Origin of the sequence: Yinghuangia sp. YIM S10712 (assembly GCF_051388935.1) — a bacterium.
In the GTDB taxonomy this organism is placed as follows: domain Bacteria; phylum Actinomycetota; class Actinomycetes; order Streptomycetales; family Streptomycetaceae; genus Yinghuangia.
This window is the reverse complement of record NZ_JBPKBI010000001.1, coordinates 859936-917606: the sequence shown is the minus strand read 5'-3', so window position 1 is coordinate 917606 and position 57671 is coordinate 859936. Positions and strand designations below refer to the sequence as shown.

Annotated in this window: 51 protein-coding genes, 1 tRNA gene and 1 pseudogene (1 of these 53 running past the window's edge); 22 read left to right on the top strand and 31 right to left on the bottom strand. The window is 70.3% G+C overall.

Features of this window, described 5'->3' with window-relative positions; translation table 11 throughout:
- Together ACRX5W_RS04300 and ACRX5W_RS04295 are read left to right on the top strand one after the other, a co-directional pair.
- Positions 1-2080: the 3' portion of a hypothetical protein gene (locus tag ACRX5W_RS04300; protein ID WP_436786523.1), read on the top strand. 710 nt of this gene lie to the left of the window's left edge; only the last 2080 of its 2790 coding nucleotides appear in the window; the start codon falls outside the window, past its left edge; its stop codon occupies positions 2078-2080.
- 12 nt (positions 2081-2092) lie between these two features.
- Positions 2093-2956, top strand: a complete 864-nt coding sequence (locus ACRX5W_RS04295; RefSeq protein ID WP_436786522.1) for an immunity 49 family protein — start codon at positions 2093-2095, stop codon at positions 2954-2956.
- Positions 2957-2968: 12 nt separating this feature from the next.
- On the opposite strand, the gene ACRX5W_RS04290 is transcribed toward ACRX5W_RS04295, so the two are convergent.
- The 6 genes and pseudogenes from ACRX5W_RS04290 to mfd all read right to left on the bottom strand — a co-directional run bounded on the left by ACRX5W_RS04290 (position 2969) and on the right by mfd (position 11378).
- Positions 2969-4012: a MazG family protein gene (locus tag ACRX5W_RS04290; protein ID WP_436786521.1), complete on the bottom strand. Its 1044-nt coding sequence runs from the start codon at positions 4010-4012 to the stop codon at positions 2969-2971.
- A gap of 118 nt (positions 4013-4130) precedes the next feature.
- Positions 4131-4739 (bottom strand): SurA N-terminal domain-containing protein, encoded by a 609-nt coding sequence (locus tag ACRX5W_RS04285; protein WP_436786520.1) that lies wholly within the window; start codon positions 4737-4739, stop codon positions 4131-4133.
- A 239-nt stretch (positions 4740-4978) separates the two neighbouring features.
- Positions 4979-5629 carry a GOLPH3/VPS74 family protein gene (locus tag ACRX5W_RS04280; RefSeq protein ID WP_436786519.1) on the bottom strand — a complete coding sequence of 217 codons (651 nt, stop codon included), beginning with the start codon at positions 5627-5629 and terminating at the stop codon, positions 4979-4981.
- A 456-nt stretch (positions 5630-6085) separates the two neighbouring features.
- Positions 6086-6298 (bottom strand): annotated as a pseudogene (locus ACRX5W_RS04275) (hypothetical protein); the annotation flags it as partial.
- Between the two features lie 10 nt (positions 6299-6308).
- Positions 6309-7241 (bottom strand): SPFH domain-containing protein, encoded by a 933-nt coding sequence (locus tag ACRX5W_RS04270; protein WP_436786518.1) that lies wholly within the window; start codon positions 7239-7241, stop codon positions 6309-6311.
- Between the two features lie 588 nt (positions 7242-7829).
- Positions 7830-11378: a transcription-repair coupling factor gene (mfd, locus tag ACRX5W_RS04265; protein ID WP_436786517.1), complete on the bottom strand. Its 3549-nt coding sequence runs from the start codon at positions 11376-11378 to the stop codon at positions 7830-7832.
- Positions 11379-11588: 210 nt separating this feature from the next.
- On the opposite strand from mfd, the gene ACRX5W_RS04260 reads away from it, so the two are divergent.
- The 8 genes from ACRX5W_RS04260 to ACRX5W_RS04225 all read left to right on the top strand — a co-directional run bounded on the left by ACRX5W_RS04260 (position 11589) and on the right by ACRX5W_RS04225 (position 20336).
- Positions 11589-12551: a hypothetical protein gene (locus ACRX5W_RS04260; protein ID WP_436786516.1), complete on the top strand. Its 963-nt coding sequence runs from the start codon at positions 11589-11591 to the stop codon at positions 12549-12551.
- Positions 12544-12912 (top strand): hypothetical protein, encoded by a 369-nt coding sequence (locus ACRX5W_RS04255; RefSeq protein ID WP_436786515.1) that lies wholly within the window; start codon positions 12544-12546, stop codon positions 12910-12912. The genes ACRX5W_RS04260 and ACRX5W_RS04255 overlap by 8 nt, the downstream gene beginning before the upstream one ends.
- Before the next feature lie 198 nt (positions 12913-13110).
- Entirely contained in the window at positions 13111-14568 is a 1458-nt protein-coding gene (locus ACRX5W_RS04250; RefSeq protein WP_436786514.1) for an aldehyde dehydrogenase family protein, read from the top strand.
- Between the two features lie 164 nt (positions 14569-14732).
- Complete coding sequence (locus tag ACRX5W_RS04245; RefSeq protein WP_436786513.1) at positions 14733-15188, top strand: hypothetical protein; 456 nt, start codon at positions 14733-14735, stop codon at positions 15186-15188.
- Between the two features lie 45 nt (positions 15189-15233).
- The gene (locus tag ACRX5W_RS04240) at positions 15234-16493 is read left to right on the top strand and encodes a nucleotide sugar dehydrogenase (protein ID WP_436786512.1); all 1260 of its coding nucleotides are present in this window, start codon (positions 15234-15236) and stop codon (positions 16491-16493) included.
- Entirely contained in the window at positions 16490-17554 is a 1065-nt protein-coding gene (locus ACRX5W_RS04235) for a hypothetical protein (RefSeq protein WP_436786511.1), read from the top strand. The genes ACRX5W_RS04240 and ACRX5W_RS04235 overlap by 4 nt, the downstream gene beginning before the upstream one ends.
- On the top strand, positions 17544-18509 hold the full coding sequence (locus ACRX5W_RS04230; RefSeq protein ID WP_436786510.1) for a methionyl-tRNA formyltransferase: 966 nt from the start codon (positions 17544-17546) through the stop codon (positions 18507-18509). Before ACRX5W_RS04235 ends, ACRX5W_RS04230 begins: the two co-directional genes overlap by 11 nt.
- A gap of 528 nt (positions 18510-19037) precedes the next feature.
- Positions 19038-20336 (top strand): chloride channel protein, encoded by a 1299-nt coding sequence (locus ACRX5W_RS04225; RefSeq protein ID WP_436786509.1) that lies wholly within the window; start codon positions 19038-19040, stop codon positions 20334-20336.
- Positions 20337-20402: 66 nt separating this feature from the next.
- On the opposite strand, the gene ACRX5W_RS04220 is transcribed toward ACRX5W_RS04225, so the two are convergent.
- The 5 genes from ACRX5W_RS04220 to ACRX5W_RS04200 are packed head-to-tail and all read right to left on the bottom strand — an operon-like array spanning position 20403 to position 26466.
- Entirely contained in the window at positions 20403-21935 is a 1533-nt protein-coding gene (locus ACRX5W_RS04220) for a Rieske 2Fe-2S domain-containing protein (RefSeq protein ID WP_436786508.1), read from the bottom strand.
- A complete protein-coding gene (locus ACRX5W_RS04215) occupies positions 21932-23107 on the bottom strand; it encodes a DegT/DnrJ/EryC1/StrS family aminotransferase (RefSeq protein ID WP_436786507.1) in 1176 nt (391 codons plus the stop codon). Before ACRX5W_RS04215 ends, ACRX5W_RS04220 begins: the two co-directional genes overlap by 4 nt.
- On the bottom strand, positions 23104-24303 hold the full coding sequence (locus ACRX5W_RS04210) for a DegT/DnrJ/EryC1/StrS family aminotransferase (protein WP_436786506.1): 1200 nt from the start codon (positions 24301-24303) through the stop codon (positions 23104-23106). Before ACRX5W_RS04210 ends, ACRX5W_RS04215 begins: the two co-directional genes overlap by 4 nt.
- A 38-nt stretch (positions 24304-24341) precedes the next feature.
- Entirely contained in the window at positions 24342-25346 is a 1005-nt protein-coding gene (locus ACRX5W_RS04205) for an NAD-dependent epimerase/dehydratase family protein (RefSeq protein WP_436786505.1), read from the bottom strand.
- 7 nt (positions 25347-25353) lie between these two features.
- Positions 25354-26466 carry a Gfo/Idh/MocA family protein gene (locus tag ACRX5W_RS04200; protein ID WP_436786504.1) on the bottom strand — a complete coding sequence of 371 codons (1113 nt, stop codon included), beginning with the start codon at positions 26464-26466 and terminating at the stop codon, positions 25354-25356.
- A gap of 489 nt (positions 26467-26955) precedes the next feature.
- On the opposite strand from ACRX5W_RS04200, the gene ACRX5W_RS04195 reads away from it, so the two are divergent.
- Positions 26956-27438, top strand: coding sequence for a YwqJ-related putative deaminase (locus ACRX5W_RS04195; protein WP_436786503.1), 483 nt, complete (start codon positions 26956-26958; stop codon positions 27436-27438).
- A gap of 2 nt (positions 27439-27440) precedes the next feature.
- Entirely contained in the window at positions 27441-27935 is a 495-nt protein-coding gene (locus ACRX5W_RS04190) for an SUKH-3 domain-containing protein (protein ID WP_436786502.1), read from the top strand.
- A 27-nt stretch (positions 27936-27962) separates the two neighbouring features.
- On the opposite strand, the gene pth is transcribed toward ACRX5W_RS04190, so the two are convergent.
- From pth to ACRX5W_RS04160, 6 genes are all read right to left on the bottom strand, one after another.
- Positions 27963-28559: an aminoacyl-tRNA hydrolase gene (gene pth / locus ACRX5W_RS04185; protein WP_436786501.1), complete on the bottom strand. Its 597-nt coding sequence runs from the start codon at positions 28557-28559 to the stop codon at positions 27963-27965.
- A gap of 59 nt (positions 28560-28618) precedes the next feature.
- Complete coding sequence (locus ACRX5W_RS04180) at positions 28619-29215, bottom strand: 50S ribosomal protein L25/general stress protein Ctc (RefSeq protein ID WP_436786500.1); 597 nt, start codon at positions 29213-29215, stop codon at positions 28619-28621.
- 325 nt (positions 29216-29540) lie between these two features.
- Positions 29541-30518: a ribose-phosphate diphosphokinase gene (locus ACRX5W_RS04175; RefSeq protein ID WP_436786499.1), complete on the bottom strand. Its 978-nt coding sequence runs from the start codon at positions 30516-30518 to the stop codon at positions 29541-29543.
- The gene (gene glmU, locus ACRX5W_RS04170; RefSeq protein WP_436786498.1) at positions 30515-32071 is read right to left on the bottom strand and encodes a bifunctional UDP-N-acetylglucosamine diphosphorylase/glucosamine-1-phosphate N-acetyltransferase GlmU; all 1557 of its coding nucleotides are present in this window, start codon (positions 32069-32071) and stop codon (positions 30515-30517) included. Before glmU ends, ACRX5W_RS04175 begins: the two co-directional genes overlap by 4 nt.
- A gap of 209 nt (positions 32072-32280) precedes the next feature.
- Positions 32281-32352, bottom strand: a tRNA-Gln gene (locus ACRX5W_RS04165).
- Positions 32353-32379: 27 nt separating this feature from the next.
- A complete protein-coding gene (locus ACRX5W_RS04160; RefSeq protein ID WP_436786497.1) occupies positions 32380-33063 on the bottom strand; it encodes a hypothetical protein in 684 nt (227 codons plus the stop codon).
- 251 nt (positions 33064-33314) lie between these two features.
- Here ACRX5W_RS04160 and ACRX5W_RS04155 point away from each other — a divergent pair, with 251 nt between their 5' ends.
- From ACRX5W_RS04155 to ACRX5W_RS04145, 3 genes are all read left to right on the top strand, one after another.
- On the top strand, positions 33315-34277 hold the full coding sequence (locus ACRX5W_RS04155) for an acyl-CoA desaturase (RefSeq protein WP_436786496.1): 963 nt from the start codon (positions 33315-33317) through the stop codon (positions 34275-34277).
- Positions 34278-34284: 7 nt separating this feature from the next.
- On the top strand, positions 34285-34947 hold the full coding sequence (locus ACRX5W_RS04150; RefSeq protein ID WP_436786495.1) for a TetR family transcriptional regulator: 663 nt from the start codon (positions 34285-34287) through the stop codon (positions 34945-34947).
- A gap of 222 nt (positions 34948-35169) precedes the next feature.
- Complete coding sequence (locus tag ACRX5W_RS04145; protein WP_436786494.1) at positions 35170-36354, top strand: RNA-guided endonuclease InsQ/TnpB family protein; 1185 nt, start codon at positions 35170-35172, stop codon at positions 36352-36354.
- A gap of 138 nt (positions 36355-36492) precedes the next feature.
- Here the strand turns inward: ACRX5W_RS04145 and ACRX5W_RS04140 are convergent, their stop codons facing one another.
- A complete protein-coding gene (locus tag ACRX5W_RS04140; protein ID WP_436786493.1) occupies positions 36493-37269 on the bottom strand; it encodes a methyltransferase domain-containing protein in 777 nt (258 codons plus the stop codon).
- 187 nt (positions 37270-37456) lie between these two features.
- Between ACRX5W_RS04140 and ACRX5W_RS04135 the strand changes: the two genes are divergently transcribed.
- Positions 37457-37960: a MarR family winged helix-turn-helix transcriptional regulator gene (locus tag ACRX5W_RS04135; protein ID WP_436786492.1), complete on the top strand. Its 504-nt coding sequence runs from the start codon at positions 37457-37459 to the stop codon at positions 37958-37960.
- 40 nt (positions 37961-38000) lie between these two features.
- Here the strand turns inward: ACRX5W_RS04135 and ACRX5W_RS04130 are convergent, their stop codons facing one another.
- The 5 genes from ACRX5W_RS04130 to ACRX5W_RS04110 form a co-directional block, all read right to left on the bottom strand.
- Positions 38001-38897, bottom strand: a complete 897-nt coding sequence (locus tag ACRX5W_RS04130) for an RNA polymerase sigma-70 factor (protein ID WP_436786491.1) — start codon at positions 38895-38897, stop codon at positions 38001-38003.
- 50 nt (positions 38898-38947) lie between these two features.
- Positions 38948-40153 carry an NAD(P)/FAD-dependent oxidoreductase gene (locus ACRX5W_RS04125; RefSeq protein WP_436786490.1) on the bottom strand — a complete coding sequence of 402 codons (1206 nt, stop codon included), beginning with the start codon at positions 40151-40153 and terminating at the stop codon, positions 38948-38950.
- A 362-nt stretch (positions 40154-40515) separates the two neighbouring features.
- Positions 40516-41892 (bottom strand): NADP-specific glutamate dehydrogenase, encoded by a 1377-nt coding sequence (gene gdhA / locus ACRX5W_RS04120; RefSeq protein ID WP_436786489.1) that lies wholly within the window; start codon positions 41890-41892, stop codon positions 40516-40518.
- A gap of 170 nt (positions 41893-42062) precedes the next feature.
- The gene (locus tag ACRX5W_RS04115) at positions 42063-43379 is read right to left on the bottom strand and encodes a cytochrome P450 family protein (protein ID WP_436786488.1); all 1317 of its coding nucleotides are present in this window, start codon (positions 43377-43379) and stop codon (positions 42063-42065) included.
- A gap of 70 nt (positions 43380-43449) precedes the next feature.
- A complete protein-coding gene (locus ACRX5W_RS04110) occupies positions 43450-43725 on the bottom strand; it encodes an SCO4848 family membrane protein (RefSeq protein WP_436786487.1) in 276 nt (91 codons plus the stop codon).
- 181 nt (positions 43726-43906) lie between these two features.
- Between ACRX5W_RS04110 and ACRX5W_RS04105 the strand changes: the two genes are divergently transcribed.
- The gene (locus ACRX5W_RS04105) at positions 43907-45163 is read left to right on the top strand and encodes a D-alanyl-D-alanine carboxypeptidase family protein (protein WP_436786486.1); all 1257 of its coding nucleotides are present in this window, start codon (positions 43907-43909) and stop codon (positions 45161-45163) included.
- Between the two features lie 67 nt (positions 45164-45230).
- On the opposite strand, the gene ACRX5W_RS04100 is transcribed toward ACRX5W_RS04105, so the two are convergent.
- The 3 genes from ACRX5W_RS04100 to trpS are packed head-to-tail and all read right to left on the bottom strand — an operon-like array spanning position 45231 to position 48009.
- Positions 45231-46376, bottom strand: coding sequence for a YihY/virulence factor BrkB family protein (locus ACRX5W_RS04100; RefSeq protein WP_436786485.1), 1146 nt, complete (start codon positions 46374-46376; stop codon positions 45231-45233).
- Positions 46377-46429: 53 nt separating this feature from the next.
- Entirely contained in the window at positions 46430-46951 is a 522-nt protein-coding gene (locus ACRX5W_RS04095; RefSeq protein WP_436786484.1) for a 2'-5' RNA ligase family protein, read from the bottom strand.
- Between the two features lie 20 nt (positions 46952-46971).
- A complete protein-coding gene (gene trpS / locus ACRX5W_RS04090; protein ID WP_436786483.1) occupies positions 46972-48009 on the bottom strand; it encodes a tryptophan--tRNA ligase in 1038 nt (345 codons plus the stop codon).
- A gap of 508 nt (positions 48010-48517) precedes the next feature.
- Here trpS and ACRX5W_RS04085 point away from each other — a divergent pair.
- Positions 48518-49558, top strand: coding sequence for a dimethylarginine dimethylaminohydrolase family protein (locus ACRX5W_RS04085; RefSeq protein WP_436786482.1), 1041 nt, complete (start codon positions 48518-48520; stop codon positions 49556-49558).
- A gap of 58 nt (positions 49559-49616) precedes the next feature.
- Positions 49617-50831 carry an ornithine--oxo-acid transaminase gene (gene rocD, locus ACRX5W_RS04080; protein ID WP_436786481.1) on the top strand — a complete coding sequence of 405 codons (1215 nt, stop codon included), beginning with the start codon at positions 49617-49619 and terminating at the stop codon, positions 50829-50831.
- Positions 50832-50867: 36 nt separating this feature from the next.
- On the opposite strand, the gene ACRX5W_RS04075 is transcribed toward rocD, so the two are convergent.
- Positions 50868-51209, bottom strand: coding sequence for a hypothetical protein (locus tag ACRX5W_RS04075; protein ID WP_436786480.1), 342 nt, complete (start codon positions 51207-51209; stop codon positions 50868-50870).
- Positions 51210-51446: 237 nt separating this feature from the next.
- On the opposite strand from ACRX5W_RS04075, the gene ACRX5W_RS04070 reads away from it, so the two are divergent.
- A complete protein-coding gene (locus tag ACRX5W_RS04070) occupies positions 51447-51893 on the top strand; it encodes an Lrp/AsnC family transcriptional regulator (protein WP_436786479.1) in 447 nt (148 codons plus the stop codon).
- An 86-nt stretch (positions 51894-51979) separates the two neighbouring features.
- Here the strand turns inward: ACRX5W_RS04070 and ACRX5W_RS04065 are convergent, their stop codons facing one another.
- Together ACRX5W_RS04065 and ACRX5W_RS04060 are read right to left on the bottom strand one after the other, a co-directional pair.
- The gene (locus ACRX5W_RS04065; protein ID WP_436786478.1) at positions 51980-52969 is read right to left on the bottom strand and encodes a malate dehydrogenase; all 990 of its coding nucleotides are present in this window, start codon (positions 52967-52969) and stop codon (positions 51980-51982) included.
- Between the two features lie 200 nt (positions 52970-53169).
- Complete coding sequence (locus tag ACRX5W_RS04060; RefSeq protein ID WP_436786477.1) at positions 53170-53565, bottom strand: TetR-like C-terminal domain-containing protein; 396 nt, start codon at positions 53563-53565, stop codon at positions 53170-53172.
- Here ACRX5W_RS04060 and ACRX5W_RS04055 point away from each other — a divergent pair.
- Positions 53551-53799, top strand: coding sequence for an alpha/beta hydrolase (locus ACRX5W_RS04055; protein ID WP_436786476.1), 249 nt, complete (start codon positions 53551-53553; stop codon positions 53797-53799). The genes ACRX5W_RS04060 and ACRX5W_RS04055 overlap by 15 nt on opposite strands.
- 36 nt (positions 53800-53835) lie before the next feature.
- Here the strand turns inward: ACRX5W_RS04055 and ACRX5W_RS04050 are convergent, their stop codons facing one another.
- Both ACRX5W_RS04050 and ACRX5W_RS04045 read right to left on the bottom strand, forming a co-directional pair.
- On the bottom strand, positions 53836-54555 hold the full coding sequence (locus ACRX5W_RS04050; protein ID WP_436786475.1) for a DUF3017 domain-containing protein: 720 nt from the start codon (positions 54553-54555) through the stop codon (positions 53836-53838).
- A gap of 396 nt (positions 54556-54951) precedes the next feature.
- The gene (locus tag ACRX5W_RS04045) at positions 54952-55800 is read right to left on the bottom strand and encodes a bifunctional methylenetetrahydrofolate dehydrogenase/methenyltetrahydrofolate cyclohydrolase (protein WP_436786474.1); all 849 of its coding nucleotides are present in this window, start codon (positions 55798-55800) and stop codon (positions 54952-54954) included.
- A gap of 436 nt (positions 55801-56236) precedes the next feature.
- Here ACRX5W_RS04045 and ACRX5W_RS04040 point away from each other — a divergent pair.
- Positions 56237-57671: thioester domain-containing protein (locus tag ACRX5W_RS04040; protein ID WP_436786473.1), on the top strand; the 1435-nt coding region annotated here is incomplete at its 3' end.

Genomic DNA, 57671 nt, shown 5'->3' with positions numbered 1-57671 from the left:
GAGCGACAACTTCGGCGCCGCCTGGAAGGGCCTGGGCCAACTCGCCACCGGTCTGGCGCTGTTGGCGGTCCCGCTGGCCTTCCCGCTCGTCATGGCGACCAAGGACCACCTGCCCGGGCCGATCAAGAACTGGGTCAACGACAGCCTCGACACCACCCTCGCGGTCGGCAAGTCCCTGATCGCGTGGGACGAATGGAGCAAGAACCCCGCCCGCGCCGCCGGGCTGGTCACGTTCAACGTCGTCACCACCGTCGCCACGCTCGGCACCGGAACCGCCGTCAAGGGCACCGCGTCGGGGGCGAGCGCCGCCACCCGCGCGGTCAGTGTCGCGGCGAAGGTCGGCACCGTCATCGACCCGATGACCTACATCGCCAAGGGCCTGGGCGCCGGCATGAACGGGCTGACGAAGATCAGCACGGTCACCGGCAAACTCGTCGACCTCAGCGCCCTCAAGGCCATCGAACTGCCCGACGGCTCCTTCCGGTTGCCCGACAACATCGAACTGCCGCCGGCAGGCAGGCCGTTGCCGGAGCTGCCGCCAGGCACGAACGCCGTCGAACTGCCCGACCGGTCCGTGCGGCTGCCCGACGGCAGCACGCTCCTGCCCGACGGCACCCTCAAACTGCCCGAGGGGATCAACCAGACTCCGGAGACGATCCCCGTCGAACTGTCGGCGGCGGACCGGGCGCTGCTGGACGGCACACCGCCCGAGCTGGTCAACGTCGGCGCGAACCAGACGCCGACGCAGGTCACCGCGCAGGTCGGCGACGGGCTGCCGGGCAGCGGAGTGCCGAACAACCTCCCCGGCGGTGCGGTGCCCAACGTGCCGGGCGGTGCCGTACCGAACATGCCGGGCGGCGGTGCGCCGCCGGGACCGACGGCGGAGCTCGTCCCGCCGTCGGGCAATGGTCTTCCGGAGACGCCCGGCGGCACGACGCCGACCCCGGGCTCCGGCGTGCCGGGCGACGGGGTGCCGCCGGGTGGATCCCAGGTGCCCGGCGACGGCCTGCCGACCGGGCCGGGCAACAACCTGCCCCCCACCGGCGACCTTCCGCCGGGAACGACGCTGACGGACGACCTGACGGGGCCGGGGAACGACCCGACACCGACGCCCGGCGACGATGTCACGGCGGGGCCCGCGGACGACGTGACGGGCGGCCCGGCCGACGACGTCGCCGGTGGGCCCGGGGACAGCTTCCGACCGGGCACCGACCCGGAGGGTCCGCCGCCGCCCAAGCCCGACGAGGCCTCCACCACGGCACAGCAGCGGACGTGGGACGAGTACTGGGTCAACCGCGCCAACCACGAGGGTGCGCCTCCGTTGGAGTACTACCGCAGCGACGGCCACCGGTGGTCGATCGACGAGGGCGCACCGCAGATCAGGTTCAACAACGAGACCAATCTCTGGCAACTGGCCTCCGACCGCCCGGCGCCCATTCAACCGAAACCCTTCCTCGACGAGGCGTCGGGAACACCGGGCAAGGTCGACTCGCCGGAAGCCCTCAAGGACCTCGACGCGGCGGCGGCGAAACGCCAGACCGCGATCGACGACCTCCAGACCAGGAAGCAGGAACTGGCCGACGCGGAGGCGGCTTACAAGGCGAACCCGTCACCGGAGAACGCCGCCGCGCTCGACCAGGCGCTGAAGAACCGCGGTGCCGCCACCACCGCCATGAGGGACGCGGCCGAGGCGTTCGGCGAGAGTGCCGCACGCCAGATGGTCGAGGAGCTGTACCCGAATTCCACCCGGCAGACGCTGTTGGGTCCGAAGAACGGCAATCACCAGTTCGACCAGGTCTGGAAGACAGAGGACGGTCGGTACGTGGTGATCGAGGCGAAGAGCTCGACCAACACCCCGCTGGGTGCCCGGGACATCCCCAAGGGCCCCCGTGTCTCGCAGGGGACACGGCCGTACTTCGACGACATCCTCCGCAAGATGATGGAGCGAGGCGAGACGAAGCTCGTCGGGGAGCTGAAGGCCGCCCTCGCCAATGGAAAACTGGACTACGTCGTCGTGAAGGGCAAGCCCGACGGCAGTACGTATGGTGGCTACACCATGGGCAAATTCGACATCGGGTGACGGGAGAACGCGGTGGCTGTCGAGGTACCCCGACACGACGGTCCGGGTCCGGCCGACGAGGACTACGCCAAGGCCCTCGAAGCGATGCTGGTGGACGACATCGGCTATTTCGAGCGATCACCGACGGCGGGCAACCGCGCGCTGGACACCGCGGTCATGGCGCTTCAGGCGCGCCTGGCGCTCAACCCCACCGGCTCACTGCTGGAGTCGTGGGAAGCCGTCGTCACCGCGATGCAGGTCTCGTCCGCGTTGTTCGCCTCGGCGACCGCTCCTTCGGGTGAGACCGTCGAGTGCCGGATCGCCCACGAGATGCACACCATCCCGGCGGCCGGCCCGTCACACGACGCGGACGCCGGAAACTGGCTCACGGCGTTCTGGCTCGCCATCGTGTGCCGCGACCAGGCCCGCATGACCCGGCTCGCCGAGGTCCCGCTCGACGTGCTGCGGGGCGCCGAGGTGCGCTACGACGAATACGCCTACCACTGGGTCGACGCGTTGCAGGCGTACTGGCTCGAACGCCCGGGCCTGGTCGAGAAGTTGGTGGCGGCGATCGAGGCGTCGTACCCGAACGTCGCGACGGACACCGACCAGGAGCTTTTGGAGAAGATCCTCTACCAGCCGATCAATTTGTTCCACAAGTTCGTGCGCAAGGACCACGCGGGCTTCAACCAGGCTCTCGTGGAAGCACTCCAGGCGCACCGGCAGTACTGGACGGCGGACGAGGAACGCGCGGCCACCGTCAGCGGGATGGTCGCCCTCGGTCCGCTCGCGATCACGTGCCTGGCCTACGACGCGGGCTTCCCGATCGAGGTGGAGTCCGGCTACCTGCCGAAGCACTTCCTCCAGCGTTCCTGGCTGGGCGAGTTCGAGACCTGAGCCCTGTGCGGGTCAGGTGCGCGCCGCCGACTCTGCGGCGCGTACCGCCGCGCGGTGGCGCAGCGCCGCCGCGCGGAGGGCGGTTTCGGCGTCGATGTCGTGGCGTCCGGCCAGTTCGGTGACGGCGAGCAGGAGCGCGCCGATGGTGTCCGCGTCGACGCGTTCCGGTTCGGCGATCGTCCCGGGGACCGGAACGTCCAGACCCGCACGGCGGGTCCGGGACAGCACCTTGCCGGCCAGCGACAGGGCCGGCTGGCCGAGCGGGATGCCGTCGACGACCGATTCGCGCTCGGCCTTCTCGGTCGCCTTCAGTTCCTCCCAGTTGCGTTCCACGTGTTCGGCGGTCTCGGCGACGACATCGCCGAACACGTGCGGGTGGCGGTGCATGAGCTTGGCGACGATGCCACCCGCCACGTCGTCGATCGTGAAGGGGTCGTCGGGGTCCTCCTCGGCGACCCTGGCGTGGAAGACGACTTGGAGCAGCACGTCGCCCAGTTCCTCGCGCAGGTGCGAGCGGTCCCCGGAGTCGATCGCGTCGACGAGTTCGTACGCCTCCTCGACCAGGTAGCGCACGAGCGACTCGTGCGTCTGCTTGGCGTCCCACGGGCACCCGCCCGGCGACCGCAGGCGGTCCATGACCGCGACGAGGTCGAGGACGCGCGCGCCGGGGAGGTCCCACGAGCCGGGCACGACCTCGATCGCGGGCAGGTCGTCGGGGCCGCCGACCGCGGCCGCCTGCGCGAGCGCGGCGCCGAGCTCGGGGTCGCCGTCGGAACCGGCCAGCCACAGCACGGGGACGGTACGCGCGTCCGCGATCAGCCGCCGGGCGAGCGCGGGGGCGGGCGTCGCGCCGACGACGGTGACATCGACGCCCGCCTCGCGCACGTACGGCAGTTGCGGGTGGTTCGCCTCCCCGGTGAGTACCTGGCCGCCGGCGGCCGCGGTCTCGCGCAGCACGTGCCAGGCGGGCCAGCTCAGCAGGCCGGGGGCGACCCGGTGCGTGCCGGTGAGGAGGATCAGACGGGGCGGGGCCTGGTGGGTCTCGTGGTCGCTCACGGGATCACGGTAGAGGCTGAGCCGGGCCAGGCAGGATCACGGGCAGGATCACGGGCGGAAACGAGACGGCTGACGACAGCGGTCGTCCCGTGATCCTGTGAGCCGGTCCGAGGCCGGGTCAGGCGATCTGATTCGGCGTGAGCCAGCCGTAGGTCGTCGGGACGAGGCCGTCGGCGGGGTCCCATACGCCGTACCGCGGGTTGACGTTGATGTCCATGCTCTCCGCGGTGGTCCGGAAGATCTCGACCACCTTCTGCTGCCCGGCCTCGGTCCGCGGGTCCTGGCCGGCGGCCTTGATGAGCTTGTCGATCAGCACGCTGCGGCGCACGAAGTGCTCGACCTGGGACGCCGGGACGCCCTGCCGCGCGAGCAGCGTCTCGATCGCGGTGCCCGGGTTCGCCGCCGCCCAGTCGCGCTTGGCCTGGGCGATCTCCGTGGCGGTGACCGTCACGCCGGCGCGGCGCGCGGCCTCGTCGAGGACCTTGTCGGTGAGCACCGACGTCAGTTCCTCCTGGCTCGCCTCGACGCCCGGCACCGGCTCCGCTCCGACGCTTTCGCGGGCGTCGGCGGCCTGCTCGACCAGGGAGTTGAGGGTGGAGATCTCGATGCGGTCGCCGTCGACCACCGCGGCGGCGCCGGACTTGGCGTCCGAGCAGCCGGTGAGGACGAAGCCCGCGAGAACGGCGGCGAGGGCGAGTGCGGGGACGGAACGCGACGTGCGACTCACACGAACTCCCAAGGTTCGATGGCGCTGGTACGGCGGCATTGCGTGTGACCCATGACCAACGATCAAAGATACGGCCGGGCACGCCGCGACGCCCGGAACTTTCCCAAGTTCACGGCACGTCACCGATCGGTTTCGGACAAACAGCGCTCATCTGCGAAACCTTCCACGACCGGATGCGACTGATCTGTCCGCATTCGCCCCGCAGTCGCCGGACACCGCGAGGCACCGTCCGCGGAACGTCAGACCCCGCTCTGACTCGACTGCTTGTCGCGGATCGCCTTGCGCAGCGCCGTCGGCAACGGCCCCACGAGCACGGAGAGTTCGGCAACCCGCGCGTTCGCCGCACGCCGCTCGCGCCACGACAGCACCGTACGCATGCCGCTCACGTGCGCGAAGACCGCGCTCACCGCGTGTTCTCTCGGCACGCGTGACGGCACGAGCGTCACCCGCAGGGCGTCGCGCACGTCGCCCACCGCCTCGGTACGCAGCCGGGGGTGGCGCAGCGTGACGCTCTGGTAGGGGAAGACGAGGAGGAAGCGCTGCGGGCTGAGCCGCAGCACGCGGCGGTGGGCGAGCTCGTCGCGGACCGTTCCGAACGCACGCTGTTCGGCCTTGCGCACCCAGTGCCGCCACGTACGGCGCCGCCCGGACTCGTTGATCCGGGCGTACACCGCCGCCTCCAGCGGGTCGTCAGGGACGGCTCCGCGCGCGCCGGCCGCAGCCGCCCTGCCGTCGTCGTCGGTGAGGAATCCCGCGTCAAGAAGCCCTTGCAGCGCGGCGGCATTCAGCACCAGCCCGAGTTTGTCGCGGCCCGCGACACGCGTGCGGGCAGGATCGTAGGCCAGCAGGAACATCCGTTGTGCGAGGGAGAGTTCGCTCAACTCGATCATCGTCCGCCTCCGTTTCGCCGTGGGCCGGCGGGTCAGGCCGCGTGTCCTCACGCGCCTCTTCGTCGGTGGTCCCGCCGGTCCGCCGCGCGTCCGCCCGGCTCGTCGGATCCGGCGCGGCCGACAGGTCGTGCCGGTCGGACCGTCCGGGGGTCGACACCGCCATCGTCGCCAGGCCCGCGAGCACCGCGGCCACCCCCGCCACCAGCGTCTCCAGCGACATCGCCGCCTCCGCTTCGTTGGGTCCTGTCGTCAAACCGAGCCGGCGGCCCGGCACCGCGCAACGCGGCCTGACACGACGCGGGTTCGCCGACACGGCTAGTCCGCGCCGCCGCCACCGGCGCGTCCCTCGTCGTCGGCACCCCCGCCAGGCCCGTCGGTGTCCGCGCCGTCGTCACCGGCGCGTTCCCCGTCGTCGGCACGCTCGCCGGGCCCCTCGGTGTGCGTTTCCACGCTTGCGTCCGGTTCTTCCTCGTCGGTGCGCTTGCGTGGTCGCCCCCGGCGCGCCGGACGGCCCGCGTTACTCGGCATGCGGCCCGCGTCGGCCAGCGCACGCCGCAGGAGGAACTCGATCTGCGAGTTGGTGCTGCGCAGTTCGTCGGCCGCCCAGCGGGCCACCGCGTCGTGCACCGCGGGGTCCAGCCGGAGCAGGATCTTCTTGCGCTCCGTCATGAGCGTCCGGTCACTGGTAGAGACTTCCCGAGTTCACCACCGGCTGGGTGGCCTGCTCGCTGCACAGCACGACGAGCAGATTGCTCACCATCGCCGCGCGGCGCTCGTCGTCGAGGTCGACGATGTGCTGTTCCTCCAGCCGGTGCAGCGCCAGCTCGACCATGCCCACCGCGCCCTCGACGATCCGCGTGCGGGCCGCGACGACGGCCCCGGCCTGCTGGCGGCGCAGCATGGCCTGCGCGATCTCGGGGGCGTACGCCAGGCGCGTGATCCGCGACTCGATGACCCGGACGCCTGCCGCCTCGACCCGCACACCGATCTCGGCGGAGAGCTTCGCGGTGATCTCGTCGGCGTTGTCGCGGAGCGAGAGGCCGTCGGTGTTGTGGTTGTCGTACGGATAGCTGTTGGCGATGTGGCGGACGGCCGTCTCGGCCTGGATGGCGACGAACTCCTCGAAATCGTCGACCTCGAACATCGCCTGCGCGGTGTCCTGCACCTGCCACACGACGACGGCGGCGATCTCGATGGGGTTGCCGTCGAAGTCGTTGACCTTCGCGGTCTGCGTCTCCAGGTTGCGGATCCGCGTGGACACCCTGGTGCGGTCGGTGAGCGGGTTGACCCAGCGCAGCCCTTCGTGCCGCACGGTGCCCTGGTAGTGGCCGAAGAGCTGGATGACACGCGCCTGCCCGGGCGCGATGGTGGTGAGCCCGAACAGACCGAACAACGCACCGAGGACGACGACGATCCCCGCGATGATCAGCAGCACGCGCCCGCCGCCGTGCAACGTCGCGGACAGGAAGAACATCGCGACGGCCGCGGCCAGGAGCACGAAGCCGACCACAAGGGCGGGGATCCCGCCGGCACCGTGCACGACACGCTCACGGACCTGCGGGGCGGGCATCTCGACAAGCGGCTCGGCAGGGGGGTTCTCGGCATCGGCCATGGTTCCTCCAAGGGTCGACCTGACACCACGAGGTTAGCAAAGTGATATCACTTTTCTGCAAGGGTTTTCCCTCGATTCGTGTGCACGGCGGTACGGCTCACGCCGAACGGCTCGGTCGCGGTCCCGCGCGTCGAGGACGGCGAGGGCGAATGTGAGCGGCGAGCACGGCAAACACGGAGCCGGACGGGGCGGGCGCGGAGCGGCAGGCACGGGTGCGTGCGTGCGCGGGCCTGGGCAAGGCATGGCGTGCGCGAACGCGGGTGCGCGCGTCGACCCGGCGGCCGGGCCCGGGCAGGCGCGGGCATGAGCAGGCCTCGACCGGCACGGGCGTGCGCCTGCCCGGGCGAGGGCGAGGGCGTGGGCGGGCGAGTGCGTGGGCGGGCCTGGGCGGGCGCGGGAGTGAGCACGTGTTGACGTACGCGAGCGCGTGTGTCGCACGCGCGGCAAGCGCGGCCGACGCGGATGTGCACGGCAGAGCAGACAGGTGCGCGCGCCGGCGTGGGGCGCCCGGCCGCGTGCGCCTGCCGCTTCGCCCCGGCGAGCCGGCCGAAGCCGACCGCGCCGGGGCTGTCCGCGAGGCGGTGGCTGCTACCGGGTCGCGGCGATCGGCTCCAGGATCACCGCGTCCACGAGGTCCCGCGCCCAGTCCAGCAGCGCGGTGTCGCGCAGCGGCTGCCCGCCGATCCGCGCGGTCATCGGCTTGGGCACCAGGATCTGGTGCACCGCCGACTTCACCAGCGTCTTCGGGTACAGACGCTGGAGGCGCAGCTGCTGCGACTCGCGCAGGTCCACCGGACCGAAGCGGACGAAGTTGCCCTGCAACGTCACGTCCGTCAGCCCGGCCTTGCGCACATGGGCCCGGAACTTCGCGACCTCCAGGAGGTTTTCCACCGGTACCGGCAACGGGCCGTAGCGGTCCGTCAGTTCCTCGCGTACCGACGCGATGTCGTCCTCGCAGGTGATCGCCGCGATGCGCTTGTACGCCTCAAGCCGCAGCCGCTCCCCCGGCACGTAGTCGTGCGGAATGTGCGCGTCGACCGGCAGTTCGACCTTCACCTCGGGCACCTCTTCGGCCTGGTCGCCCTTGTACTCCGCGACCGCCTCGCCGACCAGCCGCACGTACAGGTCGAAGCCGACGCCCTGGATGTGCCCGGACTGCTCGCCGCCCAGCAGGTTGCCCGCGCCGCGGATCTCCAGGTCCTTCATCGCGACGAACATGCCCGCGCCCATCTCGGTGTGCTGCGCGATGGTGGCCAGCCGCTCGTGTGCGGTCTCGGTCAGCGGCTTCTCGGGCGGGTAGAGGAAGTACGCGTACGCCCTTTCGCGCCCGCGTCCCACCCGGCCGCGCAACTGGTGCAGTTGCGACAACCCGAAGTTGTCGGCGCGCTCGACGATCAGGGTGTTGGCGTTGGAGATGTCGATGCCCGACTCCACGATCGTCGTGCAGACCAGGACGTCGAACTCCTTCTCCCAGAAGTCGACGACGACGCGTTCGAGGGCGTTCTCGTTCATCTGCCCGTGCGCGATCGCGACGCGGGCCTCGGGCACCAGCTCGCGGATCTTCGCCGCCGCCTTGTCGATCGACTCGACGCGGTTGTGGATGTAGAACACCTGGCCTTCGCGCAGGAGTTCGCGTCGCACCGCGGCGGCGATCTGCTTGTCGTCGAAGGGCCCGACGAACGTCAGCACCGGGTGCCGCTCCTCGGGCGGCGTGGTGATCGTCGACATCTCGCGGATGCCGGTGACCGCCATCTCCAGCGTGCGCGGGATCGGCGTCGCGGACATCGTCAGCACGTCGACGTTCGCGCGGAGCTTCTTGAGCTGCTCCTTGTGCTCGACACCGAAGCGCTGCTCCTCGTCCACGATGACCAGGCCGAGGTCCTTGAAGCGGGTGTCCTGCGAGAACAGCCGGTGCGTGCCGATGACGAGGTCGACGCTGCCGTCCGCGAGACCTTCGAGGGTCGCCTTGGCGTCCGAGTCGGTCTGGAAGCGCGACAGGGCGCGCACGTTGACGGGGAACTGCGCGTACCGCTCGGCGAACGTCGAGAAGTGCTGCTGCACCAAGAGCGTCGTGGGCACGAGCACCGCGACCTGTTTGCCGTCCTGGACCGCCTTGAACGCCGCGCGCACCGCGATCTCGGTCTTGCCGTAGCCGACGTCGCCGCAGATCAGCCGGTCCATCGGGACCGACTTCTCCATGTCGGCCTTCACTTCCTCGATGGACGAGAGCTGGTCGGGGGTCTCGGCGTACGGGAAGGCGTCCTCCAGTTCGCGCTGCCACGGGGTGTCGGCGCCGAACGCGTGCCCGGGGGCGGCCATGCGCGCCGAGTAGAGCTGGATCAGCTCGCCGGCGATCTGCTTCACCGCCTTCTTCGCGCGCGACTTGGTCTTCTGCCAGTCGGCGCCGCCCAGCCGGTGCAGCGACGGCGCCTCTCCCCCGACGTACTTGGTCACCTGTTCGAGCTGGTCGGTGGGCACGAACAGACGGTCGCCGGGCTGGCCGCGCTTGGCCGGCGCGTACTCGACGACCAGGTATTCGCGCTGCGCGCCGCCCACAGTGCGCTGCACCATCTCGATGTAGCGCCCGACACCGTGCTGCTCGTGCACCACGTAGTCGCCCGTGCGCAGTTGCAGCGGGTCGACGACGTTGCGGCGGCGGCTGGGGAGGCGCCGCATGTCCTTCGTGGAACTGCGCTGGCCGGAGACGTCGGTCTCGGTCAGCACCAGCAGCTTCAGACTGTCGGAGACGAACCCGTGTTCGATCCGGCCGGTGGTGACGTGGACCAGTCCGGCCTCGGGCGCGGCGGACAGATCGGTGTCGAGGCGGGCGGCGATGCCTTCGCCGGACAGCAGTTCGACGTACCGCTGCGCGGTGCCGTGGCCCTCGGTGACGAACACGATCCGCCAGTCGTCGGCCAGACGGCCCTTGACGTCGGCCAGCACCCGCGCCGAGTCGCCGCGGTACGACTCCACCGCCTGCGCGCCGACGGCCGCGGTGTCCGCCTCCAGCCGCACATCGAGCTCGGTGTCGGCGGTGAAGGGGCTCGTGGTCCACCACGGCACGCCGATCTCGCGGGCGTGCTCGCGGATGTCGGCGATGCCGCGCAGCGACGCCGCGCCGAGGTCGATCGGGCTCTCGCCGCCGCCGGCCGCCGCGGCCCACGACGCGTCCAGGAACTCCTGGCTCGTCGCGACGAGGTCGGCGGCGCGCGTACGGACCCGCTCGGGATCGCACAGCAGGATGTGGCTGCCGGCCGGGAGCACGTCGAGCAGCAGCTCCATGTCGTCGACCAGGGCCGGGGCAAGCGACTCCATGCCCTCGACCGCGATCCCCTCGCTGATACGGCCGAGCATGTCGGCGAGGCTGGGGTGCTCGGCCAGCAGCGCGGCGGCGCGCTCGCGCACCTCGGGGGTGAGCAGCAGCTCGCGGCACGGCGGCGCCCACAGACCGCCCTCGGCCACCTCCAGCGAACGCTGGTCGGCGACCTTGAAGTAGCGGATCTCCTCGACCTGGTCGCCCCAGAATTCGATGCGGAGCGGGTGCTCCTCGGTCGGCGGGAACACGTCGAGGATGCCGCCGCGCACCGCGAACTCCCCGCGCTTCTCCACCAGGTCGACCCGGGCATACGCGGCGGCGGCAAGCCGCTCGACGACATCGTCGAGCTCCGCCTCCGCACCCGCCGTCAGGCTCACCGGCACCAGGTCGCCGAGGCCCTTGACCTGCGGCTGAAGCACACTGCGCACCGGCGCGACCACGACCTTGACCGGCCCCCCGACCGTGTCCGGCGCACCGGGATGCGCCAGCCTGCGCAGCACCGCCAGGCGGCGTCCCACAGTGTCCGACCGCGGCGAAAGCCGCTCGTGCGGCAGCGTCTCCCACGCCGGGAACTCCACCACCGACTCCGGCGGCAGCAGCGAACCCAGCGCACTGACCAGGTCCTCGCTCTCTCGCCCGGTGGCGGTGACGGCCAGCACGGGACGCCCTGCGCGGGCCGCGATCGCGGCGACCATGAACGGGCGCAGCGCGGGCGGACCGACGAGATCCAAGTAGGGCCGCCCCCCACTCGCCGCGGCGCGGGTGGCCTCGGCAAGCGCGGGATCGGCAACGACGACATCGAGAAGACCGGTAAGGCTCATGAGTTGCGCGAATCCTCCGGACGGGCGGCGCGCGGCCAACGCGGAACGCCCCGGCCTGGGAAGGACCGGGGTCGCTTCCAGCGTACGCGCCGCTTACTGACATCGCCGTTCCACCCCGCGAGCCGTGAGCAGCGCTTTCAAACCACACGGAAGGGTGATCTCGCACGGGTTTCGCATGCTGTGATCGTGGAATTACTCAGGGTTTCCTTCATGGTCACATCGCAACACGAGGCGGCTCATCGGATCTTCCACGAACGCCCCGAGCTCCTGACCTCGGTGTTCCGCCTCCTTGATGTCACCGTCCCGGAACGCGCGTCCATCGAGGTCCTGTCCGCCGACGTCACCGAGATTCGCCCGCTTGAGCGTCGGGTGGACTGCGTACTGCGTCTCCGACCCTGCAACGGGAGACGCAGTTTCCTGCTGGCGATCGAAACACAGGGACGCCGGGACGAGGACAAGGAACGCAGTTGGGCGTACTACCAGGCGTTCCTCCAGGCGAAATACAGGGAAGAGGAGGTGCTGCTTTTGGTCCTCTGCAAGGATCAGGCCACCGCGAGATGGGCAAGCGGCCCCTTCGCATTCGGCTTCGGCGGCTGGACAGCATTGAAGCTCACTCCGCTCGTACTCGGGCCCGAGAACGTCCCCGTCGTCGTCAAGCCGGAAGAAGCCGAAGCCGACCTCGCTCTCGCCGCCTTCTCCGCCATCACCCACGGACGATCTCGTCAAATCACCGCCATACTGGACGCCCTGGCACAGGCGCTGGGCCGGGCCGACCGGGAAGCGATCGACTACTACTCGGAGTTCCTGGAAGTCGGGCTGCACAACACCCCGGCATGCGAATACTGGAGGGACCTGATGCGCAACGGCAGCTACTTTCCGGGACGCGGCACGCTCGCCGAGCAGAAGTACCTGGAGGGCAAGGCCGACGGAAAGGCGGAAGGGAAGGCCGAGGGCAAGGCCGAAGGGAAGGCCGAGGAAAGGGCCGACTTCGTACTTCGGCTCATGACGATGCGTGGCCTGGAGCTGTCGGCGGACGACCAGCGCCGAGTGCGCCACTGCAAGGATCTCGACACTTTGGCCCGCTGGATCGACCGCGCGGTGTCGGTGAACAGCGCGGGAGAGCTTTTCGCCGAGCCCGAAACCGCTGCCGGCAAGCACGGCCGAAGTGTCTGACGCCCAGAGCGAGCGGGACCGCGCGCTCGTTCGCCGGATCAACATGGACGGCGGACGCAACAGCAGGCACTATCAAGCTCTCCGCTCGATTGCGCACCGGTTGGCTCTGGAGGGCAAGGTCCCCGACCGACCGGGATGGCGGGCGACGGACTGGGGAGCCGGATACGCCGAGGGGTACTTGGAGGGCTTGGCCGAGTCCGTGCTACGCCGCATGGCGCTGCGGGGTCTCGAACTCTCGGCGGACGACGAGCGCCGAGTGAGTGAATGCAGGGATCTCGACGTTCTGCGTGGCTGGTTCGACCCGGCGGTCAGCGCGAGCGGGCCGCCGATGGGGATCGACGAGAGCGCGTCCGCAGGCTGACGTGGGCCGGCGGGTCGGCCGTCACAGTGGGTGCTGTGACGGCCAACTCGCGTTTGGGGGTGGTTCATTCGGTCGTGGGCCTTGGCAGCGTGGGGTGCAACCGGTCCAATGAGATCCGCGAAATCTGACGGGGCGTCGGATTGCGGATGGCAGCGTCCCGGTTCACGCGTCCCACGGGCGAGGGAGACGACGCAGAAGATGAGTGGCGAGGCGCAGAAGCTCTTCATAGCCGGCGAGTGGGTCGAGCCGGGGCGGGGGCACTACGAGGTCGTCAATCCCGCGACGGAGGAGGTCGTGGGTCTGGCGCCCGAGGCGTCGGTCGAACAGGCGTACGCCGCGGCCGAGGCCGCCGCGCGGGCGTTCGACTCGTGGTCGCGGACCGCTCCCGAGCAGCGTTCGGCGATCCTCGGCAAGGCGGCGGACCTGCTGTTCAAGGGCGGTGACCTGCCCGCGCTCGCCGCCGCGGAGTCCGGCGCGACGCCGCAGACCGCGATGATGATGCACGTCGGCACGGCGTACTCGCGTTTCAAGCGGTACGCGAGAGGCGCGCTGGAGCCCACCGAATTCGCCGTCAACCCGCAGGTCACGCCAGAGACGCCGCTCAGTCGGGCCGGTGTCTTCTCCGCGCTGGAGGTGCGGCAGCCGGTGGGTGTGGTCACCTGCATCACGTCGTACAACAACCCGCTCGCGAACACTGCCGGCAAGGTCGCGCCCGCCCTCGCGATGGGCAACACGTGCGTCGTGAAGCCGGCGCCGCAGGACCCGCTCGCGGTCTACCGGATGGCCGCGGCCCTCGAAGAGGCGGGGCTGCCGCCGGGTGTGCTCAATGTCGTCACCGGCTCGTCGTCCGATGTGGGCGAGGCGACCGTCGACTCGCGTCACGTCGACATGGTCAGCTTCACCGGTTCGACGGCGGTCGGGCGGAGGATCGCCGAGGCGGCGGGCCGCGACATGAAGCGGCAGTTGATGGAGCTCGGCGGCAAGGGCGCGTGCGTGGTGTTCGACGACGCCGACATCGCCGCCGCGGTGGCCGGCATCGGGACGGTGTGGAGCTTCTACGCCGGTCAGATCTGCACGGCACCGACCCGCGTGATCGTTCAGCGCGGCGTCTACGCGGAGTTGGTCGAGGGGCTGGAGCAGTACGCCGGGTCCCTCAAGGTCGGCAACCCCGCGGACGACGGCGTCGTGGTCGGCCCGGTCATCTCGGCGGTGCAGCGCGGACGCGTCGAAGACCTCGTCGCCGCCGGGAAGTCCGAAGGCGCCAGGCTCGTCACGGGTGGCGAACGCCCGGACATCGACAAGGGTTTCTTCGTCGCACCCACCCTGTTCGCCGAGGCGACGAACGCCATGGCCATCGCCCGCGAGGAGTTCTTCGGCCCGGTCGTCACCGTGATCCCGTTCGACGACGACGAGCAGGGCGTCGCCATCGCCAACGACTCCGACTACGGCCTCAACAGCTACGTGTTCACCGGCGACGTCGACCGGGCGTTCCGCGTCGCACGCCGGATCCGGTCCGGCGGCGTCGCCATCAACACCGTCGGCCGCAATATGGAAGCGCCGTTCGGCGGCTTCAAGAAGTCCGGCGTGGGCCGGGACTGCGGCTCGTACGCCCTCCACGCCTACAGCGAGGTCCAATCCCTCGTCTGGCAGTCCTGACCCACACGACGGCCGCCGCCCGCGTGGGCCCGGTGGCCGTGGTGCAGGCGGACGATGACGGAAGCCTTGAGGAAACCCCCGCCTGAGAGCGGTTGTTCGCATAACCTGGCCGAAGCTGTCGGGGTGGGGCGGTGGGGGCTGTGTGGGGGCGGTGGCGTTCTGCGGTGCGCGCTGCGCGGGGGCTGGTGGTCGCGCAGTTCGACGCGGTGACACGGGCGCGGCGATGGGAGTTGTTCCGAGAGGCGTTCCCGGACATCGACGAGCTGAGCATTGTCGACCTCGGAGGGACCGAGGAGTTCTGGCGGCATGCGCCGGTGCGACCGAGGCGCGTCGTCGTGGTGTCCTCGCACGGCACGCCCGGACGGGTGTTGCCCTGGCTCGACGTCGTGATCGGCGATCCGACGGCCCACACGGGCGCGTACGACGCCGCGGTCTGCGACCAACTGCAGGACATGACGCCTGAGTTCGCATCGGCGGTACGGCAGTCCGCCACGCGCTACTGGGTGCGCTCGGCGTCCGTCCGGCACGCGGACCTGCAACGGCTGTTCCCCGACGCCGTGCTGCGACGGGAACGCCGAGGCGGATTCACGGTGTCGCGGATCGCCGCGAAACCCCGTTGATCCGCCGGTTGTTGGTGAGGGGGAGCCTTGGGGAGGGGATCGGCAATGCGAGTGGTGATCGCGGGGCAGGGGTACGTCGGCCTGCCGCTGGCGGTACGCGCCGCACAGGTCGGACACGACGTCGTCGGCTACGACACCGACGAACGACGCGTCAAACAACTGGGTTCCGGAGAGTCGTACGTCGAGGACATCCCGTCGGCGCAGGTGCGGGAAGTGCTCGACGCCGGGCGTTACAAGGCGACCGCGGAACCGCGCGGGCTCGGCGGGTTCGACATCGCCGTCGTCACCGTGCCGACGCCGTTGCGGGACGGCGCGCCGGACCTGACGTACATCGAGGACTGCGCCCGCACGCTGTCGCGCTACCTGCGGCCGGGTGCGACCGTGGTGTTGGAGTCGACGACGTACCCGGGCACGACCGAGGAACTGGTCGGGCCGGTCCTCGAAGAGGGGTCGGGGCTGGCTGCCGGACGCGACTTCCACCTCGGCTACAGCCCCGAGCGCATCGACCCGGGCAACCCGGTGTGGAACCTGGTCAACACGCCGAAGATCGTCTCGGGCGTCGACGCGGCGTCGCTGGAGATCATCGACGGGTTCTACGGCTCGCTGGTGGACCGGACCGTACCGGTGTCGTCGCCGAAGGAAGCGGAACTGGTCAAGCTGATCGAGAACACGTTCCGCCACGTCAACATCGCGCTGGTCAACGAAGTTGCCATGTTCGCACACGACTTGGGCATCGACGTGTGGGAGGCGATCGACGCCTGCTCGACCAAGCCGTTCGGGTTCATGCGGTTCACCCCGGGGCCGGGTGTGGGCGGGCACTGCCTGCCGATCGACCCGTCATATCTGTCGTGGCGGGTCCAGCGCACACTCGGCCAGAGCTTCCGTTTCGTCGAACTCGCGAACGACGTCAACAACCACATGCCCGACTACGTGGTACGCCGCCTCACCGCCGCATTCAACGCCCGGCGCCGATCGGTCAACGGGTCGCACGTGCTGCTGCTGGGGCTGGCCTACAAGAAGAACACCGGCGACGCCCGCGAGTCGCCTTCCACGCGGATCGCGGGACTGCTGCTCGATCTCGGCGCGGAGGTGGCGGCGGTCGACCCACATGTCGATCTCGCGCAGCCTGTCGACAGGCGGCTGGCGCGTGTCTCCCTCACGCCCGAGACGGTACGGGCCGCCGACGCGGTGGTGCTGCTGGTCGACCACGACGACCTGGACCTCGGACTCGTGCGTGAGCACGCGTCGTACATCCTCGACTGCCGACGCGCGCTGGGGCCCGCGGACAACGTGGAGGTGCTGTGAGCAGCGCCGTGGGGGACGCGGTGGGACCGGCCCGACCGACGACCGCACCGACCGACGACCAGCGCCCGGGGTTCGCACCCGCCCGCCTCGCGCGACTGGCCCGGCGAGCGGTCGACGACCTCGAACTCGACCTGACCGGCCGGGTGGTGCTCACCGAGGCGGCGACCGGGGCGTACGCCGTCACGCCGGTCATCGCGTCCCTCGCGGGGGCGCGGGTGGTCGCGCTGACGAAGGACACCCGATACGGCACCGTCGACCAAGTCCGGTCGCTGACAGGCTCGCTGGGACGCCTCGCCGACGCGCGGCATCCGATCGAGATCGTCACCGAGCTGACGCCCGAGCTGATCGGCGGCGCCGACATCGTCACCAACAGCGGCCATCTTCGGCCGATCGACGGCGAGTTCGTGGCTCGGCTGGGGCCGGGTGCGGTCGTTCCGCTGATGTTCGAGGCGTGGGAGATCGGACTCGGCCGCAGCGACGTCGACCTTGCCGCGCTCCGCTCGCGCGGCATCGCCCACGCGGGCACCAACGAACACCACCCACGAATAGGCGTGTTCGAGCACCACCGGGCAATGGTCTTGCGTCTGCTGTCGGATTGCGGGATCGCGGTGCACGGCGCGAACTTCGTTGTCGTTTGCGACAATCCGTTCGAGCCGGAGATCGTGGACGGCCTGGTGTGCGCCGGAGCGCAGGTGCACTGCGCCCGATCGCTCGACACCGTGGACACGCCGGAGAACGTCGACGCCGTGCTGATCGCCTCGCGTCCCGGGACACACCCGGTGATCGGCCGCAACGAAGCCCAACGAATCGCCACACGCTGGCCCGGTGCGGTGGTCGTGCAGGTGTGGGGAGACATCGACAGAAATGCCCTGGCCGGACGAGGAGTTCCCTACTGGCCACTGACAGGCCCCGCCCCCGGCCACATGGCCGTCCTGCCCTCGGCCGTCGGCCCGGAGCCGATCGTGCGGTTGCAGGCCGGTGGGCTGAAGGTGGGCCAGATCCTCTTGAAATCAACCGCGTTGTGGACCGATGAGGACAGGGAGTACGTCGATGCCCTCTGACGGCCGCCCGGCGCGCATGGTCCTGATCGGCCTCGGTCCGACTGCGGCGGACGCGCTGCGGGCTTTGGCGGAGCGCTTCCAGGTCATCGCACTCGTGCGCCCCGGCGAGGACGAAACAACGGCTCTGGCAGCCAAGTTGGGTGTCGCGACCCTGCCGGGCACCCGCATCGCCGACATCGGGACTCTGGTTGTGGACGAGTCCCCCGACGCCGTCGTGGTGTCGTCGTACGACCGCATTCTCCCCGACCGCCTGCTCTCCCTCTGCCCGTTCATCAACGTGCATTACTCGCCGCTGCCACGCGGTCGCGGCCGAGCGAATGTCAACTGGGCCATCATCAACGGCGATTCGGAGACGGCGATCACCGTGCACAGCATGGCGCCCGGCCTTGATGCGGGTGGCATCCTCCACCAGGAACCGGTCCCCATCGGCCCGCGCGACACCGTCACGGACCTCTACGACCGCCTCAACGCCCGCCAACGCGCGGTACTCGCGGACGCCGTCGCCCGTCGCCTCACCGGCGACGAGGGTGAACCACAAGAACACACGCAGGCGACGTACGGCTGCACCCGACTGCCGGAGGACGGCGAGGTCACCTGGTCCGCCTCGACTGTCGAAATCGACCGTCTGATACGGGCGTTGACCCCGCCCTACCCCGGCGCCTCCACCCACCTGGGCCTGGAGCCGTTGCGCATCCTCCGCGCCGAACCGGCCCCGGACGCCCCGGTCTACACCGGCAGAATCCCCGGCCGCGTGGTCCGGGTCGACCACTCCGGCGAAGGCTGGGTGGACGTCCTGACCGGCGACGGCATCCTGCGGATTCACGACGTCGCCCGGCACCCGGAAGGCCCACCTGTCGCGGCCAACACCGTGATCAGGTCGGTGAAGACGACTCTCGGCCTGCGAACCACCGACCTGCTCGCGCTCCTGCGCGAACAGGGCCGCGTCAGCGGCTGACTTGCGAACCGGCGCACGCATCGAGCCTCTTCGCTCCGACGCCCAACATGCGCGCCGAATCGGCTTTGGGACTGCTCGTGTTGGGCATAAGGCGGCATCGCCACCCTGCGGCGTGCACCGCGATCAGCCGGACGCGAGGGTCAATGCTCCGCGCAGCCGAACCGTGAAGGTGGCCGTCCCTGACCGAATCGGCAATCTGATGCGTTGTTCCTGCGCGTTCCGTCCTTCGCCGAGCATGCGCAATCACAAGACCGGTAGGACCGTTTCGCGATGGTGGCGGGTATCCGGCAGCACAGCGTGAACGCGATCCGGCTGCTCGGGCTGAGTCGGCAGCCTGCGACGAAGCCTGTGTGCGCGGGTGCGCGGTGCACGGGGAGCGGGGACATGGTCATGGCGCGGGTGCGCACGCAGGGCAGCAACCGATCTCGCACCAGGCCGGCCGGTCGCGGCAGACAGGTATGGCGGTGGCCTGTCCTGTGCGCGGTTCTCGGTGTCGTCGGCGGGCTTGGTTCGGCCGGACTGTTCGGCTTGCTGAAACTGACGACGCACTTCGTGCTCGGAGAGCTCGGCGACCACCGGCCGTACGGTACTGCCCTGGACGGCGGTTTCCACCTTGAGGATTCTGGTGAACGTCTGTGGGCGGTCCCGCTCGTGGTGGCAGGCGGGGCGTTCGTTTCGGCAGCCCTGGTGCGCTGGTTCGCGCCGGATGCGGCGGGGCACGGGACGGATGCGGCGATCGACGCGGCACATCGTCAACCCCTCGGCATCAGGGGGCGGGTGGCCGTCGTCAAAATGGCGGCCTCCGCCGTCACGATCGGCTCGGGTGGGTCCGGCGGTACGGAAGGCCCGGCCGCGCAGATCTCGGCGTCCTTCGGCTCGGTCGTCGCCCGGCGGGCCGGCCTGACGCCGCAGGAGGCGCGAACCGCGGTCACCGTGGGGCTCGCTGCGGGGGTCGGCGCGATTTTCCGCGCCCCGCTCGGCGGCGCGATCCTCGGCGCCGAACTGCTCTATCGCAGGGACGCCGACCCCTCGGTCGTGGCCAAGACCCTGCCGGCCGCCCTCGTGGGATACGGCGTCTTCGGCCTCTTCTTCGGGTATGGCCCCATCCTCGGCGCACACCATGCCGACGCGGTGGGCGGGCCTGTCGGCGTGGTGCTGATCGCGGCCATCGGGCTCGCCTGCGGCGTGACGGGACGCCTGTACGCCGCGGTGTTCTACGCCGTGCACGAACGCGTGGAAGCCGCTGCTCGAACCACCGCTCGGAAATTGCTCTTTCCGGCCCTGGCGGGGCTGGTGGTCGGCGTGGTGGGGCTGTTCGTCCCCGGCGTCCTGGGGACCGGGTACGGCTTGATGCAGGCGGTCATGGACCGCGACGTCCTACTCGGCCTGTCACTGTGGACGGTGCTTTTGCTGGCGCCCGCGAAGCTGGCCGGCACCGCGTTGTCCATCGGCTCGGGCGGCTCCGGCGGCATCTTCGGCCCAGGGCTGGTGATCGGCGCCGGTGTGGGAGCAGCGGTGTGGCGAATCGCCGAGGACACGGGGCACGCCCCGGACGACCCGACGGTCTTCATCGTCGTCGGCATGGCCGCATGCCTGGGCCCGATCGTCCGCGCACCGATCGCGGTGTTGGTGATGGCCGCCGAAACAGTCGGCAATGCGTCACTCCTGGCACCGGGCGCTCTGGGGGTCGTCTGCGCGGTGTGGGTCGTGGGCGGTGTCACGATCTACCGCAGCCAACCCGACAAACGAACGGACGTGAAATCGCCGCTCGTTGCCGCAGCGACCACATCGGAAGCCGACCCCGCGGACACCGCAGGACGACCCTGAACCGCTGTGACTCATCAGCCCTGGCGTGCGGTCTGCCCTCGGCCCGAGACCGAGGGCACCGCCCGGCTACTGCGCCGCTTCGGCCGATGCTCGTTCGGCCGGACCGACGCGCAGCGGCACCGTGCCCCCGGAGACGCACCGGCCCGTCCTGAGGTCCCACTTCCAGTGGTGGCGGGGGCATTCCAGCACGCCGTCCGTGATGTCCGCGTGGGCCAGATCCTCGCCGGCGTGGGGGCAGAAGCGCTGAAAGGTGTGGCCTCGGCGTTCGATGGTTTCGCCGGAGGATGCTTCCTCGCGTTCCCGGACCATCTGCATGGTCTGCGCGGGCTGGTTGCCGTAGCGCAGCAGGCTCATCATCGTCAGGTCGAAGACGTCCGGGTCGCGGTGCAGGCTCAGGCGCAGCGACAGCAGTGCTTCTTCCCAGCCGATGCGGCCGTCGACGATCGCGCGGAGGGCGCGCGGGGGGACCTGGATGGTGTAGCCGGCGTCGATCGGGTCGGCTTCGAGGACGCCGCCGACGCTGCCGAGGCGCACACCCCACGCGGCGCCGTCCGCCACCAGCCGTACGTCACGTTTGTAGTCGGCGAGGAAGCGCTTGTTCCAGTCGGTGAGTTTGCGGAAGTAGGCGTGCAACTCCTCGGCGTGCACCGGCTCGTACGGCTCCTCGTGGTACGCGGACCACTCGTCGGCGCGCCGGGCGCGGTACTCGGCGAGGTACGTCTCCGGGTCGTCGCGCCAACGCCCGCGCTCCGGGTCGGGCGACACACTCACCCCGGCCGATGTGAGGGCGTCGCCCGGTTCCAGGAGGACGGCCTCGACCTCCGGGCAGGCGGTGGCGAAGTCGCGTGCGAGGTCGTCCCACAGCAGGAAGATCGTCGCTGCGCGGTCGTTGAAGCGGTCCAGTTCCGGGTCCAGGAAGCACGGCGGGCCGGCAGCCGGGAGGTACGTCGACGCGCCCGTGAGCCGGATCTTGCGCACCAGCGTGTCGAACAAGTCGCCGCGCACCTCGGCGGTCTTGCGGCGCTGAACCTCGTCCGGGTAGGCGTAGCAGTTCGGGTACCACATCGCGCCGGAGTACTGCGCGGACAACGCGTCGATGTCCGCGGGGAGTTCGGACAGCGGTGTGTTGCAGTCGTTGAGGTCGAGGAACCTGAACTCGTCCAAGTCGACGAGGAGTCCGCTGTCCTCCTTGTGGCTGGTATCGAGGAGCATCGTCAGCGTGAAGCCGTCGGTGACCTCGTACCGCTCCCGGTGTCCGAGCGTGATCACCTCGCGAAAGCCCAGCCCGGTCAGGCGACGCGCGAGTGTCTTGGAGCGAAATCGCGGCACCACGACGGTGGTTGCGTCGTGATCGATCAGTTCGAGGGTGCGTTCGTCGAAGTGGTCCTCGTGGGCGTGCGACAGATACAACAGGTCGTACGCGCCGGTCACGACATCGTCGAGCAGGTGCCGGTTGTCCGGGAACGGGAACCACGAGGCCAGGAAGGCCGGATGGAACCACGGGTCGATGAGCAGGCGCACGCCCGCGTGGGTGATCTCGTAGCCGGCATGGCCGAGCGAGCGGATCGTCGCGCCGGGCGGCAGGGCGCGGCCGGTCACGGTGCCTCCTTGCGCGCGTTCGCGAGGGCCTTGGCGAGCGCGTCGGCGACCCGGGCCTGTTGTTCCTCGGTGATCTGCGGGAACAGCGGCAGTGTGAGAATCTCCTGCGCCGCGCGCTCCGCCACCGGGAAATCACCGCGAGCATAACCGAGTTCGCGAAATGCGGGCTGAAGATGGACCGGCACCGGGTAGTGGACCCCGGCCCCGATGCCGGACGCGTTGAGGTCGACGAGTACCGCGTCGCGGTTCGGCACGCGCACGGCGTAGATATGCCAAACGTGTTCGTTGCCGGGCGCGGTACGCGGCAAGCGCACGAGGCCGTCGGCGGCCAGGTCGGCGAGCAGCCCGTCGTAACGCGCGGCGGCCGTGCGCCGGGCCGCGTTCCAGTCCGCGAGGCGCCGCAACTTCGCGCGCAGGACGACCGCTTGGAGCGTGTCGAGGCGCGAGTTGACGCCGAACCGGTCATGCACGTACTTGCGGGAGGACCCGTGGTCGGCGATCTCGCGTACCAGACCCGCTAATTCGCGGTCATCCGTGATCACCGCGCCGGCGTCCCCGTACGCGCCGAGGTTCTTTCCGGGATAGAAGCTGGTGCCCGCCGCGCGACTCCAAGCTCCCGCTCCCCGGCCGTTTCTCGTCGCTCCCTGGCACTGCGCGGCGTCCTCGTAGATCCGCACCCCTGTCCTGGCGGCAAGGTCGGCCAGAGCTTCCATGGGTGCGAGTTGGCCGTTCAGGTGTACCGGCAGCAGTGCCCATGCCCCCGGTGCCGAGACCGCGCGCTCCGCCGACGCCGGGTCGAGGAGCAGGAATTCGTCGTCGACATCCGCGAAGGCCGGTGTCCCACCCGCGCGCACCACGGCCTCGGCCGTCGCGACGAAGGTGTTGGCCGGCATCACGACGCGTGCGCCAGGCGGCATTTCGTCGGCGCGCAACATCAACTCCAGTGCGTCGGTGCCGTTCGCGACGCCGACACAGTGCCCGGTTCCGCTGAAGGCCGCGAACTCCCGCTCGAACGCCACGACATCGGGCCCCCTGACGAACGCCCCGCTGCCCAGGACGCGGGCGAATCCCGCATCGACCTCGGCGGCCACCTCGGCATGCGACACGAGCAGGTCGACCAGCGGTATGCGACCTGCCCTCTCGGAACCACCCGACACGCCGGCACCGTTCACGCGTGCGCCTCCGCCCCTGTGCCGGCCGCGATGCCGGCCGCCGCGTAGAACTCCACGATCACGCGGTCCTGCTGGGCCTCCGACATGTCGTGGAACAGCGGCAGGATCAGCGAATCCCGGGTAAGCGCCTCGGTGGCCGGCAGCGGCAGCGGCGGCGGGGTGTCGGCGTACGCGGGTTCCAGGTGCGCGGCCATGATGCCCCGGCGCGCGGAGATGCCCGCCGCCGCCAGCCGCCCGAGCATCGCGTCGCGTCCCACGGGGAAGTCCGGCCCCAACTGCACCCAGCACGCCTGGTAGTTGGTCTCGCCGTACACCTGTCCGTCCGCGTCGACAGGGTCGCCGACCAGCCGCAGCCCCGGCACTCCGGACAGCAATTTCCGGTACCGCTCGGCGAGTTCCCGCCGCCTCGCGACCATCTCGGGCAGTCGGCCGAGCTGCACGAGGCCGATCGCGGCCTGCACGTCCGTCATGCGGTAGTTGAAGCCCAGTTCGTCGTAGCTCTCCACCACCGGCGCCCCGCCGCTGCGGTCCGCCGCATCGCGGTCGGCCGCGCTCACACTCATGCCGTGTTCACGCAACCGCCTCAGCCGGGCGGCGACTTCGGGACGGTCGACGGTCACCATGCCGCCCTCGCCGCAGGTGAGCAGCTTGCGCGGGTGGAACGAATACGTCGCGAACGCCGCCCCGGCCCCCACCGGGCGCCCGCGCAGCAACGATCCGGCACCGCAGGCCGCATCCTCGATCACCACGATCCCCGCCGGGTCACACATCGCGCGCATCGCGTCGAGATCGGCCGGGACCCCGCCTTGGTCGACAAGGATCACCGCACGCGTCGCCGCGGAACGCACCGCGTCGACCGTCGTCGCGGTCAGATTGCCGGTCGCCGGGTCGACGTCCGCGAAGACGGGCGAAGCACCCACGTACCGCACGGCGTTCGCTGTTGCGATGAACGACAGTGACGGGACCACCACTTCGTCACCCGGGCCCACTCCCGCCGTGATCAACGCCAGATGCAGCGCCGTTGTGCACGACGACACCGCCACCGCGTCGGCGGCGCCGGTCCAGGCCGCGAAGGCCTTCTCGAACGCCGCGACCTGAGGCCCCTGCGCGACCCACCCCGACCGCACCGCCTCCGCCGCGGCCTCGGCCTCCTCCGGTCCGAACCACGGCCGCATCACCGGTATACGCTCGCTCACCGAATACCCCCAGCCCATGAACCATCCCCCCACACGCCCTACTTGCTGTCGCGCCACCACGCCACGAGGCGCCGCAGCCCCTCCTCCAGGCCGACTTCGGCCCGGAACCCCAACTCGCGCTCGGCCTTCCCGGTGTCCGCCAGCCGGCGCGTGACCCCTCCCACCGCGCGCGAAGGACCGTGCTCGACCCCCAGCTCGGACCCCATCGCCGCGAGCAACCGCTCCGCGAGCTCCTTCAGCGAAGTCTCCACACCGCAGGCGATGTTGAAGGCCTCGTCGGTCACCGGGGCCGCCGCGGCGAGCAGGTTGGCGCGCGCGATGTCCTCGGTGAAGACGAAGTCCATGGTCTGTAGACCGTCACCGAAGATGAGCGGCGGCCGGCCGTCCGCGATGCGGTCCATCCAGCGGATCAGCACCTCGGTGTACAGCCCGTGGACGTCCATGCGCGGGCCGTAGACGTTGAAGTACCGCAGCGCGACGTAGTCCAGCCCGTACATCGCGTGGAAACTGCGCAGCAGCCCCTCGTTGAACAGCTTCGCCGCGCCGTAGAGCGTGTCGTTGTCGTACGGGTGGTGCTCCTCGGTCGTCGGGAACTCCTTCGCCAGCCCGTACACCGAAGCCGACGACGACGCCACGACCTTGCGCACACCTGCCCGCTGCGCCGCCTCCAGCACATCGAACGTGCCGTCCACCAGCACTTCCAAGGCGAGCCTGGGCTGCTCGACACACTGGGTGATGCGGATCGCCGCCAGGTGGAAGACCACATCCGTGCCGGGCAACAGCCGTGCCAGCAGCGCCCGGTCGCGGATGTCGCCCTCGACGAGCGAGCAGCGTCCGCCGCGGGCCGGGTCGAGGGCGTACGCGAGATTCTCCCGGCGTCCGCGCGTCAGGTCGTCGAGCACGACGACCTCCCCCACGCCGGCGTCGAGGAGTTGGTCGACGATCGTCGACCCGATGGTGCCGGCCCCGCCGGTGACCACGCACTTGGCGCCCGCCAACGACGTCCACTTCGCACGGTCGCCAGGCAACTCAGCTTGCATCATGGGTGGTTCAGCCCTTTCCGCCGGTCACCGACACCACGTGCGGCGACCCGGTACCGACCCTCGTGGACCGCGCGGCCGGCACCCCGGGACCGACCGGCACCGCGAGGCCTCCGGTCTCCAGGCTGCGCGACGCCGCCTCAAGAAGCTCCAACACGCGTACCCCCGACCGCCCGTCGGTCAGCGGCGGGCGGGACTCGGCGATGGCGGAGGCGAATTCGGCCATCACCCCGCGCAGCGCCTCCGTCTCCGGCAGCGCCGGCGAGACCACGTCGCCGGTGCGGTAGGAAACGAGCTTGCTGTAGCGCGCCTCCCGACCGAGTGCGGCGTCCTCCGCGAGGTCGATGCCCTTGTCGTGGACGTGCAGGCGCGCGGCCGGGTTCATGTCGTCCCACACCAATGTGCGCCGCGAACCGCCGATGATCGTGGTGCGCACCTTGGTCGGCGAGAGCCAGTTGACGTGGATGTGGGCCATCGCCCCGGTGTTCAGCCGCACCACCAGGTAGGCCAGGCACGCGCGTCCGGTGCCGATGGGGTCCGCGCCGTGCGCGGCGATCGAGATCGGGTGCACGCCCGGCGGCAGGATGAAATCAAGAATGGACAGGTCGTGGGGCGCCAGGTCCCACAGCACGTCGACGTCCGGCTGCACGATGCCCAGGTTGATCCGCACCGAATCGATGAACTGCACGTCGCCGATCTCGCCGCCGTGCAGCATGTCACGGATGCGGCGCACCACCGGCATGAAGCAGAACGTGTGGTCGCACATCAGCGTGAGGCCGTTGCGCTCGGCGAGTTCGACCAGTTTCACAGCGTCGGCGCGCGACGAGGTGATCGGCTTCTCGACGAGCACGTGTTTGCCGGACTCCAGTGCGGCGCGCACGAGTTCGAAGTGCGTCGCGGCCGGGGTCGCGATGGCGACCGCCTGCACCGCGTCGTCCGCCAGCACCGCGTCGTACGCCCCGGTCACCCGCACGGTGCTGTACGCGCCGAGCACCGCGCGGGCACGTGCCTCGTCGAGGTCGCACAGCACCTCGACGCGCAGGCCCGGCGTCGCCTGCGCGTTGCGTATCAGATTCGGCCCCCAGTAACCGGCGCCGACCACCGCCAACCCCACTGACGCCATGGCGCAACAACTCCTCGGCTTCCCCCCACCGCACGCCCCCCTGGCGCGCGGCGATCCCCACCCGCGGCGAACGCGGCCGAGTGCGTCCCGCCGGACATCCGGCGCCGGCATGGACCCCCCACCCCGGGCACCGCGTCCGTCGTCGTGTCTGCGGACCGCCCACCCGACGCTAGCGCCCGCGCCGCGCTGCGGGAGCCCAACGGGCAGAAAAACCGGATCGACGGCCGCCGCACAGGCGTGGACGATCGTGGGCCGGGCAGGCGCGAAACGGCCGGACACCGCCGAATGGCTTCTGTGGCGGTGATCACTTAGGGTCACCCTGGTGGTGAAGCGAGCAAGGCCGTTTGGCACCCTGTGACGGGCGGATGATCATCCGCCGACCGTTGCGTGACTGCCGGATTGCCGTTGTACGACATGCAACCGCACGCCGTACGCCGGTAGGTGACGACGGATCAGCTCCAAACAGCAGCGACGCAGAAGGGAAGCGACGTGGCCGCCCCGCCCCAGCCGACGACCAGCCGGGCACCGCAGGAAACCACGGGGCACCCCGAGCTCATCACGGCCCGGGTGCCGCGCGACAGCATCCTCCCGGCCGTGGCGGCGGCCCTGTTCGTAGGCAAAAAGGTACGCACCCGGGCAGGCGCGAAGGGCGACACCGTTCCGGCCCCGCACGAACTCGTCCGCACCTTCCTCGCCGAACTCCCGCCCGAGCAACGGGAACGCTGGAACGGCCGCTGCCCCGAAGTCGAATTGCTGTCCGAACACATCGCGGAGGCCGAGGAAAGCCGCCGGGGCCGCGCCGCGAAGAAACCGTTCACCCTCGCCGACGCGCGCCGCGCCCTCCGGGGGGCGAAAGTCACGCTGCGTCGCATTCGCGAAGAGGGTGACCCCGACCACGGCGGTTATCAGCCGCCGTGCCGCTCGTGCGCGGCGCTGTTGGAACACTTCGGCGTGACGGTGAAGGAAGGCTGAGCATGTCGCGGTTCTCCACCGAGGTGGTGTACGAACTCAAGCGCGCCGGCTGGCGGGTGGGCCGCAAGCGCCTCGAACAGGCGGAGGTGTGGGCGAAAGAGGTCGCCGACCACACGTCGCCGGACGGCTACCGGCACTCGGTCTTCCCGGCCGCGCTCGACGCGTGGTCGGAGTTCGGCGGCCTGCGCGTAGCGGTCGACGGACCGGGCGCGGCCGTCGCGCGACGGCCGTTCACGGTCGACCCGACGCTGGCCCTGCACCTGACGCGTACGCTCGCCGACGTCGGCCGCAGCCTCGGCACCAACCTGTGCCCGCTCGGCGCGGAGGACGGCGGCGCCGGCTTCCTCGCGATCGACCCGGCCGGACGCGTGTTCGCGATCGACCACACCGGCGAATGGTTCCTCGGCGCGAGCGTCGACGCGGCCCTCGCGACGCTCATTCTGGGCACCGCACCGGCGCGCGTGCACGACGACGGCACGTGGGAGACCGTCCGCTGACCGCGGTCGCCGACCGCTGCGGGACGGTCAGGAGTTGTACAGGCTCTGCGCGCGTTCGAGCCCGTCGGTGAGCAACGACTCGACGGCGTCGGCGGCGCGGTCGACCTCGACGTCGAGGCCCTTGCGCTCGGTGGACGAGAAGTCCCGCAGCACGAAAGCCGCGACGTCCATCCGCCCCGGCGGCCGGCCGATGCCGAACCGGACCCGGAAATAGTCGGGCCCGAGGGACTTGGTGATCGACTTGAGGCCGTTGTGACCGTTGTCGCCGCCGCCGCGCTTGAGGCGCAACACCGGGAAGTCGATGTCGAGTTCGTCGTGGATCACGACGATCCGGTCGAGCGGGACCTTGTAGAAGTCCCGCAGTGCGGTGACCGGCCCGCCCGACAGGTTCATGTAGGTCATCGGCTTCGCCAGGACCACGCGCTGTCCCGCGAGCCGGCCCTCCACGACCTGCGCTCGCGCCTTGTGCGCCTTGAACTTCCCCCCGGCGCGCTCCGCGAGGAGGTCCGCGACCATGAAGCCGATGTTGTGGCGGTTGCCGGCGTACTCGGGGCCGGGGTTGCCGAGGCCCACGACCAGCCACGGACCGCTGTCCGCGCCGACGTGGGCCTGCGACGTCACCATGCTGTGTGTCCCGATGCTGTCCGTTGTGCTGTCCGCCGGTGAGGCAAGAGCCGCGAGGCTCAGGCCTCGACGGTCTCCGCGGCCTCGGCCGACTCTTCCCCGGTCTCCGCGGCCTCGGCGGCGGCCGGGACCATGACGTGCAGGACGACGGTGTCACCGTCGACCGCGAGGGTGGTGCCGCGGGGCAGCGCGATGTCCTTGGCGTGCACGGACTGGCCGGCCTCCAGGCCCTCGACCGAGACCTCGATGGCCTCCGGCAGGTGGGTGGCCTCGGCCTCGACCGGCAGCGCGACGACGACGGTCTCCAGCAGACCGCCCGGCGCGACGGTGCCGGTGGCCTGCACGGGCACCTCGACGACGACCTTCTCGCCGCGCTTGACCAGGATCAGGTCGACGTGCTCAAGGTGGCGCTTGATCGGGTGGCGCTGCACGTCCTTGGGGAGCGCGAGCTCCTTCTTGCCGTCGACCTCCAGCGCGAGCAGGACGTTGGGCGTCTTGAGCGCGAGCATCAGGTCGTGGCCCGGCAGGGACAGGTGCACGGGAGCGGTGCCGTGACCGTAGAGAACAGCGGGAACCTTGCCCTCGCGACGGGCACGTCGCGCGGCGCCCTTGCCGAACTCGGAACGCGACTCGGCGGCGATACGGACCTCGGACACGACGGGTACTCCTCGAAACGACGCGGTGGCGAATGTGCGGGGATGGGATCCCTGTGGATGGAAGCCCGACCGGAGCGACGCTTAAGGGAGCGGACGGACTCGATCGGACCCCGTGGTGCCCGAGTGGCACCGGGTTCCCGGCACCCGAGAGGAGCTTGCAAGCCGTCTGCCACCGCGTCGATCACGGAGCAGATCTCGCATCCCTCGCCGGGCAACCCCGCAAGCCTACCCACAACCCCGGGCCACGCAGAAATCGGGTGTGCCCCGAACAGGCGGACGCCGCCCGGTCAGTGACCGGGCGGCGTCCGAACTTGCTTGCGGCGGCTCAGCCGTGGCCGTCGAACAGGCTGGTCACCGAGCCGTCCTCGAACACCTCGGTGATCGCGCGCGCGACCATCGGGGCGATCGACAGCGTCGTGAGTTTGTCGAACTGCCGCTCCTCGGGAATCGGCAGCGAGTTGGTGACGATGACCTCGCTGATCCGCGAGTTCTTCAGCCGGTCCACCGCCGGACCGGACAGCACCGCGTGCGTCGCGGCGACGATGACGTCCGCGGCGCCGTTCGCGAACAGCGCCTCGGCGGCGGCGCAGATCGTGCCGCCGGTGTCGATCATGTCGTCGACCAGCACACACGTACGGCCCTCGACCTCACCGACGACCTCGTGCACCGAGACCTCGTTGGCGACGTTCGGGTCGCGGCGCTTGTGGATGATCGCCAGCGGCGCACCGAGGCGGTCGGTCCACTGGTCGGCGACGCGTACGCGGCCGGCGTCCGGCGACACGACGGTCAGGCGCTCGCGGTCGACGCGCTTGCCCACGTGGTCGGCGAGCAGCGGCAGCGCGAACAGGTGGTCGACCGGGCCGTCGAAGAAGCCCTGGATCTGCGACGTGTGCAGGTCGACGCACATCAGGCGGTCGGCACCCGCGGTCTTGAACAGGTCGGCCATCAGACGCGCCGAAATCGGCTCGCGGCCGCGGTGCTTCTTGTCCTGACGGGCGTACCCGTAGAACGGGATGATCACGGTGATGCGCTTCGCGGAAGCCCGCTTGAGCGCGTCGACCATGATGAGGTGTTCCATGATCCACGTGTTGATCGGAGCCGTGTGGCTCTGGATCACAAACGCGTCGGAACCGCGGACCGACTCTTCGAAGCGCACGTAGATCTCGCCGTTGGCGAAGTCGAACGCCTTGGTCGGAACAAGGGTCGCACCGAGCTCGGTCGCCACCTGCTTCGCCAGCTCGGGGTGTGCCCTGCCGGTGAAAAGCATGAGCTTGCGCTCGGGCGCCAGTTTGATCCCGGTCACTGATCCGTCTCCTTGTTGCTCGCCTCGACCTGACCGACGGTCGGCCCTGCCGTCTCCTGTACGCCCCCGACCGCATCCTGCCCCGACACGCCTCGCTGTGCGGCTTGTTGTGCGGCTTGTTGTGCGGCTTCCGCTGCGTTGGCGGCAGGCGAACCCGCGCGCCGACGCGTCACCCAGCCCGCGATGTTGCGCTGGCGGCCACGCGCCACCGCCATCGCACCGGGCGGTACATCGTCGGTGACCACCGACCCGGCAGCCGTGTAAGCGCCGTCACCGATGGTCACCGGCGCCACGAGCATCGAGTCACTGCCCACACGTACATGGTCGCCCACAACCGTGTGGTGTTTGGCCACTCCGTCGTAATTGACGAAAATCGTAGCGGCCCCGATGTTGGCCCCGACACCGATGGTCGCGTCGCCCACGTACGACAGGTGCGGGACCTTGGAACCCTCTCCGACCTGCGCGTTCTTCATCTCCACGAACCCGCCGGCCTTCGCCTTGGCGGCCAATACCGTCCCCGGGCGCAGATAGGTGTACGGCCCGACGCTCGCGCCCGGCCCCACCACCGCGCCTTCGCAGGTCGCGTTGAACACGTGTGCACCGGCTTCGACCCGGGTGTCACGGAGCGTGCAGTTCGGCCCGACTTCGGCTCCCGCGGCGACGAAAGTGCGCCCGTACAACTGGGTGTTGGGCAGCAGCGTCGCGTCCGGCTTCAGCGTCGCGTCGACGTCGACCCATGTCGTCGCAGGATCGACGACGGTGACGCCGGCCCGCATCCACGCCTCCACCACGCGCTGGTTGAACAGGCGCCGGGCTTCCGCGAGTTGGACGCGGTCGTTGATGCCGAGGATCTCGCGGTGGTCGGCGGCGGCGACCGCGCCGACGCGGTGGCCGGCCCCGCGCAGCAAGGTCAGGGTGTCGGTGAGGTATTCCTCGCCCTGGGTGTTGTCGGTGGTGAGCCCGCCGAGCGCGGAGCGCAGCAGTTTGCCGTCGAACGCGTACACACCCGAGTTGATCTCGGTGATCGCACGCTGCGCGGCGTCGGCGTCCTTATGCTCCACGATGCCGCTCACCGCGTCGCCCGGGTCGCGCACGATGCGGCCGTAACCGGTCGGGTCGGGCACGTGCGCGGAGAGCACGGTGACCGCGTTGCCCTCCTGCTCGTGGGTGTCGACGAGCGCGCCGAGGGTCTCGGCGGTCAGCAGCGGGGTGTCGCCGCACACCACGACGACCGTGCCGGACGGCTCGCGTCCGCGGTCGGCCAGCGCGTCGATCGCGACGCGTACCGCGTGGCCGGTGCCGTTCTGCTGCTCCTGCACGACCGGCAGCGCGGCGGGGTCGAGTTCGGCGAGGTGTGCGGTGACCTGGTCGCGGCCGTGCCCGACCACGACGACGAGCTGCTCGGGGTCCAAACGTCTCGCGGCCTCGACCACGTGCCCGACCAGACTGCGTCCGGCCAGCGCGTGCAAAACCTTGGGGGTGGTCGCGGACTTCATGCGGGTGCCCTCACCCGCGGCGAGTACGACAACAGCAGCGGGGCGGACGGGGCTCACGCCGGTGGCTCCTCGGCTCTGCGTGCGGGGGACCGCCCGGTAACGGCGTATCGACGGCAGCCCGAACACGCCACGAAAACCGGACATCGCCAGGATACCGGTGCAGGGGTCTGGCGATGCCACTCGGAGGGGCTGGGCAGCGTTCTTCGGATGGGAGCGCGCGCGGCCGATTAAACGCCCAAAAAACCGAGCGGATGCAAAGTGAACAGCTCCGCTGCAAGGACTCGAACCTTGACTAACCGCTCCAAAGGCGGATGTGCTGCCGATTACACCACAGCGGATAGCAAATCGGACATTCTCCCCTCTCATCAAGAGAGATGCGCCGATGCAGCCTCTACTATGCCAGCCCACCAGCCCTCGATGCACTCATAAAGCTCTGTGCTGCGCCGCACCCGGATGTTGAGGCAGCCACGGTAGGCCTCGGCAGTGTTGTATCGGACCGTTGTCGGGTTGTGCTTCTTGAGAACCACGGGTTGGAAGTCTTCGGCCGGAACGCCCACGACATCGGCCCAGAACCGCTCCGCCGCGGCCACATCCGCGGTCTCGTGGATGAAGACGCGAAACGTACACCGGTCGGTCCCCAGGCCCAAAGAACGCAACCAGGCGAGGAACACCCGGATCATCCCAGGATCGCTGTTCACGAAGTCGACGCGCTTGGCGGGGCGCCACGGCTTGCTCTTGGTGCCTTCGGCCCAGTACAGCCCGACGCCCAGCGCAAGCAACTCGCGCTCGCTGAGGTGTGTGAACTCGTCGGCGCTTTCGCGGTGGTTGCGCTCGACACGCTGTTTGACGTTTTCGTCGCGCACCGCTCGCATCATGTCCATGTGGCGCGTCATCGCTTCGGGAGATTGTTCGCGCGGCTTCGGCAGATCCCGCACCCACAGCGACACCGAACTCTTCGACACCCCCAACTCCTCGACGATCTCGTCGTACGTCTTGCCCTGGAGCCGCAGGGTTCGGGCTCGCTCGCGCTGTTCGACCTTGGCTTTCATGGTCGAAAGCGTGACCGAAGCCCACTCGCCTGTCTCGAACTTCCATTCGATTCACCCGTTCGGCGCACGTTGACAACGGCACGGCGGTAAACCCGGTTGACGTAACGACATCTTGTCTTGCGTGCGCCTGATGCCATACTGGCGACAACTTACGGTCCCGTAGGTTATGTATCCGCCCGCGCGCGTATGTCTTCTATATGCCACTAAAGCGCCCTGAAACCGCCTCCGTCTCCCGACGTGCGAGGGAATCCATGACACCTTCGTCCGGCACCGCCGTGCTCGCCCCCGAGACCCCGACGCCGGCCCCGGCAAGGGGCACGCTGGGCGGCGAGCGCAAGAACCTGGCCGAGCAGATCGCACTCGCGTTGTTCATCGGCATCCCCTTCGCGGCACTGATCGCCGCCGTCCCCGTCATGTGGGGGTGGGGCCTGTCGTGGCTTGACGTGGCGCTGGTCGTGATCATGTACGCGATCACCGGCCACGGCATCACGATCGGCTTCCACCGCTACTTCACCCACGGATCCTTCAAGGCCGGCCGCAAGGTGCGCATCGCACTGGCGGTCGCCGGCAACATGGCGGTCCAGGGGCCGCTGGTCCGGTGGGTGGCCGACCACCGCAAGCACCACAAGTTCTCCGACCAGGAAGGCGACCCGCACTCGCCGTGGCGGTACGGCAGCGGGTTCCGGGGCCTCGCCAAGGGCATGTGGTGGGCCCACATGGGCTGGCTGTTCGACCCCGAGCAGAGCCCGCAGGACAAATACGCGCCCGACCTGCTCAAGGACCCCCTGATGGTCCGCCTGTCGCGGCAATTTCCCTTGTGGGTCGCCGTCTCGCTGACACTCCCCGCGCTGGCCGGCGGCCTGATCACGTGGTCGTGGCAGGGCGCGCTGACCGCGTTCTTCTGGGCCGGCCTGGTCCGCGTCGGGCTGCTGCACCACGTGACGTGGTCGATCAACTCGATCTGCCACGCGGTCGGCAACCAGCCGTTCCGTTCGCGGGACAAGTCCGGCAACGTGTGGTGGCTCGCGATCCCGTCGATGGGCGAGTCGTGGCACAACCTGCACCACGCGGACCAGACGTCGGCCCGGCACGGTGTGCTGCGCGGACAATTGGACTCCAGCGCCCGGATCATCCGGTGGATGGAGAAGCTCGGTTGGGTCTCGGACGTGAGATGGCCGGACCGCGCGCGGATCGCCGCACGACGCGCGGCATGATGGAGTGATGACCGAGACCAGCAGACGCGGCAGTCCGCGCGGCGGCGGTCGTGTCCGCATGACCGGCAAGGAACGGCGCGAACAACTGATCGAGATCGGTCGGACGCTGTTCGCGGAGCGGGGCTTCGACGCGACGAGCGTGGAGGAGATCGCCGCCAAGGCGGGCGTCTCCAAACCCGTCGTGTACGAGCATTTCGGCGGCAAGGAGGGGTTGTACGCGGTCGTCGTCGACCGCGAGATGAGCATCCTCCTCGACGGCGTCACCAGTGCCCTGACCGGCGGCCATCCCCGCGAACTGCTCGAACAGGCCGCATTCGGCCTGCTCGACTACATCGAACACTCGACCGACGGCTTCCAGATCCTGGTCCGGGACTCTCCCGTCGCCCAGTCCACCGGCACGTTCGCCTCGCTGATCAGCGACATCGCGTCCCAGGTCGAGCACATCCTCGGCCTGGAGTTCGCCTCGCGCGGCTACGACCCGAAGCTCGCCCCGATGTACGCGCAAATGCTCGTCGGCATGGTCGCGCTCACCGGCCAGTGGTGGCTGGACGTCCGCACCCCCGCGAAGTCCGAGGTCGCGGCCCACCTGGTCAATCTGGCCTGGAACGGCCTGTCCGGCCTCGAACCGAACCCGCGCCTGGTGACCCGCCGCAAGGCGGACACCACGTAACAGGCTCGTCGAAGTCTCCGAGGGCGAGGCCGCGCAGTGAGCTGGCGGCGTTGTGGATGCGGTTCATCGGAATCCTCCGAGGAAACCCCCGCCTTCCGGCGGGGGAGGAATCGGATCGCCTGCGGAGAGCAGGGCAGGGACAGGCGTTTCGCCCCGGGGCGAAACGCCGTTGAGCACACACAGGCAGCGACGGTATGGTTGCTCGCTGTGAGGGGTTCTTCCGTGAAGCGGGCGTTTCGGTACCGCTTCCACCCGACCGATGCGCAGGCTGCTGAGCTGGTGCGGACGTTCGGGTGCGTCCGGAAGGTCTACAACCTGGCGTTGCGGGCGCGTTCCGAGGCGTGGGAGTCGCGGCGGGAGCGGGTGGGCTACGGCGCGACGTCCGCGATGCTGACTGGGTGGAAGCAGACTGCGGAGCTGGGGTTTTTGCGTGAGGTGTCGTGTGTGCCGTTGCAGCAGGCGCTGCGGCACCTGCAGACGGCGTTCGTGAACTTCTTCGCGAAACGGGCCCGGTTCCCGCGATTCAAGTCCAAGCGGAAGTCGCGGCAGTCGGCGGAGTACACCTCCTCCGCGTTCCGCTACCGCGACGGCCGGCTCACGCTGGCGAAGATGTCCGAGCCCCTGGACATCGTGTGGTCGCGTCCGCTGCCCGCCGGTGCGGTGCCGTCGACGGTGACCGTGTCCCGCGACGCGGCCGGGCGCTGGTTCGTGTCCCTGCTGTGCGACGACACGGTCACCCCCGCACCGGCCACCGCCGACGCGGTCGGCGTGGATGTCGGGATCACGTCCCTGGCGACCCTCTCCACCGGGGAGAAGGTCGCCAACCCGAGGCATGAGCGCCGTGACCGCGAACGCCTCGCCCGCGCGCAGCGGGACCTGGCCCGCAAGGCCAAGGGCTCGAACAACCGGGCCAGGGCCCGGCTGCGTGTCGCGCGGGTCCACGCGCGGATCGCCGACCGGCGCCGGGACCACCTGCACAAGCTGTCGACTCGGCTCGTCCGCGATAACCAAGTGGTCGTGATCGAGGACCTGTCCGTCCGCAATCTGGTCAAGAACCGCTCCCTTGCCCGCGCGATCTCGGATGCGGGGTGGCGGGACCTGCGGGGGATGCTGGAGTACAAGTGCGCCTGGTACGGGCGCGAACTCGTCGTGGTCGACCGCTGGTTCCCCAGCTCGAAGCTGTGCGGGGCGTGCGGGACGGTCGCGGCGAAGCTGCCGCTGGACGTCCGGGAGTGGACGTGCGGCTGCGGCGCGGTCCACGACCGCGACGTGAACGCGGCGACGAACATTCTGGCCGCCGGGCTGGCGGTTGCTGCCTGTGGAGACGGTGTAAGACCCGAGCGGGAGAAGTCCTTCCCGGGCGGGCGACGGTCGGTGAAGCAGGAAAGGTCCCGACCGCCGCGCTGACGCACGGCGGCTCGGCCGCGAGGCCGAGGGGAGTTCCCCTCGTTCACGAGGGGGAGGAAGTCAAGGCCCCATCCTTTCGCCCCCCGGTCGACACCGCGCCCAGCGAATTCCCTCCGTCCCAACGGACCTGACGGTGTGTCACGCGTCCTTGACGGCGACCGCGAAGACGCGGCGGAAGGGCAGCACCGTCCCGTGGTCCCGTGCGGGGTACGCGTCGGCGAGCAACGCGCCGTATTCGCTGAGGAATTCGGCCCGTTCAGGATCCGGGAGGGCAGCGAGGACGGGCCGCAGCGCGGTGCCCTCCATCCAGGAGAGCACAGGGTCCGACCCGTGCAGCACATGCCGGTACGTCGTGTCCCACGCGTCGACGCGGAACCCGGGCCGGGCCAGCACGTCGAGGTACTCGTCGGCGGAATGCACCGCGAACCGCCGCGGCTCTCCGGCGACGCGGGCCTTCCACCGCGCGGACGCCGCGAGTTCGTCGAGCAGGACGTGCGCCGGGTCGCCGAAGTTGGCGGGGACCTGAAGCGCGAACGATCCGCCGGGAGTGAGAGCGTCCGTCCACCCCGGCAGCCGCGCGAGGTGTCCGGGGACCCAGTGCAGCACCGCGTTGCAGACCATGACGTCGACACCGCCGTCGGGCAGCCAGGTGTCGGCCGCCAGATCGGCGGCCCGGAAGTCGAGCCGCCCCGGCCGGGCGTGCGCCTGCGCGGACTCGATCATCTCGGCGGAGTTGTCGAGCCCGGTGACGTACGCCTCCGGCCAGCGGTCGGCGAGCTCGGCCGTCGCGTTGCCGGGTCCGCAGCCCAGGTCGAGGACGCGGGCCGGCGACGCGGTCGGAACCCGGGCGAGCAGGTCGTGGAACGGACGCAGGCGGTGGTCCGCGTGGCGGAGATAGCGGTCGGGGTCCCACATGGCTGCCTTCGGGAAATACGTGCACGTGGCGCCCGGCCGTGTCGGCGACTTGGCCCCGACGCCACGGTACAAGGGGGCGGAAGCGGGCACCTCCCCACGACGGGCGGCGCCCACGACGACACCCTCTCGAAGGGTTTGTCTTGACGTCAAGAGGCTCGGCATCAAACGACTCGCTAGACTGCACCCCATGAAGGACGAGGTCGACCGACTGATCGAAGCGTGGCGCCGCGAGCGCCCCGACCTCGACGTCGAGCCGCTGGAGGTACTCAGCCGGGTCACGCGCCTTGCCCGTCACCTCGACCGCGCCCGTCGGCTCGCCTTCTCCGCGCGCGACCTCGAACCATGGGAATTCGACGTGCTGTCGGCCCTGCGCCGCGCGGGCGCACCGTACCAGCTCTCGCCCGGCCAGTTGCTCACCCAGACCCTCGTCACGTCCGGCACGATGACCAACCGCATCGACCGGCTCACCGCCAAGGGGCTGGTGTTGCGTCTGCCCGACCCCGGCGACCGCAGGGGCGTCCTGGTACGCCTCACCGACGAAGGCCGCGACCGTGTCGACTCCGCGATGGCCGACCTGCTCGAACACGAGCGCGACATCCTCGCCGGACTCGACAGCGGCCAGCGCGCGGCCCTCGCGAACCTCCTGCGTTCGGTGGTCGCGCCGTTCGACAACCACGCGGCGCAGCACTGAACCGCGCCGCGAGGCCGGTCGGTTCCCGACGGCGTGGCGTTCACCGCAGGGTGAGCGGGGTCTCGGAACCGACGTGGGTCAGCTTCTCCGGGTTGCGGACGAAGTAGAGGCCGGCGACGCGGCCGTCCTCGACATGGATGGCCAGGATGCCCTCGAACTCGCCGTTCACATGGGCGACGAGTGCGGGGTGGCCGTTGACCAGCGTCGGGTCGAAGGTCATGATGCTCCCGGTCTTGGCCGAGCCGCCGAGATAGAAGCGGGCCACCTTCTCGGCACCGACGACCGGATGCAGCGCGGCGCGCTTGATCCCGCCGCCGTCGCTGACCAGAACGACGTCCGGGGCCAGAACGTCGAGCAGCCCCTGCATGTCCCTGGTCTCGAACGCCCGTTGCAGCGCCTCCACGGCCGCACGGGTCTGGCTCGCGGACGCCGCCTGGCGGGGACGGCGCGCGTCGACGTGGTTCCGGGCGCGGTGGGCGATCTGACGGACCGCGGCGGGACTCTTGCCGACGGCGCTCGCGATCTCGTCGTAGCCGAAGTCGAAAGCCTCGCGCAGGACGAAGACGACACGCTCGGTGGGCGAGAGCGTTTCCAGGACGAGCATCATCGCCATCGACACGCTCTCGGCGAGCTCGACGTCGTCGGCCACATCCGGCGCGGTGAGCAGCGGTTCGGGCAGCCACTGGCCGACGTACGCCTCCTTGCGCCGCTGAAGGGTCCGCAGCCGGTTGAGCGACTGCCGGGTCGTGATCCGGACCAGATACGCGCGCTGGTCGCGCACCTGTGCCAGGTCGACCTTGGCCCACCGCAGCCAGGTTTCCTGGAGGACGTCCTCCGCGTCGGCTGCCGTTCCGAGCATCTCGTACGCCACCGTGAACAGCAGGTTGCGATGTGCGAGGAAGGAATCGGTCGCCGGATCGGTGGCATGGTCGGTCATGTCTCGCTCTCCCGTTCTCGTGGCCGGCGCTGCCGAAGCCGGTATGTGCGCTAGGCCGCGTGTTCGGCGTCAGCCGGCGCCTCGACGCGACGGGCCTCCAGCAGTTTGCGTCGTGTGTCACCTCCCGAGAGGCGGTGCAGGCGGTACGAGCCGGGCTTTCCGGCCTCGTCGGCCAGGTGCTTGACGACCCCCTTGCACACCGTCTCCTTGAGCTTGGCGCCCAGGCGGCCGTTGATGTTGAACCGCACCGCGACGTCGGCGCGGGTGGCGAACTGGAAGATGCCACCACGCCGCCCCAGGCTGATGCACTGGGCGGCGAACGACTGGTTGAGGGTCTCGGGCTGTGCGTCCGCGACCCGGGCGAGCACCGTGTCGGCGGCCCGCGCCCCCATGGGCATCGCGGCCTGGCAGCTCATCCGCAGCGGCAGGCCCGAGGGGGACGCCGAGTCGCCGGCCGCGACGATGCGCTCATCGTCCACGCTGGTCAGCGTCTCGTCCGTGAGCAGGCGGCCCGACGCGTCGGTGGTCAGCCCGCTGCGCGCGGCCAGGTCCGGTACGACGAATCCGGCGGTCCAGATGGTCACTTCGCTCGGCACATCGCTGCCGTCGGCGAGCCGCACGGCGTCCCGGGTCACGGCCGTCACCTTCGTGTCGGGGCCGTCCAGCACCTTTACCCCGAGCTCGGCCAGCCGCGCGGCGACCGCGCGCCGGCCGCGCGCGTGCAGGTAGGGCCCGAGCACGCCGCCGCAGACCAGGGTCACGGCGCGGCCGGTCTCCGCCAGTTCGGCGGCGGTCTCGATACCGGCCGGACCCGCTCCGACCACGGTCACCGCGGCCGTGGCGGGCGCGGCGTCGAGGACCGGCCGCAGCCGCCGCGCCTCTTCCAGGGTGGCCACCGGGTAGGCGAATTCCGCCACCCCGGGCACGCCCGCGGTGTCACTGCCGCTGCCGACCGCGTAGACCAGGTAGTCGTACCGAACCGTTTCGCCTGCCGTCAGCACCACGCCGCGCCCGGCCGCGTCGATGCGGTCCACGGTGTCGACGACCAGCCGGACGCGCTCGCCCAGAACGTCGCGGTAGTCGACCACCGCGTCGTCGGACCCGCCCACGAGCTGGTGCAGGCGGATCCGGTGGACGAAGACCGGGCGCGGGTTGATCAGCGTCACAGCCACGCCGCCGTGCTGCGTCAGGCGGTTGGCCGCCATCACTCCGGCGTATCCGCCGCCGATCACGACGACATTGATGCTCACGGCCATGTCCCTGCCTCCGTCTTCGGTTCCGATGTGTTCGACCTCAAGACACCGCGTCGCCGCCGACTGTGACAGGACGTGAGGCAGGTCACTTTGCGGCCCGGCCGCCTGCGCCCGGCGATCAGGGCCACCGAGCGGCCGTGGGCGGTGGCACGCGGGCGGCGGCAGACGCGCGGAAGCGGCGAAAGCGAACCGGGGTGGACGGCGGCCGTCCGAGTCGGCCGCCGTCCACCCCGGTCGGGTGGCTGTGTGTCAGATGAGGCCCTGGGCGAGCATCGCGTCCGCCACGCGTTCGAAACCGGCGATGTTGGCGCNCCCCCCCCCCCCCCCCCCCCCCCCCCCCCCCCCCCCGGTCGGGTGGCTGTGTGTCAGATGAGGCCCTGGGCGAGCATCGCGTCCGCCACGCGTTCGAAACCGGCGATGTTGGCGCCGAGGACGTAGTCGCCGGGGTGGCCGTACTTCTCCGCGGTGGCGAAGCAGGTGTCGTGGATGTTCCGCATGATCGCGGCGAGTTCCGCTTCGACGACGTCGAAGGCCCACGACTCCCGGCCCGCGTTCTGGCGCATCTCCAGCGCGCTGGTCGCCACACCGCCGGCGTTGGCGGCCTTGCCGGGGCCGAAGGCGACGCCGGCCTCCTGGAAGACGCGGAGGGCCTTGGGGGTGGTCGGCATGTTGGCGCCTTCGGAGACGGCCTTGACGCCGTTGCGGACGAGGGCCAGCGCGGCGTCGGCGTCGAGCTCGTTCTGGGTGGCCGACGGCAGCGCGACGTCGGCGGGGACGTCCCACACGCTGCCGTCCGCCACGAAGCGAGCCGACGCACCCCGGCGCTCCGCGTACTCGCTGATCCGGCCGCGCTCGATCTCCTTGACCTGCCTGAGGAGTTCGAGGTCGATGCCCTTCTCGTCCACGACGTAGCCCGAGGAGTCGGACGCGGTCAGGACGTTCGCACCGAGGGCTTGCGCCTTCTCGATCGAGTAGATCGCCACATTGCCCGAGCCGGACACGACGACCTGCTGGCCGGCCAGTTCCTCGCCGCGCTGCTCCAGCATCGCGGACGCGAACAGCACGTTGCCGTAGCCCGTGGCCTCGGGCCGCGCCGCCGAACCGCCCCAGCCGGCGCCCTTGCCGGTCAGCACGCCGGCCTCCCAGCGGTTGGTGATGCGGCGGTACTGGCCGAACAGGAAGCCGATCTCGCGCCCGCCGACGCCGATGTCGCCGGCCGGCACGTCGGTGTACTCGCCGAGGTGCCGGTACAGCTCGGTCATGAACGACTGGCAGAAGCGCATGATCTCGGCGTCCGACCGCCCTTGCGGGTCGAAGTCGCTGCCGCCCTTGCCGCCGCCGATCGCGAGGCCGGTGAGGGCGTTCTTGAAGATCTGCTCGAAACCGAGGAACTTCACGATGCCGAGATTGACCGACGGGTGGAAGCGCAGGCCGCCCTTGTAAGGGCCGAGGGCGCTGTTGAACTCGATGCGGAAGCCGCGGTTGACACGCACCGTGCCGGTGTCGTCCTGCCACGGCACCCGGAAGATGACCTGCCGCTCCGGTTCGCAAATGCGCTCCAGGAGCCGGGCGTCGACGAAGTCCGGGCGCACCGCGAGGATCGGATCGAGCGAGTCGAGGACTTCGCGTACCGCCTGGTGGAACTCCGGTTCGCCTGGGTTGCGGCGCAGCACCTCGTCGTAAAGGTCGCCGGAGAGCGACCGGGCCGTCGTGGTTGCGGCAGCCGGGCGGGAGAGCGGCATCGGTATGTGTTCCCCTTCTTCAGCGGTGTCGGCTTCGCGGGGCCGGGGATGCCCGGTTTGCTGCCGGTGATCCGTTTCCTGCCCGGACGACGCGAAAAAGCCTATCGCTCAGCCTAAGGTGCCAAACGACGCATCCCGGGAGATTACTCCCGTCTCGCTGGAATGGTTTGTCACATTCTGTTGGTGTATTCCTCGGCGGTGAAACGCACCGGCAGTCGTTGGAGCCCCCGCATGATGAGCCCGCCGCGCCACCGCAGCTCCCCCGCGGGCTCGGCCGGTTCGAGGTCCGGCAGGCGGCGCAGCAGGGTCGTGATGGCGATCTGCCCCTCCAGGCGGGCCAGCGGAGCCCCGATGCAGTAGTGGATGCCGTGACCGAACGCCAGGTGGGGGTTGTCGGTGCGGCCGAGGTCGAGGGTGTCCGGGTCCGTGAACCGCCTCGGATCGCGGTCGGCCGACGCGAGCACCACGAGTACGGGTTCGCCCTCGGGTACGACGACGCCGCCGATCGGCGTGTCGCACGTCGTGAAGCGCCACGTCGCAAGCTCCACCGGCCCGTCGTAGCGCAGCAGTTCCTCGATGGCGAGGCCGATCCGCGCCTGTGGCTCGCGCTGGAGTGCGGCGCGCGCCTCGGGGTGGGTCAGGAGCGTCAGCAGACCGTTGCCGATGAGGTTGACGGTCGTCTCGAATCCGGCGAACAAGAGGATGAAGGCCATTGCTGCGGCTTCGTCCTCGGTGAGGTGTTCGCCGTGGTCGCTTGCCCGGATCAGTCCGGTGATCAGGTCGTCGTCGGCCGGGGCGCCGGACGCGTCGCCGCGCAGGTCCGCACGCTTGCGGTGGATGAGGTCCTTCAGGTAGCCGCGCATGTGCCGGACCGCGCGGGCCACTCCCCCGCGCGGCCCCGAACCGTGTCGGATCATCATCCCGGCCCAGGTGCGGAAGTCGTCCTGGTCCTCGGCCGGCACGCCGAGCAGTTCGCACACGGCGTAGATGGGCAGCGGGAACGCGAAGTCGTGGATCAGGTCCGCCTCGCCGCGCGACGCGAAACCGTCGATGAGCCGGTCCGTCAACTCCTGCACGCGCGGCCGGAACGCCTCCGCGCGGCGCGGTGTGAAGGCCTTGGACACCAGGCGCCGCAGGCGCGTGTGGTCGGGCGGGTCGAGATTGAGCAGGTGCGCCCCGATGCCGGAGCGCTGCTCGCCGGGCACGCCGACCTTGCCTTGTTTCCACGCCTGTTCGGAGTGCCGTGGGTTCTTGCTGAGCCGCTGGTCGGCCAGGGCCTGACGGGCGTCGGCGTAGCGCGTGACCAGCCACGCCTCGACGCCGCTGGGCAGCGTCGTGCGGTGCACGGGCGCGTGTTCGCGCAGGTGCGCGTACGCGGGGTACGGGTCGGCGATGAACTCCCGGGTGAACAGCCCGGGTCCGTCGGGAAGATCGCCGGTTGTGCCTGCGGGGCATCCCGCGGCGACGGGAGGGTTCGAGGCGGGCATCGTTCAACGGTAACCTCCGCCCGGGTGACGCCGGGTCGGCGGGATACCGGGGATGCCGGGCCCGGGCGGATCAGGGGCTCGGCACGCGCTCGCGTTCCGCGCCGACCGAATCAGCGGTGTCCGTACGGCGGTTGGCCCGCAGCCCCCGGACGCCGAGCCAGCCGATGGCGTTGCCCGCGGCGAACGACACGACGGTGAGCGCCAAGTGGACCAGGAAGAACGCGGTGGGCCCGTCGTTCCAGGACTTCTCGTCCTGCCAGATGTTCTTCAGGAAGTTCGGCCAGAGGATCCACGTCCACACCCCGAAGAGCAGAAGGAAGCCCGAGGTCTTGCGGCCTATGCGCATGGCTGCACCTGTTTCTTCCGATGAGGGGGGATTCGACGGGGTCTGACCGGGATTCGGGCCCGGGGTGGCGGTGGTTGGCCGGGGCGCGCACTACGCCGTTCGGTCACAGTCCTGTCCGTGTCCAGTATGCGGGGGGTTCTTGTCTGCTCCGCAGGTGGGGGCCACAGTTACGCTCATCCGCATGTCATACAGGTCTGGACCGGCGATGCGTCTCGCCGCCGTCGGTGCGGTACTGGTCGCGGTCTTCCTCGGGGGAACTCCCACGGCGGTCGGAGCGGTCCCGCGCGCACCCGAAGCCGTACCTCCTCCCGCAGCCGCCGAGCCGCCCCCGCCGCCGGACATGTCGTCCCTGGGCGGCGAACGACTGGCCCTGCCGGGCGTGCAGGCCGATTTACCGCCGGGAGCGCCGCCGTTGCCCGCGGTCGACGCGTACTCCTGGCTGGTCGCCGACATGACGTCCGGTCAGATCCTGGCCGCAAAGAACCCCCACTGGAAGCTCGCGCCGGCCAGCACGCTCAAGATGCTGTTCGCCGACACCGTGCTGCCCAAACTCGACCGCAACGCCACGCACACTGTCAAACCCGAGGAACTGGTCGGCATAGGGGCCGGGAGCAGCGCCGTCGGCGTCAAGGAGAACCTGACGTATCGCGTCGAGGACCTGTGGAACGGCGTGTTCCTGCCCTCCGGCAACGACGCGGTACGCGTGCTGTGCCACATGAACGGCGGCATCGACGCGACGGTCGCGGAGATGAACTCCCGGGCCAAGATGCTCCAGGCCCACGACACCAACGTCGTCTCACCCGACGGCTACGACGCGCCGGGCCAGGTGTCGTCGGCGTACGACCTCGCCCTGTTCGCCCGGGAGGGCATGAAGAACCCCGACTTCCGGATGTACGCGGCCCGCAAGGACGCGCAGTTCCCCGGCAAGGACAACACGACGTTCGGCATCACGAACACCAACACGATGCTGCGCACGTATCCCGGGATGATCGGCGTCAAGAACGGCTACACCAGCAACGCGAAGAACACGTTCGTCGGCGCCGCGACTCGCGACGGCCGGACCCTGCTGGTGAGCATCATGCACGTGGGGTCCAAGGGAAAGGTCTACGACTTCACCGGGAAGCTGCTCGACTGGGGCTTCGCCCAGGCCCAGACGGCCAAGCCGATCGGCGAACTCGTCGATCCGCTCGACCCGTCCGACCCGGACGGCGAGGCCGTGCCGGTCGCCTCGGCACCGCCGGCGACCCCCGCACCCGAGCCCACGCTCCCCGAGGTGGCGAAGGCCGGCGCGTCCCAGGACGGCGGCGTCGCGTGGGGCCTGTGGGCGGGAGTCGGCATTCCGGCCGCCTTGCTGGTCGGCGGGACCACGCTGGTCCTCATCCGACGACGCGGATGGGCCGAACCGACCGTGCACTTCGAGGACGACATCCTGCCCTGAGCGCCCTCGGTGCTTCGAACGCGAGGTGATCCGGCTGCTGACGCCGGGTCAGAGACCGCCGCGTGACTCAGAGACCGCCGCGTGACCGGCGGGTGAAGCGCTCCAACGCGACACCCGCCCCGGCCGTGCCGAGCATGCCGAGGGCGTAGCCGCGCAGCGCGCCCACGGACTTCCCGGACGGCCGGCGCGCCGGACCGGTTCCTTCGGCGCGGCCCGCGGCACGGGCGCCGTGCGGGCCGCCGTGCGCGTCTCGGTTCCGCGGGCGCGCGTCCGTCGGCGCCTTCTCGGCGTGCCACTCGGACGCGTTCTCGCCCTCGGCCTGGTCGCGCGCGTGCGCGCCCTCGTCATGGTGCTCGCGCACCCACTGCACCGCCTTCTTGTCCGTCGCGGTCCACGCCGCGCAGAACAACAGGAGCCGGGTGACGAAGTAGATCCACAGGAGCAGGGCGATCGGCACACCGAACGCGCCGTACATGCTCTTGCTCGCGACGCCCGAGATGTACGACGCGACGATGAGCTTGAGGATCTCGAAGCCGATGGCACCGATGAGCGCGCCGAGCAGCGCGGTACGGCGGGGCATCGTCAGGCGCGGCATGCCGACCAGCAGGTACAGGAACAACACCAGGCTCGCCAGGACCGCGACCGCGAACGCGGCGATCTGCAACAACACGCGCCCGGCCGGGTTGTCGTCCAGGCCGATGGTCTCCGAGATCCGGCCGATGACGCTGGTGGCGAACGTCGACGCGCCGACGGACAGCGCCATCGCGAGGCCGAGGCCGACGAGCACGCCGACGTCCTTGGCCTTCGCGGCCAGCGTCGCGGTCACCCCTTCGGGCTTGGCCTCGTCCTCGAACCACATCTTGCGGATCGACGGGCGCAGCGCCTCGACCCAGCCCAGGCCGGAGATGAGCAGCAGCACACCGCCGACGACCCCGACCGCCCCGGCGTTGTCGACCAGCGACGACAAGTTGATCTTGTCGGCGATCCCGGGGATCTCGTCGGCGATCTTGTCCTGGAGGTCCTGCACCCGGCCCGGACTCAGCGCCGCGGCGACGACCGCTGCCGCGAGCGCGATGAGCGGGAACAACGAGAAGAACCCGTAGAAGGTGACCGCCGCGGCGGAGAAGTTCCCGTCGCGTTCGGTGTACCGCTCGTACGCACGCATCGTGCGGCCCACAACAGGCAGGGTCCGCATCTTGTCCTTGATCGCCACGCGTCAACGTGTGCCCCGTTTTCCGGGGACCGGAACGCGATTCGCGCCGCCGGCTAGATTTGCGTCGCCTGGAACGGAAATGCGCTTCTTGGGCGCCACACCGCGTCGGGCCCGTGTTCGTACAGGCTGAAGCCGTCCACGCGGAACTCCGCCTCATAACCGGAGAGTTTGTCGAAGGCCCGGTCGAGCACGTCGTCGGGGAGGTCGTGGGCGACGGTCACGTGCGGGTGGTACGGGAAGTGCAGACCGCGGAGCAACGGGCCCGAGCGCACTGCCTGTTCGAGGCGTTCGCAGTCGGTGATGCCGCGGGCGACCTGGATGAAGACCACCGGTGACGTGGGCCGGAACGTCCCGGTGCCGCGGAGGATCATCGGGAACGGGCGTTCCGCCGCGGCGACCGCGAGCAGGTGCGCTTCGATCTCGTCGAGCGCCGCGTCCTCCACCTCGGTGGGCGGCAGCAGCGTCACGTGTGTCGGGATGGCCCTGGCCAGCGGATCGCCGAAGCTCGCCCGCCAGTCCTGGAGCTGCGCGCCCCACGGCTCGGGAATCGCGATGGAGACACCGATCGTGCGCATGTCCGGCCCCGCAGCCGCCCTCAGGCCCCGGACCCGAGCGCGACCGGCGGCAGGAAGCCCACGCGGTCGTACGCCTCGGCGAGCGTGACCGACGCGACCTCGCGCGCCTTGGCCGCGCCCTTGGCCAGCGTGCGGTCCAGCTCCGCCGGGTCGTCGTGGTATGTGTGGAACCGCTCCTGGAACGGCGTCACGAAGTCGACGAGCACTTCGGCCACCTCTTTCTTGAAGTCGCCGTACATACGGCCGGCGAAGCGCTCCTCCAGCTCCGGGATCGGCGTGCCGGAGATCGCCGCGTGGATGGTCAGCAGGTTGCTGATGCCCGGCTTCTCCTTCTCGTCGTAGCGGACCTCGGTGCCGGTGTCGGTGACGGCGCTCTTGATCTTCTTCGCCGTCTGGTTCGGCGGGTCGAGCAGGTTGACGATGCCCTTCGGCGACGACGCCGACTTGCTCATCTTCACCGTCGGCTCCTGGAGGTCGACGATCTTCGCGGTCTCCTTGACGATGTACGCGTCCGGGACCGTGAACGTCTCGCCGAAGCGCGCGTTGAAGCGCTGGGCGAGGTCGCGCGTGAGTTCGAGGTGCTGGCGCTGGTCCTCACCGACCGGCACGGCGTTGGCCTGGTAGAGCAGGATGTCGGCGACCTGGAGCACCGGGTACGTGAACAGCCCGACGGTCGCCGTGTCGCTGCCCTGCCTGGCCGACTTGTCCTTGAACTGCGTCATCCGGGACGCCTCGCCGAAGCCGGTCAGGCAGTTCATCACCCAGGCGAGCTGGGTGTGCTCGGGCACGTGGCTCTGCACGAAAAGCGCGCAGCGGTCCGGGTCGAGGCCTGCGGCCAGCAACTGGGCGACCGAGATCCGGGTGTTCGCGCGCAGTTCGGCGGGGTCCTGGGGGACGGTGATGGCGTGCAGGTCGACGACCATGTAGAAGGCGTCGTTGGCGTCTTGCAGCGCGACGTACTGCCGCACGGCACCCAGGTAGTTGCCCAGGTGGAACGAGCCGGCGGTGGGCTGGATGCCGGACAGCACGCGAGGGCGCGTCGAGACGGTCGAAGCCATAGGCTCCATTCTCGCAGGCGCGCACGGCTGCTCCGGCCCGGGTCCGCGGGATCGCGGTGTCACGGTCGTCACGCCGGGTGCGCACGGCCGAGGTGAGAGCCCCCGACCGGTGGCGTGCGCGGGCTCGAACGCGGGAGCGGGGAGCGTGCGGACGGCGCGCGGGAACACCCGGGCGCCGCAACGATGCGCCACCGAGCCGATGCGAACTGCAACGAACCGGGCCGAGTGCGCAACGATCTCGCATTTACCGGGTGGTCCGATCGGCCTAGGCTGGCAAAGCCGACACTCAGGGTCGCAGGCCGGGCATCCAGGGTGACGACTCGTGTCGGTGACGGAAGGGCGTGGCGGGCACGGCCGGGCACCGGAGACCCCGGGGCCCTCACGTTCACGCCGCCGTCCGCAGAACCAGCGTCGGCCCCGCGCCTGCGGGGACGTGGTCTCGTCGGCCCCGCGCGGCGGGGGTGTTTCGGGTCGGCCCCGCGCGGGCGGGGGTGTTCCAGGAGGACGCGTGCGCCTGATCTTCTCCCCGTCCACGGCCGGGGCCGGCACCTTGTCGCCGTCCGCGTCCTCCCGCTCGTCGCGGCGGGCCCGGCTGCCCCGGCCGCGCCCCCGCCGCGAAGCGGTCGGCAGGCAGGCGTCGCGGCGGGTCTACGTGATGTGCCCGCCGACACACCACAGCGGCGGGGCGGCGGACACCCCGCACGCGGGCGGAGCGGACGACCCGGCGGCCGAGGGCACGACGCCGCTCCGCGCCGCGGCGAGCGCCCCGAACCAGCCAGCCGCCGAGGACGGCTCCGCGACGCGCGCGAAATTGACGGCACGCGGCGCGGCGGTCGACGCGGACTCGCCCATGGACCAGTGGGAGCGGCTGCGCGAGGTTCTGCTGCGGCTCGGGCACACGGTCAGCCTGATCCCGCCACGCGGCGGGCTGCCGGGCATGGTGTTCGCCGCGCACGCCGCGACGGTGGTCAACGGGCGTGTGCTGGGCGCGCGTTACCGCAGCATGGCCCGGCAGCCGGAGACGCCGGCTTATCTGCGCTGGTTCGCCGACCGCGGCTATCCGACGCGGCTCGAACCGGTTTTCGCCCACGAGGGCGAGACCGATCTGATCCCCACCGGAAGCCACCTGCTGGCCGCCTGCGGGCCGCACACCGAGGCCCGGGCGCACGCCGAGGCGGGCGAGTTCCTGGGGCTGCCGGTCGTGCCGCTGGAGCTGACGCATCCGAGGATCACCCGTCTCGGGAGCGCGATGACGGTACTGACCGACCAGACCATCGCGTACCACCCCGCCGCGTTCTCGGCCGGGGCGCGCGAGCGGCTGGCCCGGCTCTTCCCCGAGCGGATCCCCGTCGGGGAGGAGGACACGCTGGCCGGCGGGCTGGACGCGATCTGCGACGGGCGCACGGTCGTCCTCACCGACCGCGCGCCGGGATTGGCGGCACAGCTGGCCCGGCACGGGTTCCGCACCGTCGCGCTCGACATGTCGCGCTTCGCGGGATTCGGCGTCGGGGTCCGCAGCTGCGTGCTCGAACTGCGCGACAATCGTTGACAGTCCGGATTCTTCGGGATTGTCCTCACGATTGTTCGATGTCGGGCGGAAGGACGCCATGATCAGGCACGACGAAGAACTCATCGCGCTCGCCGGCACCTACAGCGCGCACAACTACCACCCGCTCCCCGTCGTGGTCGCGCACGCCGAGGGTGCGTGGATGACCGACGTCGACGGCCGCCGCTACCTCGACATGCTCGCCGGATACTCGGCACTGAACTTCGGCCACCGCAACCCTCGGCTGATCGAGGCGGCCAAGCGGCAGCTCGACCGGGTCACGCTCACCAGCCGCGCTTTCCACAGCGACAAGTTCGGGGTGTTCTGCCGCGAACTCGCGCAATTGTGCGGCATGGACATGGTGCTGCCGATGAACACCGGCGCGGAGGCGGTGGAAACCGCGATCAAGACCGCGCGGAAGTGGGGCTACGAGGTCAAGGGCGTGCCGGACGGCCGCGCGAAGATCGTCGTCGCGACGGAGAACTTCCACGGCCGCACGACCACGATCGTGAGTTTCTCCACCGACCCCGACTCCAAGCGCCATTTCGGGCCGTACACACCGGGGTTCGTGGTGCTGCCGTACGGCGACACCGAGACGCTGCGCAACGTCGTCGAAGGCGACCCGGACATCGTGGCGGTGCTGTTGGAGCCGATCCAGGGCGAGGCGGGCGTGCTCGTGCCGCCCGCCGGCCACCTCGCCGAGGTGCGGCGCGTCTGCACGGAGCGGAACGTGCTGTTCATCGCCGACGAGATCCAGTCGGGCCTCGGCCGCACCGGCCGGACGTTCGCGTGCGAAAACGAGGACGTGGTCCCGGACATGTACGTGTTGGGCAAGGCGCTGGGCGGCGGAGTGCTGCCGGTGTCGGCGGTCGTCTCGTCGCGCGAGGTGCTGGGCGTCTACAAGCCGGGCGAACACGGTTCGACGTTCGGCGGCAACCCGCTGGCGTGCGCTGTGGGGTTGGAAGTGCTGGAGATGCTGCGGACCGGCGAGATGCAGCAGCGGTCGGCGGAGCTGGGCGACCACCTGCACCGCGAACTGAACGCCCTGGTGGGCGGACCGGTGACGGCGGTGCGCGGTCGCGGCCTGTGGGCCGGCGTCGACATCAGCCCCGCTCACGGCACGGGTCGTGAGGTGTCGCAAGCGCTCATGGCGCGCGGGGTGTTGGTGAAGGACACCCACGGCTCGACGATCCGGATCGCTCCGCCGCTGGTGATCGAGGAGGCCGATCTGGTCTGGGCGCTCGACCAGTTGCGGGCGGTGCTGGCGAGCGGCTGACGGCGGCCGGGGCGTCCGCTGTCGCGAACGAGGGCTTCAGTACCCGGACTTGCGGCGTTTGTCGGCGGTGACCGCCACGGCTATCGCGCCGAGGCCGAGAAAGGTCAGGACGGTCATGGCCGGGGCGATGTCGCCGCTGCCACCGTCCTCGGACACATGGCCGCCCTGGGCCGGGGCCGAGTCGGGGTCCTGTCCGGCGGGGCCGGCGGCCTCGGGGGCAGGCGCCGCGGCGGCGTACGCCGCCGGCACGGACACGGGCTCGGACACCGGGCCGGGGGCAGCCGAGGCCGGCGCGGTCAGGGCGGCGCAGGTGCCGGCCACCGCGGCGGCGGTGGCCGCCACGCGCACGCGCAGGCTGCAAGTCGTGTGTTGGCGCATCGGACACTTCCGTCGGTTGCACGTGTGGAGCCCCCCGGAGCCGGCGCCCGTGCACGGGTGCCGCCGCTTCCAAGCACAGCCACCATAGACGCACCGGCCGGGCCGTGATCCCGTCGCTACCCGTACGCAATCCGTTCGTTATGTCTGGTTCGAACACACGTACGAACCATCGCACGTGCGAGTGGGAAATCCCCGAAGCGCCACGCGGTCCACACCGCAGGGCCCACCATGGGTCGCGTGGCCCTGGACAACCTGGACGAGAAGATCGTCGCGCATCTGATCCGGGACGCCCGCGCCAGCTACTCGGAGATCGGCACGGGCGTCGGTCTCTCCGCGCCCGCCGTGAAACGCCGCGTGGACCGGCTGCGCGGCACCGGGGTGATCAAGGGCTTCACCACCCGAATCGACCCCCATGCCCTGGGCTGGACCACCGAGGCGATCGTCGCGTTGTTCTGCGAACCACGCACCACCCCTGCCGCACTGCGCAGTTGCCTGGAGCGCCACCCGGAGGTGATCCGCGCGGAGACAGTCACCGGCAAGCCCGATGCCGTGGTCAGACTCATCGCCGCCGATGTGCGCCACCTCGAAGCGGTTTTGGAGCGCATCCGGCAGGAGCCGGTCGTCATGGCCACGCACAGCGAGGTGGTGCTGAGCAGGCTTTTGGAGCGCCCGGGCAACGACTGAAGGGGCGCCGTACCGCTGCGTGTTCGCGCGACGGTACGACACCCCTTCCGTTCGGCTCGGTTGCCGGGCGCTCGGTTGCCGACCGCTCAGATCAGGCCGAGCTCGCGCACCGCGTCGCGCTCCTCGACGAGCTCCTGGACGGAGGCGTCGATGCGGGCGCGCGAGAAGTCGTTGATCTCCAGGCCCTGGACGATCTCCCACTTGCCGCCCGTGCAGGTGACCGGGAACGACGAGATGATGCCGGCGGGCACGTCGTAGGAACCGTCGGAGACCACGGCCATCGAGGTCCAGTCACCGGTGGCGGTGCCGTTGACCCAGGTGTGCACGTGGTCGATCGCCGCGTTCGCCGCCGACGCGGCCGAGGAGGCGCCGCGGGCCTCGATGATCGCCGCACCGCGCTTGGCCACGGTCGGGATGAACGTGTCGGCGAGCCACGCCTCGTCGTTCACCGTCTCGGCGGCGTTCTTGCCGGAGATCTCCGCGTGGAAGATGTCCGGGTACTGCGTCGCGGAGTGGTTGCCCCAGATGGTCAGGCGGCTGATCTCGTCCACCGCGGCGCCGGTCTTCTTCGCGAGCTGCGTGAGCGCGCGGTTGTGGTCGAGGCGAGTCATCGCGGTGAAGCGCTCGGCCGGTACGTCCGGCGCGTGCTGCTGCGCGATCAGGGCGTTGGTGTTGGCCGGGTTGCCGACGACGAGCACCTTGATGTCGTCCGCGGCACCGGCGTTGATCGCCTCGCCCTGCGGCTTGAAGATCCCGCCGTTGGCGGAGAGAAGGTCGCCGCGCTCCATGCCGGCGGTACGCGGACGCGCCCCGACCAGCAGCGCGATGTTGGCACCCGCGAACCCGTCGGTCGGGTTGTCGAAGATGTCGATGCCCTTGAGCAGCGGGAAGGCGCAGTCGTCCAGCTCCATGGCGGTGCCCTCGGCGGCCTTGACCGCCTGCGGGATCTCCAGGAGACGCAGCTTGACCGGCACGTCCGGGCCGAGCAGGTGGCCGGAGGCGATGCGGAACAGCAGTGCGTAGCCGATCTGGCCGGCCGCGCCGGTGACGGTGACGTTGACGGGCGTGCGGGTCATCGTGGCGATCTCCTGGGTGAGGGTTCCCGGGCAAGGGTTATCTCGGGATCGAGATAATTCCCCCGTTACCCTACTCCGCCCGGACGGGCCGGATGGACGGTCCCGCGCGCCATGTGGGAAACGCCACGGGGACGCGTTCGGTGCCCGCGGCGCGGCGGCTTTCGGGACGACCGGCGGAGTCCGTCCGGGGCGACGTGCGCTCAGCGGTCGGTGTCGCCGCGGTTCCGCTTGGGGGCGGTGCTCTCGCCGAAGTGCCGCAGGACCATTTCGACCAGTGCGGCGACGTCCTCCTCGACCATGGGTGCGCCGGTCATGCCCATGCGGTGGAGCATCGTCCCGACGATGACGTCGATGTAGAACAGCACCCGGTGCTCCGGTTCGCCGAGCGCTTCCTGAATCGCGATCCGGTACGGGTCCTGCAATCGCGTGGACAGCACCTCCCGCAGCGCCGGGTCACTGACCGCGTCACTGAACACCCCCGCGAACGCGTCACCCACCCCCGGTTCGGCGACCTTCGCCGCGATCCAGTGGATCGCGGCGGCCATGAGCTCGGCCCGGTCGTCGGCACCGACGCTCGGTCCGTGTCGCCGCTCCACGCCGACGATCTGAGCCGGCTGGCTCCGGCGCTCGTGGTGGTGCCGACCCTCGATCCGGCCGCCGGCCACGGCCGCGCCTACGCCGAACGCCTGAAGGCGGTCGGCACCCCCGTACGGCTCACCGAACACGCGGGCGCCACCCACGCGTTCGTCAGCATGCCCGGCGTGGTGCCCCAGGCGAAGGCAGCGCGGGAGGAGATCACCGCGTTTCTCCGGGAAACGCTCTCCGGATGAGGGGCGAGGCCCGGCGCGGCTGCGCGAACAACGCCGTCAGCCGGTGCGCTTCGGCACCCACGGGAGGTCGATGAGCGGCGGCGGGACCATGAGTCCGAGAACCACGACCGTCCCGCCGAACATGAGCATCACCATGACGTCGGTGAAACGGCTTCGGACCGCGAGGATTCCGACGTCGCGGACGAAGAGCCGCAATATCGCGGCCACGGCGAACGTCCCGCCGATCATCAGCGTCCCGGGGCGAAATCCGGACACCGCCGCGACCACCAGCGACGCGGCGAGCAACGCCAGCACGACGAGCGCGGGCCACTCGCGCAGTCCGCCGACGCCGGTCGGCGACGCACCGCCTTCGGGAACGTAGGTGCCGTCGGCCGGCGAGCCGGGGTGGCGTCCGGCCCGCGCGGCATCGCGGGACGCGGTGCGCGTGGGGGCCGCCGGGTCCGAGGACTCACCGATCGGGCGAGGATGGCCGGGGTGGTGGCCGATACGGCCGGGCACGGGGCGGTAGCCGGATTCGTCGTGCCCGCTGTCGCCGCGACCGTGCGCGTCGGACGCTCCGGGCTGCGGGCCGTACGGCCCGGGGGCCTGCGGTCCGTGTCCCCGGGCGTCACCGTACGCGCCGGGGTGGCGGTAGGCGTCGCCGTACTCGGAGGCGGGATGCTGCCCCGGCGCACCGCCGTGCCCGGGAACGGAACCGCCGCTCGACGCACCGTCGTGCCCCGACGGCCGCGACCCCCCGAACGCGCTCCACGTCATCGCACGCACCCCACCGCGCGCAGGTGGGACGCGGCCTCGCCCCGCGCGAGCCGCAGGCCGCGAGCCGGCGTGTCGGCCATGCGTGATGCCTTCCTGGCGCTGTGGTGGTCGGGGCTTTCACTGTACGGCCTCGACGGGCGTCGCCGCCGGGCCCGGGCGGAAACGTCCGACGAGCGAGCGGGCTCACGCTCCGTCACGCCCCAACCCGCCGCCCCGGAAACGGCTTTCGCGACGGACATACGGATCGCGGCCCCCGCCGAACGGACTTCGCCGAGCCGGAGGCGGCGCGGCAGGCGGGGGCAAGTCCGGGGCCGGAACGCGATGTTCGGGGCGAAGCGGAGAACCGGCGCAGTCCCGGAAACCGCGTTCCGGCCGCAGGACGGGCAACGACGGTGATTACAGCGCGCGTTCCGCTGCCTCCACCACGTTCGTCAGCAGCATCGCCCGCGTCATCGGACCGACACCGCCCGGCATCGGAGCGATCCACGCCGCCTTCTCGGCGACCTCCGGATGGACGTCGCCGACGAGGCCCTGGTCGGTGCGGGTGATGCCGACGTCCAGAACGACCGCGCCCGGCTTGATGATGTCGGCGCTGACGAGGCCCGCGACGCCTGCCGCGGCGACCACGATGTCGGCGCCCAGAACGTGCCGGGTCAGGTCCTTCGTGCCCGTGTGGCACAGCGTCACCGTCGCGTTCTCGGTGCGGCGGGTCAGGAGCAGCCCGATCGGGCGGCCGACGGTGACGCCGCGACCGATGACGCACACGTCGGCGCCGTTGATCGGGATGTCGTAGCGGTGCAGCAGTTCGACGATGCCGCGCGGGGTGCACGGAAGCGGGGCTTCCTGGCCGAGGACGAGGCGGCCGAGGTTGGTCGGGTGCAGGCCGTCGGCGTCCTTCTCGGGGTCCATCAGCTCCAGGACGCGGTTCGCGTCGAGCCCGCGGGGCAACGGGAGTTGCACGATGTAGCCGGTGCACGCGGGGTCCTCGTTGAGCTCGCGGACGACCGCCTCGACCTCCTCCTGGGTCGCGGTGCCGGGCAGTTCGCGCTGGATGCTCGCGATGCCGACCTGTGCGCAGTCGCGGTGCTTGCCGCGCACGTACGAGTGGCTGCCGGGGTCGTCGCCGACAAGCACCGTGCCGAGGCCGGGGGTGATCCCCTTCGCCTTCAGTGCCTCGACTCGGACCGCGAGCTCGGACTTGATCTGGGCGGCGGTCGCCTTGCCGTCGAGTGTCTGCGCCTTCAAGGGGGTCTCCTGATCCACGGGTGCCGGGCCGTTTCCGTGGCGCGGGTCGCGGGGCGGGGCCACGGAGGTCTACCCACGATTGTCCCGTACTCGGCACCGCCGGTCTCACGCCGCCTGCGGCGCGGCCCGCCGGGGACGTGGCGGCGCGCACCGGCGCTTTGCCCGAAATCCAGCGAAGGGGACGCTATCAGGCATTCGGCGACGGTTTCCCGACGAATTATGCGTTTGCCGGAAAATGGCTCGGCAATTGTCGACAGTGCGATTAATTCCTGCCCGGCGGCAGGTCGTTCCCGAGAAAGGTAAAGGCCTTGGAACAACGCTGTGACAATTCGATTTGATATTGATTCCCGCCCCTAGGCTGCAAACGGTCAGTCGGCGGCTGTCGTCCCGCCGTCCCCAATCTGTCGATCGACCCCTAATCGAGGGAGTGCGACTCATGCTCCGTAGGCAAGACCGGAGGACGGCCTCGCGGCTGTCCGCGATCGCGGCGGTCTCCGCCCTGGCGGTGGGCGGGACGCTCGCCCTGGCCGCCCCGGCGCACGCGGAAGGCGTCAAGGGCACATACAAGGGCTTCGCCGACGTCGACGGTGACAACAAGGGCGACTCGGTCGGCCTTGCCCTGGCCGGCCACAAGGACAAGATCGGCGCCGGTCTGATGAGCCTGGAGCTGGAAACAGGCGAAACGCTGCTGGTGTACTGCGTCGACTTCGGGAACCCCACCTCGCCCGGCAACAAATACCAGGAAGGCGAATGGGGCAGCACCTGGCCGTCGGGCGCCGACGCCGCCGAGCGCAGGGCGAAGATCAAATGGGTCCTGCTGAATTCGTACCCGACCAAATCCGTCGAGGATTTGAAGACGGCGGCGAACGTGCCCGGGCTCGATGTGAAGGAAGCCGCCGCCGCGACGCAGGCGGCCATCTGGCACTTCAGCGACAAGGTCGATCTGAAGGACGATGAACAGAAGGACATCACCGAGCTCTACAAGTACCTGATCGGCAAGGCGACCGCCGCCGACAACGCCGAGCCGAAGATCTCGCTCGAACTCGACCCCACCGAGCAGAGCGGCGTTCCGAGCGCGACTCCGGGCATCGGTCCGTTCACCGTCAAGACCAACGCCCAGGGCAAGGCCATCGACGCGGCGCTGGGCGCCGGCGCGCCGGAGGGCACCAAGCTCGTCGACAAGGACGGCAACCCGGTCACCAAGGCCGGCAACGGCGATGAGCTGTACGTCAAGCCGGCCGCCGGCAGCGACAAGGGCTCCGCGACCGTCGAGGTCTCCGGTACGTCGAAGCTCGACGCCGGGCGCATCTTCAACGGCAAGAACCAGCACAACGACAAGGCGTCGCAGAAGCTGATCCTCGCGCAGCAGAAGTCGGTCAAGGCCGACGCCGACGCCAAGGCGTCGTGGGCGCTCAAGGGCGCGCTGCCGAACTTCACCGCCGAGCAGAAGTGCGCCGACGGCGGCGTCGAGGTCACCGCGACCAACAAGGGCGACGCGCCGTTCGACTTCACGCTGGACGGCAAGAAGTCGACGGTGAAGCCGGGCGAGACGACGACGCAGCTCGTCAAGGTCCAGGAGGACCAGGCCTACACGATCAAGATCATGGGCCCGGACAACCAGCCGCTGAAGGAGTTCACCGGCGTCCTGGACTGCAAGACCGCGTCGACCACCGGCGGTGGCGGCGGCACCCCGCCGCCCGCGTCGTCGCCGACGCCGATCCCGTCCGCGCCGGCGAGCGTGCCGCCCGCCGCGGGCAACCAGGGCCCCGAACTGGCCGAGACCGGCGGCAGCGACAGCAACGCGGCGCTGTACATGGGCGGCGGCGCGGTGCTGCTGCTCGGCGGCGGCCTCGTGTTCTTCGTGATGCGGC

Bases quoted from the DNA above. Each gene is read 5' to 3' on its own strand.
- rocD (WP_436786481.1), top strand. From the start codon at position 49,617: ATGATCAGGCACGACGAAGAACTCATCGCGCTCGCCGGCACCTACAGC.
- ACRX5W_RS04150 (WP_436786495.1), top strand. From the start codon at position 34,285: ATGACCGAGACCAGCAGACGCGGCAGTCCGCGCGGCGGCGGTCGTGTC.
- ACRX5W_RS04075 (WP_436786480.1), bottom strand. From the start codon at position 51,209: ATGCGCCAACACACGACTTGCAGCCTGCGCGTGCGCGTGGCGGCCACC.
- trpS (WP_436786483.1), bottom strand. From the start codon at position 48,009: ATGGCTTCGACCGTCTCGACGCGCCCTCGCGTGCTGTCCGGCATCCAG.
- ACRX5W_RS04160 (WP_436786497.1), bottom strand. From the start codon at position 33,063: ATGAAAGCCAAGGTCGAACAGCGCGAGCGAGCCCGAACCCTGCGGCTC.
- ACRX5W_RS04280 (WP_436786519.1), bottom strand. From the start codon at position 5,629: ATGATCGAGTTGAGCGAACTCTCCCTCGCACAACGGATGTTCCTGCTG.
- ACRX5W_RS04155 (WP_436786496.1), top strand. From the start codon at position 33,315: ATGACACCTTCGTCCGGCACCGCCGTGCTCGCCCCCGAGACCCCGACG.
- gdhA (WP_436786489.1), bottom strand. From the start codon at position 41,892: ATGCCGCTCTCCCGCCCGGCTGCCGCAACCACGACGGCCCGGTCGCTC.
- ACRX5W_RS04230 (WP_436786510.1), top strand. From the start codon at position 17,544: ATGCCCTCTGACGGCCGCCCGGCGCGCATGGTCCTGATCGGCCTCGGT.
- ACRX5W_RS04135 (WP_436786492.1), top strand. From the start codon at position 37,457: ATGAAGGACGAGGTCGACCGACTGATCGAAGCGTGGCGCCGCGAGCGC.
- ACRX5W_RS04130 (WP_436786491.1), bottom strand. From the start codon at position 38,897: ATGACCGACCATGCCACCGATCCGGCGACCGATTCCTTCCTCGCACAT.
- mfd (WP_436786517.1), bottom strand. From the start codon at position 11,378: ATGAGCCTTACCGGTCTTCTCGATGTCGTCGTTGCCGATCCCGCGCTT.
- ACRX5W_RS04110 (WP_436786487.1), bottom strand. From the start codon at position 43,725: ATGCGCATAGGCCGCAAGACCTCGGGCTTCCTTCTGCTCTTCGGGGTG.
- ACRX5W_RS04190 (WP_436786502.1), top strand. From the start codon at position 27,441: ATGTCGCGGTTCTCCACCGAGGTGGTGTACGAACTCAAGCGCGCCGGC.
- ACRX5W_RS04050 (WP_436786475.1), bottom strand. From the start codon at position 54,555: ATGACGTGGAGCGCGTTCGGGGGGTCGCGGCCGTCGGGGCACGACGGT.
- ACRX5W_RS04140 (WP_436786493.1), bottom strand. From the start codon at position 37,269: ATGTGGGACCCCGACCGCTATCTCCGCCACGCGGACCACCGCCTGCGT.
- ACRX5W_RS04105 (WP_436786486.1), top strand. From the start codon at position 43,907: ATGTCATACAGGTCTGGACCGGCGATGCGTCTCGCCGCCGTCGGTGCG.
- ACRX5W_RS04125 (WP_436786490.1), bottom strand. From the start codon at position 40,153: ATGGCCGTGAGCATCAATGTCGTCGTGATCGGCGGCGGATACGCCGGA.
- ACRX5W_RS04260 (WP_436786516.1), top strand. From the start codon at position 11,589: ATGGTCACATCGCAACACGAGGCGGCTCATCGGATCTTCCACGAACGC.
- ACRX5W_RS04250 (WP_436786514.1), top strand. From the start codon at position 13,111: ATGAGTGGCGAGGCGCAGAAGCTCTTCATAGCCGGCGAGTGGGTCGAG.
- ACRX5W_RS04115 (WP_436786488.1), bottom strand. From the start codon at position 43,379: ATGCCCGCCTCGAACCCTCCCGTCGCCGCGGGATGCCCCGCAGGCACA.
- pth (WP_436786501.1), bottom strand. From the start codon at position 28,559: ATGGTGACGTCGCAGGCCCACGTCGGCGCGGACAGCGGTCCGTGGCTG.
- ACRX5W_RS04065 (WP_436786478.1), bottom strand. From the start codon at position 52,969: ATGACCCGCACGCCCGTCAACGTCACCGTCACCGGCGCGGCCGGCCAG.
- ACRX5W_RS04095 (WP_436786484.1), bottom strand. From the start codon at position 46,951: ATGCGCACGATCGGTGTCTCCATCGCGATTCCCGAGCCGTGGGGCGCG.
- ACRX5W_RS04270 (WP_436786518.1), bottom strand. From the start codon at position 7,241: ATGGCCGATGCCGAGAACCCCCCTGCCGAGCCGCTTGTCGAGATGCCC.
- ACRX5W_RS04200 (WP_436786504.1), bottom strand. From the start codon at position 26,466: ATGGCGTCAGTGGGGTTGGCGGTGGTCGGCGCCGGTTACTGGGGGCCG.
- ACRX5W_RS04205 (WP_436786505.1), bottom strand. From the start codon at position 25,346: ATGATGCAAGCTGAGTTGCCTGGCGACCGTGCGAAGTGGACGTCGTTG.
- ACRX5W_RS04240 (WP_436786512.1), top strand. From the start codon at position 15,234: ATGCGAGTGGTGATCGCGGGGCAGGGGTACGTCGGCCTGCCGCTGGCG.